Below are 57671 nucleotides of genomic sequence, written 5' to 3'. Positions count from 1 at the left end.
GGCGGCGATTGCCGCTGCACAGCTCGCTCGTACCGATGAAAACGATCATGCCGCTGCAGCCGTCATTTCAGCCTATAACCAGAAGCTTGCTTCATTGAAATATGCTCATGGTCCGGCGGATAATCAAATGCAGATGCGTGAGGAAGAGCTGGAGCTGCGCCGCTTAGCGATTGAAGCGGAAAGAAAGCACCTGAACAAGCTTGTTGAGGAAGGCGAGGTGAAGCCGGAGGAGTCGAAGCGGATACAAACCTTCCTATCCGGGGTGGAGCTGGTGCTGACGAACCGTTGGCGAATGTTCTGGATGCTGTTGAAGGGTCTGCTGCGTAAGCTGGCAGGTACGGCAAATCCGGATAAAAAGTTTCGTGATCACGCCCTGACCCCGGAAGAGAGGCTGAGGTTCCGCCAAATCCGGATTCGCACCTCAGAAGCGGCCATCGAGGCACTGAAGCAGGCTATTATCGATGAGAATAAAGCGGCGGCTTACAAAGTTATTGCCGGGTATAACCGAAGGCTGGCCGAGCTTCGCAGGCAGCAATCGGCCGACGAGGGCAATGAGCAGTTCGAGGAGCAGAAGAAGGAGCTGCAGCTCGCTTGTATACAAGCGGAGCGCAATCAGCTGCAATGCTTATACGAGCAGTCGGAGCTGTCGCGCAAGCAATTGAACAAGCTGCAAATGATGGTCAGCTACCGCGAAGCAGACATTATTGAAGAAAATGCAGAAGAGGCTTAAACTGAAGAGAATAGATTGTAACAGGGCAGCGGGCATTGTTCGCTGTTCTGTTGCTGTTGGCGAACAATGAAAGCGATAACAGGAGGTTTTATGCGAAAGGTTGAGGTCACTCCTTATCAGAGCTTGTGGGAAGAGCGTTTTAAGGAGACTGCGGTTAAATTGCAGGCTGTGCTGGGCGGGGAAATAATCGAGATCCATCATATCGGCAGTACATCGGTGCCGGGACTGGCCGCCAAGCCGGTTATCGACGTGCTGCCCGTCGTGAAGCATATTAAGCGGATCGATGAGTATGAGGCGGTTATGAGGGAAGAAGGTTATATGCCGAAGGGCGAGAACGGTATTGCCGGGCGGCGTTATTTTGCCAAAGGAGGCGATTGCCGGACACATCATATTCATATTTATGAACATGGCCATGCTCAGATTGCCAGGCATCTTGCTTTTCGCAATTATTTACGCACCCATGCAGAAATTGCGCATACATACGGTCAGTTGAAAATCGAGCTGGCAGCACGGTTTCCCCTCGATATCGACGCATATATTAAAGGAAAAGAAGCCCTCGCGAGTGAGATCGACCGGCAGGCGCTACAATGGTACCGCCTGCAGCTCTCTGAGGATTGATCTGTAATATTGCATTTTCCATATATGAGATAGATTGGTATACTAGAATAGTAGAATTAGAGATGAGGGCGAGGGGGTCCAATTGGAGCTAGTCATTAGAGAGAGGCAGTCTGGCAGCCCGGTTCCTTACGAATTGCTGCTGCTTGCTGATCCGTCCAAGCATATAGTCGATGATTATTTACAGCGGGGCAGCAGTTATATCGCGGAATTAGGCGGAGAAACGGTCGGTATCTACGTGCTGCTGAAGACAAGGCCGGAGACGGTAGAGATTGTTAATGTTGCAGTGAAGGAAGAGCGGCAGGGGATGGGGATCGGCAAAAGGCTTATTTTGCATGCGATTCAGTCGTGCCGGGCAGCGGGGGTCAAAACGGTCGAAATCGGTACCGGCAATTCCAGCCTGCAGCAGCTGGCGTTGTATCAAAAATGCGGGTTCCGCATCGTGTCAGTTGATCTTGATTTTTTTGTCCGTCATTACGAAGAGAAAATTGTTGAGAACGGTATTTGGTGCAGGGATATGATCCGGTTAAGTCTGGATCTTTAAGGGTTCGGCTATGCCGGGAGAAGAGAGGGGATACCTGTGAGCAGAAGACCGATTGTGATTGTGTTCGGGTTTATCGGGCTTCTTGCGGCAGCCCTTTGTCTATCTCTGTATCCTTCTGGCGAGACGAAAGTAATGAAAGAAAATGTCCAAAGCGTAAACGATGAGCTTGTTGCAGCCGATATCCGGCTAGGTATGGGGGAAGAGCAGCTCATTCAGCTCCTTGGTGAGGGGCAATATGTGGAAGGGGTTGGCGGTTATCGGCGGGACTATGATTCAATTAAGCTTCAAGCTGGCATTGCCGGCGACTCGGATCATGAGCTTTTCGGGCGAGTAAGCTATTTGGGATTTTCCAACTCATCCTATTCAATCTATGGAATTCATCCAGGGGTGACTATGGAGCTGTCCCGTGAAATTTTACGAAAACGGGGGTTTAAGTTGTTGACCGAAGACATCTACCGTTCAGGAGAAATTGCAGTTTCGCTCCATGGTGAGAAAGAAGTAGAGTCGGTGCAGTTGTGGTTTGACGATAAGGATCTTCGGGATCGCCAATATTAAATATAGATGAGGTGATGGCGTGAAGTTTGTCCCGCGGCGTGATTTATGGCTTACGATAGTGATCTGGGCAAGTGCGGTCATCCTTCTGGCGAGCGGTGTAACACCGTTGTTTGTGACAGGAACGGGTTTAATTGGAGGAACGATCATTTTTCTGGTTTGTTTTGCGCTCTCTTTCATTGTGTTGTGGGTCTGGTACAGGATCTATTACGTTTTGGACGACAGCGGATTGTTTATCCGAAATGCACCGTTCAGCCGAAAGATAGCGTATGACAATATTGTGAATGTGAAGCCGGTCAAATCCTGGCTGTCGAGCGCGGCGACATCGAGCCGGAGACTTGAGATTTATTACGGCAATTACGATACGATTCATATTTCGCCGCTTGAAGAGGAACGCTTTATGAATGAGCTGCTGCAAAGATGTCCGCAATTAAAATTGAGCCGATGAAGAGAGGCAGGCGTCTGGAACAGCGAAGCAGGTTCGTTAAATTGCGAAGCAGGCTTCGCTAATAGTAGAGGCGAGTGGGCAGGCGGCTGGATAGCGAAGCAGGTTCGTTAAATAAAGAAGCGGCCTTCGCTAATTGTAGATGCGAGTGGGCAGGAAGCCAGGTAGCGAATCGGGTTCGCTATATAGAGAAGCAGGCTTCGCTAATAGTAGAGGCGAGAAGGCAGGCAACTAGAATAGCGAAGCAGCATTCGCTAGTGGTGAACACAGGTTCATGAACAGCGAAATTTAATTCGCTAATGGAAAAAGATCATCAGTTACAAGCTAGTGCAGCGAAATTTGGTTCGCTAAATAGCGAATCGGCTTCGTAAAAATGCCAGGTAGGTGGGGCAAAGGCACAAAGGCAGTTAAGAGTTAAGCGGGACAGAGGACAATGAACCTGACGAGATGTACAGCGTATAAGCGCATTAAGCATACAATGAACACAAAGAGCACGCAGTGCAAAAAAAAAAATTAAGGGCCAGAGAAAGCCCTAAAAGGCCGCTCGCCGCTCGCATTTATTTGACTATTCAGTCATTTTATGATGAACTGGTACTATCATCCAAAGATGATGCGCTACTTCTTTTTCCGCCATAACGACTAACGATGAGGTGACAGACATGACGAAGCAAACATCCCATATTATTGAGAGCTCCTTGCTGGATCTGCTGGAGGAGGAGCATTTTCTGCCGGATTTGCAGGAAGAGAAACGTGTGAAAGCTTTCAGCTCGCTGAAAGCGATTCTATCAACCCCGAACAAAATACAAAAATCATTTTTGAGAGTTGCGCTTGAAAATGGAGAAGTTGTACGTATCCCGGCTTACCGGACACAGCATAACGACACGCTTGGCCCGTATAAAGGCGGCATTCGCTTCCATGAGTCGGTGAACGAGGAAGAAGTGATCAACCTCGCGGCATTGATGACGCTCAAAAATGCGCTGCATGAGGTGCCGTTCGGCGGCGGTAAAGGCGGCGTTGCGATTAATCCTCGTCATTACACGACAAAAGAGCTGTATCAAATTTGTAAAAAATACGTTCAGTATTTTAGTGATATTTTAGGGCCGGACAAGGATATTCCTGCACCTGATGTCGGTACGGGACAGAGAGAAATGGACTGGATGATGAGCGAGTATAAAAGCATTCATCCCGGCCAGCCTTATCTCGGCAGCTTCACCGGCAAAAGCGTACTGAACGGCGGATCTCTCGGCCGCCAGGAGGCGACGGGGAAGGGCGTTTATTTCTCGCTGCGTTACTTGCTGCATGATTATATCCGGGAGAGCCATCAGTTGAACGCGGAATCCCGCTATTTCAATAGAGCTCAGCAGCTGGCGGCAGCATCGCAGCCGCTTAGAATCGCCATTCAAGGGTTTGGCAATGTAGGTTCAGTTGCAGCGCTTGAAGCGTATCAATGCAGCTTTATGAACAATAAAATCGTTGCCGTCAGTGACCGCAATGTTACGCTATATCAGGCGGACGGCTTGAATATACCGGCACTTATCCATTTTGCCAAGGGGAATAAAGGCGACCTTCCGCGTAATCCGGAGGAGCTTGCAGCCGCTGGAGTCGCAGCGATGGTCATGGAGCGGGAAGCGGTTCTTTATCTTGATCTCGATGTTCTAATTCTAGCGGCGCTGGAGGATCAGATTCGGGATGACAACGTGGGTCAAGTGAAGGCGAAGCTGATTGTGGAGGGTGCAAACGCACCGATTACGGGCGAAGCCGATGCCATTCTGTCGCAGATGGGTACGATCGTCATTCCTGATATTTTGGCGAATGCAGGCGGGGTTATCGTCTCCTACTTCGAGTGGCTGCAGGGCCGCGAGACGTTGTTCTATGGGGAGGACGAGGTGTTCGAGCTGCTGCTGAGCAAGATGAAGAAGACGATGAACGCAGTGTTCCCGGCATTTTTCCGGACGCAAAAGCCGCTCCGTCAAATTTGCTACAGCCATGCGGTGATGAAATTGTCGACGAATTTATACATTCAAGGGAAGCTATATTGATCTTGTATAAGACGTATTGACCGATTACCAAACAGTTTAATCATTAAGTAGAGGCTGTCGTGACAATTAATTCACGGCAGCCTTTCTTATACTCTCAGATAGATAGCTGCATTACGTCCGAGAGACGAGTCTCCCTTTGAAAAACAGCTCGGAAGGATCGGTACTGTCCATCTCGCCATCTAAAATCCGTTTCACATCTTCGAGCGTTTCATATAGGGTCAGCCATTCGCCTGATACGTTAGTGTATGGTTCTGAGACATAAAAAGGCTGTGCGAGATAGGCTTCCAGCCTTTCTCCCTTTTTATACAGCTGCAGATCCGGGTCAGAAATTTTATCAAAGCCTTGGGTGACTACAAGTGACCGCAGCTCTCTGTAACGGCGAAGCAGCTTCCGTGCACGCTGCTGCGCAGCAAGATGAACGGCGTCCAGATAGGGGCCTTCCAGAACAGTAGAGATGGATGCGAGCGGATCGATTGCCGGGTAAATGCTGCGGCTTATCAAGTCGGCGTCAAATTTCCAGAGTGCGTCAAGGGGGCCGTAGGCACCCTCTTCGTCAGGTACCTCACCTTTTGTATCAACAAGTGCTATCGTAATCGGCCGGGCTCCAACTTCTTTTAAATTCTCGCGAAGCGACAGCAATTCGCCTGACAATACTTTGCTGCGGTCAACTCCGATAAGAATATCTTTTTCCTCTCGAAGCTCTACAATTTTTTGATGGATTTCTTCTTGTGTCGAACAGATAAATTCTGATTGTGCTCGAACATGGTCAATGCCAGGGGTATTAGAGTGCGGAGCCCAAAAGATTGTAGCAAATCCCCGTTTCTTCATTCGCAGCATTAGCTCTGCTAACAATACTAATTGTCCCATGTTTGGCCGGGCAACAAATCCAACCGTCCCACCGCGTACAACCGGAGCAAATAAATCCAATGCTTTAATGCCTGTTTCAATCATTCGCAATCCACTCCCTCTAATAATGAGTTCGTCAAGACTACATCCTGCCAAAGAAGCAAGGGCAACTAAAGTTTTTACTTCGGCGCGACCAACTGGTATCTTTCCTGTACATAGATTTGAGACAGTCGCCGCTCTCAGACCTGCTTCCTTTGCGGCCGTGGTTAGATTAGGTACACGGCGCCGCAGCAGCGGGACATTAAGCTGTAATTCCTCCTCCATTTTCCAGCACCTCCTTACTCTAAATAGTAATTTAAATTACTTTAAAGAGCAATCGTTTTTTGGAAAAGATAAACAATCAAAATACGGAGTCGGAATAAAGTTCATTTCATTCCATTTGGACAAAAATAAGCCCGCCTATATGTAATGGCGGGCTTGCTAATGTATTCGCTCCCCTGTTATTTGCCGCCGCCAACCGGCCCGCGTTTGGCAACTACTGTAGTCGGCCGCGCTTTCAGAAACAGCACAAGCTGTTCGGCCATGTAGGCCGGAGTCTGCTTGAAGCCTTCTTGTATCCAGTGGAAGGTTAGGCCCAGCAGGGCATGCATCTGATACACGACAAGCAGCTCGTGATCGAGCATGCGGTTGTCGATTTCATGAAGCTGAGGAATAAGATCCTCGATGCTCGTCTGTTTGAGCGCATGAAACATTTTTTCCCGGAAGCCGGGCATCACCTTCTGATCAACCATCAGAGCGTAAAGCTCGGCATTGGCATAGATATGGTCAAATAAAGTGACGGCCGACGCGGGGAATCGTTCCAGCTCGAAGGAGTCAATTTCTTCATAAGGCTTTCGAAAGCTCTCGATAAGACCGCTGAGCAAATCGTTGATTATATCCTCGAGCAGCGCTTCTTTATGTTCATAATGAGCGTAAAAGGTACCGCGATTGAAGTCGGCATGCTTTACAATTTCCGTCGTCGAAATCGAGGCAAAATCCTTTTGCCGCATCAGTTCCAATAAGGATTGCTTCAGAGCCGCTTTGCTGCGGAGTATTCGTTTATCCGGTTTATGGGACGCTTCCGTCATCTTTCCATTCCTTCCATTACTACTTTTCGTACAATTTGAGTGATATTGTTCATTATAGTACAGTAAGCGCTTTTTTGCTGATTGTTCCGGTTTTGGGGAGCAATTATAATGAAGAAGAACAAACAATTGTACTTTAATGTACAGTTGTTGATTTTATCAAGTATAGCACGAAAAGCACACCAAATAGTAATCAACCATAATGACCGGGAGGCTGGACAAATGAGACTGGAATCCAAAGTAGTGGTAGTTACAGGCGCAGGATCGGGCATGGGCAAGGAAATCGCATTGTTGTTTGCAAAAGAAGGCGCAAAGGTCGTCGTATCCGACTTGAACGAGCAGTCGGCGCAAGCAACTGCAGCTGAGATTACGGAGAACAAAGGGGATGCCGTCGCTGTCGTATCCAACGTAGCGGTCGAAGCTGACGTTCAGCTTATGATTGATGCAGCCGTTGAGAAATACGGCACTGTCGATATATTGATCAATAATGCAGGCATTATGGACGGAATGGTTCCCGTTCATGAACTGACCGATGAGCATTGGGAACGCGTTATCGCTGTCAATACGACAGGACCAATGCGGGCCATTCGCAAAACGCTTCCGATTTTTATGGAAAAAGGCAAAGGGACCATCGTAAACATTGCATCGGTTGGCGGCTTGTTTGGCGCCCGTGCCGGCGCGGCATACACGACGGCCAAACATGGCGTTGTTGGTCTGACGAAAAACGTCGGCTACCAGTATGCAAAGTTAGGCATTCGCTGTAATGCAATTGCTCCAGGCGGGGTTAATACGAACATTGGCATGGGCAGCGGAGCTCCGAATGAGTTTGGACTGGACAAGTCTATGGCGGGTATGGGAGTTATGCCGAGAATGGGCGAGCCTTCCGAAATCGCAAAGGTTGCTCTGTTCCTTGCATCCGAGGAATCGAGCTTTGTCAACGGCACAGTCGTTACGGCTGATGCGGGCTGGACATCTTACTAATTGCTGCGGAAAAGCATAAAAAGATTAAATCAGGTTGGCCGGGAATCCCGGCCGGCCTTTTTTTATACATTGTAGAGAGGTATTTGGCTGCTATCGACATTGACATCCTATAATTACTTTATTATAATAACTTACAATTAGTAACTGATATTCATTCTCGTGAATAGATGCATAATATAGGCTGTAAACGGCAACAGGAAGGAAGTCACCACGTGAACATGAATGATGAAACCGGAAAACCGGATAATAAAACGATTACACAAGCAAGTACGAATACAGAGGAGAGTAGAACTTTCGAATTTGGCATTTATACGCTGGGCGATTTATCTCCGAACCCGCTAACGGGGCAGACCGCAACTGCAAAGCAGCGAATTCGTGAAGTGATTGATGCCGCTGTCTTGGCTGATGAGGCAGGAATCGATGTGTTTGGCGTAGGGGAGCATCACCGGCTGGACTTTGCGCTATCCTCACCCCCCGTGCTGCTGGCAGCCATAGCGCAAGCGACGAAAGGGATCCGGCTGACGAGTGCCACTACTATACTGGGAACTGCGGATCCGGTACGGGTTTTTGAGGATTTTGCGACATTGGATCTGATTTCGGATGGCCGTGCGGAGATGATTGCCGGGCGCGGCGCTTACATTGAATCATTTCCGTTGTTCGGCTATGAGCTGGACAGTTACGCCCAATTGTTTTTGGAGAAAATCCAATTGTTCCTGGAGCTCAATGAGAAGGAGCGCATGACATGGAGCGGCCAATTCCGCACCCCGCTGAATGATGCAGAAATTGCCCCTAGACCGGTACAGCCGAAGCTGCCTGTATGGATTGGCGTTGGCGGCACACCGGCAAGCGCGGCGCTAGCGGGAAAGCTGGGAACCGGGATGGCACTTGCGATATTGGGCGGCAATCCGGCGAACTTCCAGCAGCTCGTTGAGGTTTACCGGCAAGCGGGTCTAGATGCGGGTCATGAGCCAGGCGATTTACAGGTGGGCATTACCGGACATTGCTATATTGCCGAGGATTCGAAGCAGGCTAGAGATGAGTTTTATCCGCACTACGCCTATTATTTTTCACAATTTATGAATAACCCCAAGCCAAGCAGAGAGCAATTCGAACAGATGACGGGCCCGCAAACCGCTCTTGCAGTCGGCAGTCCGGATGAGATCGTGGAGAAAATATTGATGCAGCATGAATTGTTTGGCCACCGCCGGTTCATGGCGCAATTCGATATTGGCGGCGTCCCCTATGGCAAGATTGCATCGGCAATCGAGCTGCTGGCTGTAAAAGTCGCCCCGGCTGTCCGGAAAGCTTTGAAGACCAGTGCGGCTAAGTAATAAACTGCTAATTTGCTAAATTGCTATTTCGCAGCGGCCAGGCAATAATTATATTTATAATTTGAAAAGCAGAAAATAGCTTCCGCCAATGGAACGCTCTTTTCTGCTTTTTGCTTGCATATATCCAAGCGGAATACTATGCTATTTATAAAATGGGGAAAGGGGCGAACGAGTCTATGCCTTTATTAGAAAAGTTGCATCCGGCGTTGGAAGAGGGATATCAAGACGTCGTACAATGGCGCCGATATTTGCATCAGCATCCGGAGCTGTCGTTCCAGGAGCAGCATACGCCCTTATTTATTGCAGAAAAGCTTCGTTCCTACGGTATCGAGGTGCGGGAAGCGGTTGGCGGCAAAGGCGTAGTCGGCACGCTGCGGGGCGGACTTCCGGGCCTGACAATTGGACTGCGCGCCGATTTCGATGCTTTGCCGATTCAGGACGAGAAAGATATTGAATACCGCTCCACCGTTGACGGCGTTATGCATGCCTGCGGTCATGACGGGCATACGGCGGCATTGCTCGGAACGGCGCGCGTGCTAAGCGGCATTCGCGATCAACTGCATGGCAATGTCGTTTTTCTGTTCCAGCATGCGGAGGAGAAGCCGCCGGGAGGCGCCAAGTTTATGGTCGAGGACGGCTGTCTGGATGGTGTTGATTATGTGTACGGAGCTCATTTGGCTACCGACATGCCGATCGGCAAAGCCGGCTTGTGCGAAGGTTATATGATGGCAGCCGTTGATGCCTTCGAAATCCGAATTATCGGCAAAGGAGGCCACGGCGCGAGGCCGGAGCAGACCATCGACTCCATCGTCATCGGCAGCGAATTGGTCGGCAAGCTGCAGCAAATCGTCAGCCGGCGGATTAGCCCGATGAAGCAGGCAGTCGTAAGTGTTGGCGTTTTTCAGGCCGGAACTGCGTTTAATGTCATTGCCAGCGAAGCGAAAATTGAAGGAACGGTACGCTCATTCGATCCGGACGTCCGCAAGCAGATTGAGGCGGAAATCCGGTTAATGGTACAGGGGTTGTGTGAAGCCTCCCATTGCCAATATGAGCTGCACTATTTGAACGGGTATCCCGCTTTGTTCAATCCGAAGGAAGAAACAGCGCTCATGCGGAAGCTGATCCAGGAAACGAACGGAGACGATGCTTTCATTGAAGCGGAAGCGGCTATGGGAGCTGAGGATTTTTCGTATTATTTGCTGGAGAGGCCGGGTGCTTATTTTCGCGTAGGAGCACGCAATGACAGCGAGCATACGCAATACCCGCATCATCATCCGAAGTTCGACTTTGACGAGCAGGCGCTGCTGGAGACGCAGAAGCTGTTTCTCGCTATTATCGGACATTATTTAATTAAAGTATAGAAAAGAAAAGCTGCACCTTTCATCGATCGGATGGGGGTGCAGCTTTTTTAGCTAGCTTTAGCTTTGTTTCCGGTATTGGCGCGGAGTAAGTCCCTTATGTTGCTTGAACAGCTTGGTGAAGTAGTTCGGGTTGTCGCAGCCAACCAGGCCGGCGATTTCCGTAATGCTCAGATCGGCCTGCTGGAGCAGCCGGGCGGCTTCGCTGACGCGGCAGTCATTGACGTATTCAACGAATGTACGGCCGGTCAGCTTTTTGAACGTTTTGCAAAAATGGTACGGATTCAGGCTAACCCGCTGTGCCGCCTGCTCAATGCTTATCGACTCGGCGTAATGCTCCTCGATATAGGCAAGCAAAGGCTTGAACCGCTCCCGGTTCAAGGAATGATCCTTAACTGGAGCGTTGGCCGCATTTTGCTGCCAATGGTGACGGGACAGCTGCGCAAACAGCAGATAGAGCTGGGTTTTTACAATCAGCTGATAGGCGGGTTCCTTGGCTGTATATTCGGTTATGATCTGATCCAGCAAGCGGTCAAAACCGGCTAAGGCAGGTGATCGGGTATCGAGCTGCACCGGGAATCGAAAACGGTTTTCCAGATAGGGCGCCACATATTTCATATGAACGGGGTCTTGAGCCCAGTCCTTGAACAACGAAGCATTGAAAACGATAGCAGCATACCTGATCTCGCCTCCGCTGGAGCAATAGCCGACATGTAGTCCGCCCGCCGGAACGAGCAGCACATCGCCTGCCGACACTTCATAGGGCACACTGTCGATGTGGAAAATTGCCTCGCCCCGCTGCATAACGATAATTTCAAAATGCTCATGCCAATGCAAATACAATATATTTTGGCCGGGGACAGCCTGCTCGCTGCCGTTCAAGAAAAGCTGGAACGGCAGATTTTTCTCCTCCAGACGTGTAATTTCGTGAAGCTCCTTCGGATAGCTCATTAATCGTTCACCCCGCAAGATTGGACTATTATTGCACAAGATAAGAAGAGAAATGAAGGAATAACCCCATTATAATGAAGTTGATCTTACTACTATAAGACAATATTGGAGTGATCGACAAGTGAATCAGCATCATCCATTGCGAATTGGAACACTAGTGGGGGGCGGTGAAGCCGTACGCGTTATCCCGCAAATTGTAAAGCACGGCTTTGAATCGTTCAGCCTGACCTTCTGGCAGACGACAGGAAATACAGATTTGGTTGAGACGGCCAAGCGCGTGCGCGAGCTTGCTGATGAACACGGTTTCATTATTTCGACGGTTGGCATTTTTGGCAATCCGTTGACCGGAGCTGGAGACAATGCCGATACATTAGCGAGCTGGGAAAGGCTGATCGACCACGCGCATCTGTTCGGCGCTGATATCGTCTCCGGTTTTACAGGCCGTGTTCCCGGCTCTATTGATGAGTCGCTGCCGAGGTTTGCTGAGGTGTTTGGCGAGCTGGCTCGCCGGGCGGAGGATAAAGGCTTGCGTATCGCCTTCGAAAACTGCGATATGGGCGGAAACTGGAATGACGGCGATTGGAATATTGCCCATAATCCGACCGCGTGGGAGCGGATGTTCAATGCCGTTCCGGCAGACAATATCGGTCTGGAATGGGAGCCTTGTCACCAGATGGTATCGCTGATCGATCCGATCCCGCAGCTGCGCAAATGGGTTGATAAAGTGTTTCATGTTCACGGCAAGGACGCTACAATCGCATGGGATGTCGTCAAGGAATACGGCATTCATGGGCCGAAGGATTTCGTCTGGCACCGGACGCCGGGCTTTGGCGATACGAACTGGACGGACATTATTACAATTCTGAGGCAAGCGGGCTACCAGGGAACGATCGACATCGAGGGCTGGCATGATCCGGTCTATCGGGACGAATTAGAGATGACGGGACAGGTGCACGGACTTAACTATTTGAAACGGTGCCGGGGCGGAGATTTTATCCCGAATCCGCAATAGAAAAGGGGGAGAATCAGATGCAGATGGAGCAAAAATACCGGGTCGTCGTCGTCGGCTGCGGAGGCATGGCTAATTCTTGGGTAGAGTACGCGAAAAAACGTCCGGATACGGAAATCGTCGCTCTTGTCGATATTAAAGAGGAGTTTGCCCAAGCGATGGCGGATCGGCAGGAGTTATCCTGTCCGCTATTTACGGATGTGGAGCAGGCTGTTCAAGCGACTAATGCCAATCTTGTATTCGATGTGACTATACCGGCTAGCCATTATGCTGTCAGCTCTACCGCAATGAAGCTGGGCTGCGACGTGTTTGGCGAAAAACCGCTCGCCGAAACGATGGAACAGTGCAATGAACTCGTGGCGCTAGCTGATAGCACGGGAAGCCGGCATGCGATTATGCAAAATCGCCGCTACGATCCTGGCATTCGTGCACTCCGCGAGATGATCGAAGACGGCAGCATCGGCAAGCCGGGCTATATCGGCGCTGATTTTTTCCTTGCCCCGCATTTTGGCGGTTTCCGCGATGCCATGGACAGCCCGCTTTTGCTCGATATGGCAATCCATACATTTGACCAAGCCCGGCTTATTGTCGGCGCCGACCCCGTATCGGTCTATTGCCAGGAGTTTAATCCGGCCGGTTCCTGGTATGCGGGCAATGCTGCCGCGATTTGCATTTTCGAAATGTCGGACGGCTCGGTGTTCTGCTACCGCGGCTCCTGGTGCGCTGAAGGGGCGCCAACGACATGGGAAGCTTCCTGGCGAATCACTGGCGAGAAGGGCACAGCAATATGGGATGGTGCTAGCGCTCCGTATGCCGAGGTCATTGCTGAGGGCGATCAGACCGGCAAGTTTATGAAATCGTATGAAGTCATAAAGGCCGATTTGAAATCATACGCCAACACGTTCCATCATGGCTGTCTGGACGAAATGTTTCTCTCGCTGGAGGAGGGACGCCCTGCCGAGACGAACAGCCGAGACAATCGCCTCAGTATGGCGATGGTTCTCGCTGCTCTGGAAAGCGCGAAGCAAGGCCGCAAAATCAGCATCGCCGAGTTTATCGGCGTTGAATAACAGGCTTGGCGTAGCAACGCACGGAAATGCTGCAGTAGCGTGTAACTGCAGCATAATCGCGTAGCGTAAAGCAGCTCCAGCGTAATGCTGCAGTACCGTGTAAGCAGCATTACTGTGCAGCGCAAAGCAGCTCAAGCATGACATGGCTGTGCGTAGCGGTCTGAAAGCAGCGAAGCTGCAGTACAGAAGCCCAGTTGAGGCATTCGCTCCAGCATCAAAATGTAAAAGTACATTTTGAAATGCTCAAAAACGCTCAAAACAGCCATCAAAATGCAAAAATACATTTGAAATCGCCCAAATCCTCGATTTCGAGGCCTTTTTGACCAATCAGCCTGCACTTTTGCATTTTGATGCCATAAATCGCCGATAAAACGCATAACAACCTGCACTTTTACATTTTGATTCCCACATCAGCTGGCCATGTGAGCCAGTCACTAGTCATTTACTCTAAGTATGTTGTCGCATCGGGGTAAAAGGAGCGTTCTAAGACTGGGATCAGAATAAGTGTTTGAATTGGAGGTGAGCGGAGCGATTTGAGTTCATGCTGCCATTTCGCACGGTTCTATCCATTTAATCATCGTGAAAGCGATGGGAGAATGGAATCAAGAACGGCATCATGAACCAAAGCGCGCAGCGACCCGGGGTTGTTGAAGTTGCAGTGAGGGAGAGCGGAGCGATTTGAGTTCAGGATGGCATTTCGCAAGATTCTATTCATTTATGATCGGAAAGCGATGGGACAATGGAATCAAGAACGGCAGCATGAACCAAAACGCGCAGCGACGCTGGGGCAGTTGAAGTTGCAGTGAGGGAGAGCGGAGCGTTTTGAGTTCAGGATGACATTTCGCACGATTCTATCCATTCAATCATCGTGAAAGCGATGGGCAAATGGAATCAAGAACGGCAGTATGAACCAAAACGCGCAGCGACGCTGGGGCAGTTGAAGTTGCAGTGAGGGAGAGCGGAGCGTTTTGAGTTCAGGATGACATTTCGCACGACTCTATCCATTTATCATCGTAAAAGCGATGGGGCAATGGAATCAAGAACGGCAGCATGAACCAAAACGCGCAGCGATCCCAGGGCAGTTGAAGTTGCAGTGACCCCGGTCTTGCTTGAACCAGCTTGCGCAGCGACCCGGGGTCTGGGACTGCTGCAATACGATAAATAGAAAAAGCGCTGGCATCCGCCAACGCTTTTTCTATTTACGTGATGTGCTTAAACAAATGGTCAATCGAGCCGCCATTGTTAATGATGCGGATCGCATTGCCAAGCAGGCATGCCATCGGCAGCACGATAAACTTATCCGGATGCTCATCCGGCAGCGCAATCGTATCCGTAATGACGACCTCGCGAATGTTCGGATGGTTCAGCTTCTCCAGCGCGTTCTGCGAGAACAAGCCGTGCGTGGCGGCAATGTAAGCGTCATTCGCCCCGCGTTTCTTCAAAGCCTCGACAACGTTGACGATCGTACCGCCGGTGTCGATCAAATCTTCAATAATAATCGGCGTCATGCCTTCAACCTCGCCGATAATATGAGTAATTTCCGTCTGGTTATGGGCGGGTCTGTTTTTGATCATGATCGCAAACGGACAGTCCAGATAGTCGGCCAGCTTTTCAGCCATGGAAGCTCGTCCCGCATCGGGAGATACAACGACAGGCTTCTGAATTTTTTTGTTTTTCAAATAGTCGGTAATGATATCAAGGGCTGTGAGATGATCCACTGGAATTTGGAAAAAGCCCTGGATGGCGTCGGCATGCAGATCGACTGCAATAATCCGGTTGGCGCCAACCGTCGTAAGAATATCAGCGACCAGCTTGGCGGAAATCGGCTCGCGGGGAGCGGATTTGCGTTCTTGCCGGGCGTAGCCATAGTAAGGCATAACGATATTGATCGTTTTGGCAGAGGCCCGTTTCGCGGCGTCGATCATGACGAGAAGCTCGACTAAGTTTTCATTTACCGGATGGGACAACGATTGAACGATAAAAACATGGTAATTACGTAGCGATTCCTGGTAGGCGAGATGGATTTCTCCGCTTTGCAAGCGGGTGATATCAACTTTGCCTAGCGGTACGCCCAGTTCAGCACATAGCTGCTCGGCGAGCGGCTTGTTCGAGGAACCGGAAAAAATTTTCACCTTCTGCATAACGATCCTCCATAGGCAGCTTCATAATGAAATGACACAAAATCTCATGAGGCTGTAATCACTCTCCATTATACCCTTAGTTGCCGGATAATCAAACGGCTGCTGCCGGAAGGCGTGTAACAAACCTTCCGGCAGCAGCCGTTTTGAGCATTATTTTTGCACGATATCGGATATCGTTTTGTTGAATTTATCGAGCAGCTGATCCTTGTTGATCTGGCCGCCTTGATACTCCTGCATCGCCGCGCCCCAACCTTGGGTTACGCCGTCCGGATAACGGCCCCAATGCCAGCCGCCAGCGGAAGCTGCTTGTTCCGATACGGCCGCGCCCATTTGGCCAACGTCCTCAGTTGTAGCTGTAATGGATGTGAGGGCAGGAATGAATTTGAATTCCTTCGTAATGTACGATTTGCCTGTGTCCGATGTAACCATCCAGTTGAGGAACGCTTTTGCTTCCTCGGCATTTTTCGACTTGCTGTTCACGATCCAGAAGTTAGCCGGGCCTGTGTAGATACGGGCTTTGCCGCTGTCGTCAATCGGAATCGGCAGCAGGCCGATATCCAGCTTGCCTACTTTGTCGATATCGCCTTGAATCCAGTTGCCTTGTTGAATCATCGCAGCTTTGCCGGAAGCGAAGGTTGCTACTTGTGTTGCGTAGTCCGTCGTCAATTTATCCTTTTGGCTATGGTTGAATACGAGATCGACATACTTGGTCCATTTTTGGAAAATCTCATTGTTTTTGAACAGCTCGGTTCCGTTCTTCGTGCCTTCGACGAAAGCGACAGGGTCTGGCTGCTCAGCAAGCGCTACGTTAATGGTGTGATGCCCGATCGACCACCATTCATTGGTCGTAACGAATGGCGTGATGCCTGCTGCCTCCAGCTTGGCAACGACAGCCTCCAGCTCAGTCAGCGTCTTAGGAAGCTCAGTAATGCCAGCTTTGGCGAACAATTCTTTATTGTAGAAAATGCCGTAGCCTTCAATGTTCATTGGCATGCCCAGCAGCTTGCCGTCTACCTTAGCAGGTGCAGCAGCAGATTCAATTACATCTTTTGCCCATGGCTCGCCGGACAGATCCGTCGCACGATCATAATAAGCCTCAAGAGCGGCAAAGCCTTCAGCATTGAAAATCTCCGGCTCGGAGCCAGCGGCAATTTCAGCACGCAGCAATGCGTTGTAATCCTCGCCGCCGCCATGTGTTTCGACTTGAACCTTCACGCCGGTTTCTTTCTCGTACGCTTCCGCCATCCGGTTGAGCGCGTCGGCGATTTCAACCTTGAATTGAAATACTTTGATGGTGACGTCTTTTTTCGGAGTCGCCGTTTCTTCCTTTTGACCCGCTTCTGTCGTTGGGGATGTGCCGTTATTGCCCCCATTGCTTCCGCCGTTGCCGTTGCCGTTGCCGCAGCCTGCCGCAATGATAAGCAGGATGGATGCCAGCAGAATCGATAATTTTTTCATGTCTTGACCTCCCTAAAGGTATGAAGATGAGGATAAAGCAGCGTTTACAATTCGATTATAGAGTCTGTATAAAGAGAGCAACACTGAATGCATTGTCGACAAAAGTGCAAAATATTGATTTTCTACCCTTTTAAGGAACCGGAAGAAATACCTTCCACAATATGTCTTTGCAGCAGGAGAAAGACGGTTAAGATCGGCGCAACGCTCATAGTGAGCCCTGCGAGCGCTAGATCCCATTGCTTCGTATATTGTCCGAAGAAGCGTGTAACAGCCAGCGGAATGGTCGTTAAATCTTTATTCGCCCCAATGACGAGCACCGGAAGCAAATAGTCGTTCCAGATCCATAATCCGTTCAATATGATGACCGTTACCATGATCGGGCGGAGCAGCGGGAAGACGATTTTCCAAAATACGCCGTACGGGGTACACCCGTCGACAACGGCTGCCTCTTCGATCTCTACCGGCACGCTTTTGACGAAGCCGTGGAACAGGAACACCGAAAGCGATAAGCCAAAGCCTAAGTAGCAGACGAATATGCCCAGCAAATTGCCGCGCAGCTCCAGCAGGCTCGTAATCCGGACAAGCTGCAGCATGATCGATTGAAACGGAATGATCATCGCCGCGATAAAGCAAGTAAATAGCAGCTTGTTGAATGTCGTTGGCCTTCGTACGAGCCGGTAACCGGCCATAGCGCTGACAAGGACGATGCCGGCCACGCTCACCCCTGTAATGAGAATGGAGTTGAACAGCACCTTCGGAAACCGGATAATATCCCATACCTCATTATAGTTCGTCCATAGATAGATTTTTGGAAGGGACGCGGCGTCCACCATAATCTCGCCAAGCGATTTGACAGAATTGACAAGGACGAAGTAGAACGGTGACAGAAACAGCAGCGCAAGCAGCAGCACAAGCGTAATGACGCTGTAATTGCGGAAGCGGGAAGCGGCCATCAGGCTTCAACCTCCTTCCGTTTGGTCAGCCAAACTTGGGTTACGGCGATGATCGATACAGCGAAAAAGAATAACATCGCTTTGGCTGTTCCAAGCCCGTACCGGTTGTTGATCAGCGCCTCGGCATAAATGTTGTAAGCCAGCGATTGTGTGGAGGTGCCTGGTCCGCCTTTCGTAAGCGAGAAGTTCAAGTCGAACATTTTGAATGCGTTGGATGTCGTAAGAAATAAGCAGACGGTTATGGCCGGCATTATAAGCGGCGCCGTTATTTTCCGGATCGACTGCCAGTAGGTTGCCCCGTCAATCGTTGCGGCTTCCATGAGATCCTTCGGTACCCCGACGATAGCGGCGATGTAAATGATCATCATATAGCCAGCCGTCTGCCAGACGAAGACGATCACAAGTCCCCAGAAGCCCGTGTTTGGCGTGCCGAGCCAAGGCAGCTCGAACATCGGCCAGCCGGTCAATTCTCCGATCGTTTTGAATCCCTTGGTGAAAATGAACTGCCAGATGTAGCCGAGCAAAATGCCGCCCAGCACGTTCGGCAGAAAAAAGATCGTCCGCAGTGCGTTTCTGCCCTTGAGCGGGCGGGTAAGCAGCAGCGCGAGCAGAAAGCCTAGCACATTAGTGGCAATAATCGTGACGAAGGTAAAGCGGAGCGTAAAGCCGAAAGCGGTCCAAAACTTGTCGTCGTTTGTGAAGATCCGAGTAATATTGGCCATGCCCGTCCATTTGGCTTTGTTCAGATCAAGTCCGTTCCATTCTGTGAAAGAATAGTAAAAGCCGAGCAGGAAAGGGATGAGTACGATGATCGAGAAAGCGATCGTCCCGGGTCCAAGGAAAACGAGCTGTTGCAGCCATTGCCTTGATTGTTTACGTGTATGCATCGAATGCCTCCTATCGGGGGTTATGATGTAAATATAATCCGTTATTGTTTTTTGGAACACAGATAGATATGATGGGTTTGGTGTAATATATTGACCTGGGGGGAAGCGGGTTGTTCGCGACGAGTATACGCAGGAAGCTGATGGCGCTGCTGTTGGCGGTAACGGTTATTCCGATTACGATTTCTATGATCATCTCGAATTTCTATATCAAAAATCAGGTCACCGAGCAGGCGATTCACGAAAGCCAGAAGCTTCTTTCACTCGGGAAAAACAATATTAGCAGCTATATGGACAAAATCAATGAGTCCTCACTGGACGTCTACAACAACCTGAATGCGTCCAATTCCTTGTTCGCCTTAATTGATCGAGGGCAGTCGGCCAATACCGATGCTGCTGATTTCGATCTGAAAAACAACATGCTCGTCTATACCCACATTCTGAATATTTATCAGTCTGCTAAAGGCATTCATCAGATCTATCTGGAGATTGGCAGCGATAAATTATCTTACCTGCTCTCGCGCGGTTTTTTCCGCAGCGGCATCGGCTTAGCGAGCGAATGGCCTGAAGGGCGGAAGGGTAATCCTGCGCCGTTCGTGCAAGCGACGCACAACAGCGTCAATTACAAGCTGGACTGGAGTAAATCGGTTAAAAAGGTAAGCGTTTTCACGTTAAAAAGGCCTATTATTCGTACACCAAGCAACGATGTGATCGGGTATCTGGCCATCGACGTACAGTCTGCCGAGCTCAACAAAGTGTGCAAGCAGCTTACGCTTTCCGATCAGGAGAAGCTTTATATTATCGACAGGGACAAGAACGTCATCTGCTCGGAGAACAGCAGCGGCGAGAGCATGGCTTGGGCTGACAAGGTGGCTGCCGGCGAGGAAAGCGGCGTCATGAAGTGGAAGGACAGCACCTTTTCCGGCATCGTCATTTATGATACGATTAGCGCCAATTACATGGATTGGATTGTCGTCAAGCAGCTGCCTTACTCCTACTTGTACGAGAGTGCGAACGCGATCCGGACGATTAATACAACGATCATTATTTTGTTTATGGCGCTTGTCGTGATTGCGAGCATATTCGTCTCGTACCATTTCACTAATCCGATTAAGCGGCTTATCGGCCATATCAATCAAGTGCAAGCAGGAAATTTCAACATCGTCGTTCCTGTGCAGGGACGGGATGAGGTTGCCATACTGGCACGGCGGTTCAACACGATGCTGCAGACGATCAAAGACTTGATCAACCGCGAGTACCGGCTGGAAATTGCGAATAAGACTAACCAGCTAAAAGCGATGCAAGCGCAGATCAATCCTCATTTTTTGTACAATGCGCTGCAATCGATCGGCACGCTGGCGCTTCAGGCGCAGGCGCCAAAGGTATACTCGCTGATCACAGCCATCGCCAAAATGATGCGCTACAATATGAACACGAGCGAAGCGATCGTTCCTTTCTCGCTGGAGCTTGGCCATGCCAAAGCTTATCTGGAGCTGCAAAAGCAGCGTTTTAACGATCAGCTGACGGTCGAGTATGCCATTGATCCGAATTCGCAAGCCATTCTGGTGCCGAAAATGCTGCTGCAGCCGCTCATCGAAAATTACTTCAAGCATGGCTACGAGAAGGCCGACGGCAGCGGCTTTATCCGCATTTCTGCCGATGCAACGGGCGGCGAGTGGCTGATCATTCAAATCGAGGATAACGGCAGCGGCGTTAGCGCCGATAAGCTGCAAGAGCTGCGGAGGCTGCTGCAGCGCTCGACGGCTGTATTGCTGGAAGAGCAGCATCATATTGGAATCAGCAACGTATGGATGCGATTGAAGCTCTATTACGATGAAGAGCCGGAAATGAGCGTGGATTCCCCGCCGTCGGGAGGCTTTATCGTGACGATTCGCATACCGCTTCACTATGGACTGGAGGGACGGACATGAATGTGCTTTTAGTAGATGACGAACAGCATGTACGCGAGGCGATCCGGCTGCTTATTGACTGGCAGGGGCTTGGAATCGACAACATTTATGAAGCGGATAACGGAGATGCAGCAGTTGATATGATTGAACGCCTTCAGCCGGAAATCGTCGTTACCGATATGCGGATGCCGCACCGGGACGGGGTTGGTTTGCTGTCTTGGCTGTATGCGGAAGGCCGGAAATGCAAAACGATCGTGGTCAGCGGCTACGATGATTTCGAGCTCGTTCGCAGCTCGATGAAATACGGCGGGCAGGATTATTTGCTGAAGCCGATCGATCCTGAGCAGCTGACCGAAGCGCTGGTGAAGGCCAAACAGTGCTGGGAAAAGGAGGAGCGGGAGCGTCAAATCAAGCAGCAGCGGAATATCGAGATGAATCAGATCAAGCCGGTTTATTGGGATAAGCTGTTCTCCGGACTGATTAGCCAGACGGGAGGCAGAACACAATTGCCTCCGCTGCTGCAAGACGAATTTAAGCTCAGCCGGATCGAACAGTGCAGGACAGCGGTTCTTTCTCTCGATTCTATTGATGCCGGCGTTGCCCAGAAATTTGTTCATAACCGCGATTTGCTGTTTTTCATTCTGACTAACGTTTGCAATGAGTTTTTACGGCGAGATGACCGCGGCTTTGCATTCCGGTATTGGAACAGCGAGCATGAAATCGTGCTGCTGCTCTGGGGCGGGCTTGGCGATTGGGAGGCGACACTGCGCCGTATCCGTGACGGCATCTGCGAGACGATACACAGCCGGATTGATATCGGCATCGGGACAGAGCAGCCGTTCCCCGGCGGTATTGCAGATTCATTCCAAGCGGCGAGAACGGCACTGAAGCAGCGCAATCTGCTCGCTGCGGATGACGGTTTTCATTGCTTTGAATCTTCGAAGGCTATCACGTCTTCGGCGGCAGTCAGCATGCCATCGTTAGGCGACTATGAAGAGCGGTTTCGCGTCGCTGCGAGGGGCGGAAGGGAGAAAGATATCGAGACAGCGGTCAATAGCTGGATGGAAGCAGTCAGCGGAATGCCAGCGATTTCACAGGGGCAGCTGGAGCATTGGCACGCGGATTATAAGGCGATGCTGGAACGGCTGAACAAGCCAGTGCATGAGAGCTCTGCCGCGGTGACGGTATTCGATTCATCATGGAGGGCCAGCAGCCCGGAGCTGCTGCCGGAATGGCGCAGGCTGCTCCATGCGGACAGGAGCTTGTCTATGGAAGCGTGGCGGGAGCAGCTGATTGCCAGTTTGTCGGAGCTGTCACGAATCTATCAGTCAGGCTCCAGCCGCCAGCCTGATCTGAACATCATGAAGGAAATTGCAAAGTATATGGAACAGAACTATCACCTAGAAGTGACGCTGCAGGACATTTCCGAACGGTTTTACTTGAGCCGGGAATATATTTCACGCCGGTTCAAACAAGAGATGGGCGAGAACGTATTCGACTATCTGGCGAGGGTCCGCGTGGAGAAAGCAAGGCTGCTGCTGCGAAACCCGCATTTGAAAATTGCTCAAATCGCCGAAATGGTCGGCTACGACGACGAGAAATATTTTAGCAAAGTGTTCAAAAAGGTGATGAGCGTCTCGCCGAATCAATACAGGAAGCAGGAGGGAGAGGGCTAGTATCAAAGAGAAACTAATGATGTATATCATCACAAGTATTATCGTTATATTGCTTCCATTTATCATTGTCCTATACGATTATTGGGATAGGCATCAACCTAAGCTGGGGGCAGTCGGCAACGGGGTTAGAGAGGGATTTAATGGTTTTTCAATTATCATGCTGATCCTAATGTTTCTATCAGGCGTTTTAAATTTAATTGTAGCTTTAAAAAAATATAAGGATTTCAAAAAAAGTCAGTCATAATGACTACTACATCTGCCTACGAAAAAAAAGCTGCGCCGCTCACCATAGTATGGAGAGTTGCGCAGCTTACTATTTTAACGTGTAATTTCACTCGAAAAACAACCGGATTTCCTCACGCACCGCTTCTTCCACTTGCTCCAAACATTCCTCCGGAGTTGCCGCATGGACGCGGTTTTCATTGACCATCGCATAAGGACGTGCGCGGCACATATTGCACATATTCAAACAGTTGGTTCGCATGACCGCAGCTTCGGGAAACTTCTCCTCCAGCTCCTCAAGCGGCAGAAGAGCCATCGCATTGCGGTCGCATACTTCGACGACGACGAGTCCCAGGCTCATTGCTGCATCACCTGCTTATCTCAGCGATTGGAGCACTTTCAGCTGGCGCTTAGGCGCGTCGTTGGCTTCGCACTCGTCTGAGCAGTAAGCTGCATGCTCCTCTTCGCATTCTTCGCAGCAAATATGCTGGCGGTGGCAGAGATCATCTGCACAATTGATATAGCGGTCCTCCGGCTTGCCGCAGTGGTAGCAGCTGCCGACAACGATATCTTCGTCGGTGTTGTTGACGCGTACCGAGACACGCTCGTCGAAAACATAGCATTTGCCGTCAAACAGGCGGCCTTGTACTTCCTCATCCTTGCCGTAAGTGACGATGCCGCCGTCGAGCTGAGCAACGTCATTAAAGCCTTCCTCCAGCAGTACAGCCGTTAGCGTCTCGCAGCGGATGCCGCCTGTGCAGTAAGTTAGAATGGTTTTGTCTTTCACGTCCTGCAGGTTGTTGCGAATCCATTGCGGGAATTCCCGGAACGATTCAACCGTAGGACGGATTGCACCGCGGAAATGGCCGATATCATATTCATAGTCGTTGCGGCCGTCGATAATGACGACGTCATCCCGCTGGAGCTGCTCATGAAACTCCTTAGGCGACAGATGCTTGCCGGTACGGACATTAGGGTCAAGCGCCTTCTCATAACGAAGCGTGACGAGCTCTTTTTTCGGACGGACGAACAGCTTCTTGAATACATGCGAATCCGATTCGTCAATTTTGTACACCATATCGGTAAACAGCGGGTTGCTGCGCATATGAGCCATATAAGCTTCTGTCTGCTCCACCGTGCCGGACAGCGTTCCGTTAATGCCTTGGTGTGCGACCAGAATCCGGCCTTTGATGCCAAGCTCTTTGCAGTATTGAAGATGCTCTGCCGCAAACAGCTCGTAGTTCTCGATAGGCACATATTTATAATAGAGCAGAATGCGGTAAGGTTTGTTATTGTGATCTTGAATTTCGGTCATGTCGAATCTCACTTCTCCAGTTCATTTATTAAAATGTATCTTTGTCGCTTTATCCATGCTAAACCTGCTTGTAGAGTTCGTCAACTATATCGTTTTTTTAATCCGGTATTCGCATTTGCGATCGCCTTTCGCCAAACATTCGGTTCTGCTGACATCGGCGTTAAGCAGGGAACGGAACAACTGCAGCTCGCAGTTGCAAGCATGGCCGTAGGCGTTCGCAACATCGGCGATCGGGCAGTTATGCTCCTTAAGCACGAATTCATCTTCGCTTTCCTGCTCCCACTGCACCATATAGCCATTGTCGTTCTGAATTTGCGCCAGTGCGGCGACTTTATCGGCGAGCTGTTTATTCTCCATCGCTGGAGCATATTTGCTCAGCATCGATTCCTTACGGCGGTCAAACAGCAGATTAACCATTTCGTCGCCGGATTCTTGCCCTAGCTCGCCTAGCAGATCCAGCGTTAAGGAATTATATTTTTTCGGAAAATAATGCTCGGCCTGCTCCGTCAAGCTATAAAGCGCCGTCGGTCTGCCCATTGCCTGTCTGACGGAACGCTGCGTGATCCATCCGCTGCTCTCAAAGCTCTCCAAGTGGCGGCGAACGGCCATGCCGGTAAGGCCAAGCTGCTCCGTCAAGTCTTTGGCGCTGAGCTCACCGTTTGTTTTCAGCAAATGCAAAATGGTTTCGCGTGTCGAGAGCCCATTGACTTGCTTCACGATATTCACCGCCTATTGGTCAAAGTATTTTTTATCTTTTGTTTCCTTAATAGAAGAATGGAACATGAAAGCTAGTTACACTATATCATTTTTCAACAAAAATGTCTCATAAGTCGGCATGGAAACGTATAGCAGCCCTCAACCTTTCATAAGCAGGCTTAAAAAGGAGGAGGAAGCGCTTGGCAGCACTTTGTTTTTACGAGTGACGATACCGATCATGCGGGGCGGAATCGGGTCAGTCAGCTGCAGCTCGCAAAGCGATCCTTCTGCAAGCTCCCGCTGGGCGAATTGCCGGGCGACAAAAGCGGCTCCATAGCCCTGCTGCGCGAATTCCACAATCATTTCTGTACTCGTAAGCTCGATATCTGGCTCCTTGTAAATTCCGCGTTCCGCAAACCAGTGCTCAACGAACAGTCTTGTGCTGCTTCCGGAGGTAGGCAGCAGCAGCGGAATTTGTGTCAGCTCGCGTACCGTCAATGGGTGCTCGGCAAGCTCTTTATACGCTTTTCCAACGACAAAGCAATCCTGGATTTCGATAAAAGGGGTCACGTCGAGCGTGTCCTCTTCCAGCGGCAGGTGGACAAGACCGAGATCAATCTGCTCTTCTTGAAGCTGGCGGGTGACCTCGCTAGTCTTGATCTGCATGAGGCGGATTCGGATTTGCGGGTGCTCGGCATGGAACTTGCCTAAATGGGGCAGCAGCACATGCTTAATAATCGGTCCGCTTGCTCCGATCCGAAGCTCGCCTGCATCCAGTTGAACGAGCTCGCGCAGCTTTTTCTCTCCACGGCTGAGGAGGGAGAAGGACTGCTCAACATATTCATAGAGCGCTCTTCCTTCTTCGGTAAGCCGGACGCCCTTGGACAGCCGGTCAAACAGCTTGGCGCCGAAATGCTCCTCCAATTGCTTAATCGCGTAGCTGACTGAAGGCTGCGTAATATGGAGCGCTTGCGCAGCTTTTGTGAAATTGCCGGTTCTGGCCGTTAATAAAAAAATACGGTAGCTTTCCAGATGCATCATTATGGCATAGACCCTCTCTATCGCAACGTAATGATATTGTTATTTCCATTATATCACCAACGAAATTATAATAAATAGTACAAACAAGCTTTAAAAAATGGAAGGATGGATGACAGATGTCGGGAAGCAGCAGCTTTGGTAAATTGTTTACGATGACAACGTTTGGCGAGTCGCACGGCGAGGCCGTTGGCGTCATTATAGATGGAGTTACGCCAGGAGTGGAAATTACGGAGCAAGAGATTCAATTTCAGATGGACCGCCGCAAGCCGGGTCAATCTTCAGTAACGACGCCGCGTAAGGAATCGGATACGATTCGGATTTTGTCCGGCGTATTTGAGGGCAAAACAACCGGCGCTCCGCTCGCCGTTATGCTGAACAATACGGATATGCGCCCTTCTGCCTACGAGAAAAATAAATTGCTGTTCCGTCCAGGTCATGCGGATTTCACCTATGTAGAGAAGTACGTTCACCGCGATCACCGCGGCAGCGGCCGTGCTTCAGGCAGAGAGACGGCTGGACGCGTAGCCGCAGGTGCGGTTGCACGCAAGCTGCTGTCGCTTCGCGGCGTGTCGGTAACGGCATACACGAAAGCTGTTGGCGGCATCCAGGGCGAGACGGTCGATGAGAGCTTCATCGAGAAAAATCCGGTTCGCGCAGCCGATCCGGTTGCAGCGGCGAAGATGATCGAGAAGATCGAGCATCTGGCAAGCATCGGCGACAGCTGCGGCGGCATTGTGGAATGCATCATCCGCGGCGTGAAGCCGGGTATCGGCGAGCCGACCTTCGATAAGCTGGACGCAGAGCTGGCGAAGGCGATGCTGTCGATCGGAGCGGTAAAAGGCATTGAATTTGGCGCAGGCTTTGACGCTGCCGAGATGCTGGGCAGCGAACATAACGACCAAATGGACAAAGACGGCTTCCTGACCAACAATGCAGGCGGCATTATCGGCGGCATCAGCACGGGTCAGGATATTGTTTTCCGCATTGCGGTCAAGCCAACCTCCTCGATCTCGAAGCCGCAGAAGACGGTAGACCAGTCCGGCGAGGAGCACATTATTGAGACGATCGGCCGCCATGATCCGTGCATCTGCCCGCGCGTCATTCCGGTAGTAGAAGCGATGGTATGCATGGTGCTGGAGGATTTGTTCAAGCGCCAAGCGGCTTTGCATAACTAAATGATGGGAACACGCAGCAGCCATTTGGGCGGTTGCGTGTTTTTTATGTACGTGTACCGCAATAGTGTCCAAAAATATTTCTATTGCGAAAAAAAGTCGGCGGCAGTACACTGTTCTCTGATGTCCTTATGGACATACATACATTACAAAGACTACTGGCTGCCGGCCGGCTGGCTTTACCGGTTGGAGAAAAGAGGGGAACGCGCGTGATTTTGACGCTTGAGTTTTGGTCGACACTGCTGTCGATCATCTTTATTGATCTGATTCTGGCCGGAGATAACGCGATCGTGATTGGGATGTCTGCGCGCAAGCTGCCGAAAGAGCAGCAAAAGCAGGCTATTCTCTGGGGAACGGTAGGAGCTGTTGCGATCCGGATTTGTGCAACGGTACTGGTTGTCTACTTGCTCAAGGTGCCTTGGCTGCTCGCGATTGGCGGTTTGCTGCTGCTGTGGATTGCTTACAGGCTGTTGTCGCAGGAAGAGGAGCATGGCGATATTAAGGCGGGGAATACGATCTGGGCATCGGTGCGTACAATCATTATCGCGGACGCGGCAATGGGGCTGGACAACGTTATCGCTGTTGCAGGCGCCGCTCACGGCAACGTACTGCTTGTCGCTCTGGGGCTGATTATTAGCATTCCGATCGTCGTATGGGGCAGCACATTGTTTATTAAGCTGCTGAATAAGCTTCCGTGGATCGTATACGTCGGTTCAGGCGTATTGGCCTACACCGCCGCAAAAATGATTACCCACGAGCCGTCCTTCGGGCATCTGTTCGAGGACAATGAAGCGATTCGCTGGACTTTCATCGCCGTTGCGGTATTGATCGTCATTGCAGCAGGTTTGTGGAGCAACCTGGTGAAGAAGAAAACAGAGGCCGGGCGGGAGCACGGCGCATCGTTGTAAAATAGAAGCTAAATCACCGGTCATATGATGAACGGTGATTTTGTAGGAGGAGGTCAACCAGTGGTTGACCTTTTTTTGTTGCGCGCTCATGCGCATGCAGCTGCGTATCGCAGCTTTTGCGGCAGGGAGTAGCAGGGAAGCGCCCTGCGTTGGAAGAATCCAACGTAGGAGCGGGGAAAGCAGCATAGAAGGCGCCTTACGTTGGAAAAATCCAACATAGATGCGGGGGAAGCAGCAGAGAAAAAGCACCATACGTTGGAAAAATCCAACGTAGATGCGGGAAAGTAGCAGAGAAGGCAACCTACGTTGGAAAAGTCCAACGTAGGGGCGAGAAAGTAGCAGAGGAAGCACTCTACGTTGGAAATATCCAACGTAGAGGCAGAAAAGTAGCAGAGAAGGCACCCTACGTTGGAAATATCCAACGTAGGGGCAGAAAAGTAACAGATAAAGTATCCTACGTTGGAAAAATCCAACGTAGAGGCAGAAAAGTAGCAGAAAAAGCCCCCTACGTTGGAAAAATCCAACGTAGAAGCGGAAAAGTAGACGAAAAGCCATCCTACGTTGGAAATATCCAACGTAGAAGCAGAAAAGTAGCAGAAAAAGCCCCCTACGTTGGAAAAATCCAACGTAGAGGCAGAAAAGTAGCAGAAAAAGCCCCCTACGTTGGAAATATCCAACGTAGAGGTGGAAAAGTAGCCGAAAAGGCACCCTACGTTGGAAATATCCAACGTAGAGGTGGAAAAGTAACAGAAAAAGCCCCTACGTTGGAAAAATCCAATGTAGAGGTGATAAAGTAGCAGAGAAGGCCCCCTACGTTGGAAAAATCCAACGTAGAAGCGGAAAAGTAACCGAAAAGCCATCCTACGTTGGAAATATCCAACGTAGAGGCGATAAAGTAGCAGAGAAGGCATCCTACGTTGGAAAAATCAAACGTAGAGGCTGGAAAGCAGCAGAGAAGGCGCCCTACGTTGGAAATATCCAACGTAGGGGAGATAAAGTAGCAGAGAAGGCCCTCTACATTGGAAAAATCCAACGTAGGACGGAAAAGCAGCAACCGAACGAAGAGCGGGAGCATACAGAAAGTGCCGAGTATGAGTATGCTGGCGAATTAGTCGAAAGGAAATGTACTGGTAGGGTGGTGGAAATGCAGCAGTTACAACGGCTACAGAGACGTACGTTACCTTAGCAACAGGATCTGAGTAAACAAAACAACACAAAAAAGGTGAGGCTCCCAGCGGGAGCCTCACCTTTTTCAATGCATTAGTTCGAGATCATTTGACGCAGAACGGTTTGCAGAATGCCGCCGTTCCGGTAGTAGTCAACATCTACGAGCGAGTCGAGACGAACGATAACTTGGAATTCAGTCGTTGTTCCGTCTTCTTTTGTAGCAACAACTTTAACTTTGTCGCCAGGCTGTACGTCGTTCGAGAGTCCAACGATGTCGAACGTCTCATAGCCAGTCAGGCCAAGCTGTTTCCAGCCTTCGCCAGGCAGGAATTGCAGCGGCAGAACGCCCATGCCCACCAGGTTGGAACGGTGGATACGCTCGAAGCTTTCTGTAATAACGGCTTTGACGCCGAGCAGGAACGTACCTTTTGCCGCCCAGTCACGGGAGGAGCCAGTACCGTACTCTTTGCCGCCAAGGACGACAAGATTCGTACCGTCTGCTTGATATTTCATCGAAGCTTCGTATACCGACGTTACTTCGCCAGTTGGCTGGTAAGTCGAGAAGCCGCCTTCTGTACCCGGAGCGATTTGGTTCTTGATCCGGATGTTGGCGAACGTACCGCGAACCATCACTTCATGATGACCGCGACGCGAGCCGTAGGAGTTGAAGTCTTTCTTCTCAACGCCGTTAGCGATCAAGTATTTGCCGCCTGGAGCGTCTGGACGGATGCTGCCTGCTGGCGAGATATGGTCAGTTGTAACCGAGTCGCCAAGCGCAAGCAACGTTTTAGCCGCTTTGATGTCTTCAACATCGCGGATGCCGTCAGCCAATTTGTCGAAGAAAGGAGGGTTGGCGATGTAAGTGGATTTCGGATCCCACTCGTACAGTTCGCCTTCCGGTACTGGAATTTGGTTCCAGCGTTCGTTTTGCGTGTACACATTTTCGTATTTCGCGCGGAACATTTCTGGCGAGAGCGAAGCGTTCATCGCATCAGCGATCTCTTGGTTCGTTGGCCAGATGTCTTTCAGGAAGACCGGTTGGCCGTTTGGATCCGTGCCAATTGGCTCGCTTGCGAAATCGATGTTTACTGTACCAGCAAGTGCATAAGCAACAACGAGCGGCGGCGATGCCAGGTAGTTTGCTTTGATTTGCGCGTGGATACGGCCTTCAAAGTTACGGTTACCGGAAAGGACAGCCGCTACTGTCATATCGTTATCTGCAATCGCTTGGCTCACATCTTCAGGAAGCGGGCCGGAGTTGCCGATACAAGTCGCGCAGCCGTAGCCTGCAACGTGGAAGCCCAGAGCTTCAAGCGATTCCAGCAGGTTTGCTTTTTTCAAGTAGTCGGTAACAACCAGGGAACCTGGTGTCAGCGAGCTTTTTACATACTCAGGTTTCACGAGGCCGCGGGCAACCGCTTTTTTCGCCACGAGACCAGCACCGACCATAACGCTTGGGTTCGATGTGTTCGTACACGAAGTGATCGCTGCCAGAACGACTGCGCCATCGCGCATTTTGCTTTCTTTGCCGTTGGCGTGTTTCACTTCAACGACTTCATCCAGCTTGCTGTCGGACAGGCCGTAGCCGCCTTTGTCAACCGGCTGGCGAGCAATTGTGTTCCACGAGTCTTTCATGTTCGTCAGCTCGATACGGTCTTGCGGACGTTTAGGACCTGCAAGGCTTGGTACGACTGTCGACAGATCCAGTTCAACCACTTCTGTAAAGGTTGGGTCTGGTGTAGCGTCTGTACGGAACATGTCTTGTGCTTTGTAGTAAGCTTCAACGAGCGCAATTTGCTCTTCCGAACGTCCTGTTTGACGCAAGAAATCAAGCGTCGTTGCATCGACAGGGAAGAAGCCGACAGTTGCGCCGTATTCAGGAGCCATGTTGGCAACCGTTGCACGGTCAGGCAAGCTGATGTTGGACAAGCCGGAACCGAAGAATTCAACGAATTTGCCGACAACGCCTTTTTTACGAAGCAATTGGGTAATTGTCAGCGCAAGGTCAGTTGCTGTAGCGCCTTCAGCCAGGCTGCCAGTCAGTTTGAAGCCGATAACTTCAGGTGTTACGAAGTACAGCGGTTGGCCAAGCATGCCGGCTTCCGCCTCGATGCCGCCAACGCCCCAGCCTACGATGCCGAGACCATTGATCATCGTTGTATGGGAGTCCGTACCTACAAGGGAATCCGGGAAAACGAAAGTTTCGCCGTCGATTGTTTTTGTAGCAGCAACGGATGCGAGGTACTCCAAGTTAACTTGGTGAACGATACCTGTATCCGGTGGTACAGCGCGGAAGTTGTCAAACGCTGTTTGTGCCCAGCGGAAGAAACGGTAACGTTCTGCGTTACGCTCAAATTCGATGCGTTGGTTAATTTCGAGCGCGTCCGGGGAACCGAAAGCGTCGACCATAACCGAGTGGTCGATAACGAGATCGACAGGAACGAGCGGGTTGATTTTTTTAGGATCTCCGCCTGCTTTTTTAACCGTTTCACGCATTGCTGCAAGGTCAACTACAACCGGTACGCCAGTCAAATCCTGCAGAACGATACGGGAAGGAATGAAAGGAATTTCTTTGTCATCGCGGCTTACAGCCCAGTCAGCCAGTTGTTTAACATGCTCCTTTGTAATGGCACGGCCGTCAAATTGACGTACAGCGCCTTCGAGCAATACTTTGATTGAGAATGGAAGTTTGGAGATTTCGCCGAGTCCTTGCTCTTGAAGCGCTTGAAGGCTGTAGTAACCATACTGTTTGCCTCCAACTTCAAGGTTGGATCTCGAAGCGTAATGGTCTTGGTTTGCCATTTCTTGAAGCTCCCCCTTTTAAGGTAAGATTGAACGATGCATGTTTCATTCTGTGAAACACTATTTCAAAATCGTTATGTCCTTATTATAGCGCGAAAACCGGCCATTCGTAAAGCATAAACCGAGGTACAAATATGGAATTTATCAAGCGCTTCTAGGCATTTACAAAAAAATAAGCACTTCCGCTCAGACGCTCCATAATCATCTCCCGCAGCGCTTCATCCGGTACATTTTCCGCCAGCGCCTGGTCCATGCAGCGAAGCCACGCGGCCGCATGATCATTCGTAATCTCCACATGCATATGGCGGGCACGCATTCTAGGATGCCCATACTGCTCCGTATATAAGGGCTCGCCGCCAAAAAATTGTGTCAGGAACAGCGTCTGCTTGTCCATTACAGGATCAATATCTTCGGGAAACAGCGGGCCAATCAGCGGATCCTTCAATACTTTCGGATAAAAGGATTCCACAATGCGGCGTACGCCTTCGACGCCTCCAAGCGTTTCGATTAAAGTCATAATGAATGATCATCCTTTCCTTCAATAAAGTTATATGTGTACAGCGATCAAATTTCTGTTGCGTTCACCCTATTATGTTCGATGAATCCGAGCGGGATGTCAACTGACGTTGTCCATAAATTATTTACTTACAAATATAAAGTAACTATGTTATACTTATCGATATAAACAATTTATCAATGATTTCTAAACAGAAGTAAGATAGAACTTCATGCAAAGGGATGGTGGGTTTAATGAATGATATGGTGATGAAGCAGCGGATCGTGGAAAAACAATGGGCTATTGTGCCGCAAAAGCGGAGCGAGGTGCATACAGCGGCTCCGATTCTGGAACCGGGTAAATGGCAGCAATTTGATCCTTTTCTGCTGTGGATGGATGATTGGTTCAGCCAAGGCGCTTTCGGAGAGCATCCGCACCGCGGTATGGAGACTGTTTCTTATGTAATTGAAGGTGCAATCGAGCATTATGACGATAAAGGTCATGAAGGCAGGCTAGAGGCAGGGGATGTACAGTGGATGACCGCCGGGCGGGGAGTTGTTCATAATGAAATTCCTCCTGAAGGCGTAACGACTCACCTGCTTCAATTATGGGTCAACTTGCCTGCCGAGCATAAAATGGCTGAGCCTCGCACTCAATTGCTGAAGCGCGATCAGATTCCAGTTCGCCGGGAGGAAGGCGTCGAAATTTATGTGATATCTGGCGAGTCTGGTGATGTTAAAGCGTCCACGCTTAACTATGCTCCGATTACAATGCTTGAGATCAATCTGGAGAGAGGCGCTTCGTTCACCCAGTCATTGGCTGAGGATCATAATGCGTTCCTCTATATATTAGAAGGCGAGGGCCGGTTTGGATCAGCGGGGACACTTGGCGAAAAGGGTCAGTTGCTCGCATTGAAGCATGAGAAGGAAGCTAGCGAGCTCCTTATACAAGCATCGGAAGAACCGTTGAAGCTGCTGCTTATCGCAGGCAAGCCGCTTCGCGAGCCTATCGCGGCTCATGGTCCTTTTGTAATGAATACGCCAGAGCAGATTGTTCAAGCTTATGATGATTTTCGGAGCGGCAATTTTTAATTTTCAACAGATTCATTATAAGTTTCACGATAAAAAAGCAGCTATAGCTTCATGTAATGCACCCCAGCAGTTAGATGGCATTAACAATTGGGAAGCAGTTCACATTGGCGATGGCTGCTTTTTCCTGTGGTCAATTTCGCAACTTTAAGGAGCGAGGGGCGTTTAAAAGGATAGTTGAAGCTAACTAGAATATACATATGAGGAGAAACAAATGCTAAGAAAAGCAAGTATTGCGGCGTTGTCCGTTCTAATCGCGGCAGCGCTAGCCGGAACGGTGCATGCCGAAGGCGCAGAGAACGTAAATGAGGACAACAGCCTGGCGGCAGTAACGTCAGTAATGCCGGTGAATCAATCCGGACAATGGATTATTATGCAGCAAAGCAGCAAAATGTATGCCGATGGCAAGCTGTTCCTGGCCTCTCAGCCTACGGTGGAAGCAAAGGGAGTCACTTTTGTAGCAGCACGCTCGCTTGGGACGAGCCTTGGACTTAAAGTCACTTATTACGCAGCAGCCAAAGAATATGAATTTACGAGTGCAGACGGCGTATCGATGCGCTACAAGCTAAATAGCGCTTCTTATAAAATCAATGGTGAGGCTGCTTCAGCGGGCGGAGCTGTTTACGTGAAAAACGGGACGCTGATGGTGCCTCTGCGCTCCTTCGTAACTCCGCTTCAGATGAAGCTTGCTGTGAACAACAGCCTGAAGCAAATCGTCGTCACGCGAAGCGGGACAACAGCACCGACTACACCGCCAACGACACCTACACCTCCTCCGGAGCCGGTTAATGCACCGCCGGTAGCATCCTTCACGACCGATAAGCAGCAGTACAAAATCGGAGAAAAGATCGTCTATACCGACCAAAGCACAGATGACAAAGGTATTGTCAAAACCGAATGGACGAACAACGGAACCGCTTTTTTTGAGCCGGGATCGCAGACAATTTCCTTGAAGGTTACCGATAAAGAGGGCCTAATTTCCGAGGTGTCGCAAACAATCGTTATCACCGATGAAGTGCTTTATACGAAAGAGCAATATGATCGGCTTTTTACGCCAATTGGCGATAAGTTTGCCATTCCTGCAGCAAGCGTCCTGCAAATGCCAGCTATTAATTATGCAATCGAGGAAAGCGGGCAGCAGACTCTAATCCGCGCGAACAGTCCCGAGACGATTGTGGAAGAGGGCGTTTATTACAGCGACACGGTATCGGGCAATGTGCGTTTTCTTATTCATAATCAGAACAACCGTACATCTCCTGTCCGGATTTACATTGTTGCGACGAATGAGAACACGGATGGTCAGCCGGTTACAGTCACCACGGGTAAAATAGGCATCGGCGGTCCTTCGACCTACGTATCCGCAACGGGAAAAATGGCGCTAGCACGTTATTTGGAATCTTCCGTGCAAGGGAAGACGACGGTCATTCCTGCTGGTGAAAGCCGGATTACGCTGACCTCGGTCAGCGACCAGGTGCTGACGACGGGCAAAGTCATTACAGCACATGCCGATTTGCAGACATCCTCTGCTGTTCGTTTGTCCGTGGTAGTTGTTGATGCGGACAAGGATCCGTTAGCGATGCTGCCGCTTTTGCCGGCATTGCCATGGGACGGCAAGCATGCAAGGGGCACTTTCGAGCATGGTGACCGGACGATTACGCTGCCATCTCCGCTAGGCGGAACAGCTTCACGAATTGTGCTTGGCGACCAAACCTATGATACTTATCAAAAAGGCTACGATGCTTTATCCGGTTTTGAGCAAACGAACAGCGGCAATTATGGCGTCAATTATAAACTTGTGCTGGAACGTGTTCAGCCGAATACGCTCATTGCGTTAAATGCAAGGGGCGGCCACTACGGCGGGGCATTCCTCGTTAACGGCAAGCTGACTTATATGACTAACGAAAATATTTTGACCAGCTCGGGTGAAGCGGGTGTTCTCTATCGGACAGGAATTACCGAGGAGAATGTTACTATCGTGTTCTCACCGGCATCGGGCAGCAACCTGCCTATTCATATGATGTTTATTCCGCTGCCTGCTGTTCAATAAGCGAGCCGGGTAGAAGGGGAAGACGTGCAGGGATGGAAACATCTTTGCACGTTTTTTTGTGGAGAAGGAGTGGATGGGGGAGTGAGCTTGCATGCGGGCGTGCGTGAGGGTGAATTAGGTAATTGAATGTATGGTTTTCTCGGAATTCGGGGTAGCTAGCAATTTGGTGTTAAACAACTCTGTGGCAAACGCCAATTGGCGTTTGCAGGCCGCACAGGTGCTGCAGCGAGCCTGCTTCGCAATTTAGCGAAGCTCTATTCGCTCTAAACCACCTGAAATGAGCAGGATCAAGGGAAACAACGAATTAGCGAACTTTTCTTCGCAATTGGGGAACCTGGGTTCTCCAATTGCGAAGAAAAGTTCGCTGCAGCTCATGTGCCCCGCCAACCGGTGCAAACGAGCGAAGGTGGCTTCTCTATATAGCGAAGCAGCTTCGCTATTCGGAGCATATGCTCATGAAACTAACTAATTCCCCGCCGTCTGCTGCAGACGAGCAAAGGTAGCTTCTCAATTTAACGAATCAGCTTCGCTATCCGCAGCTTATGGTCGTAAAACTAACTAATTCCCTGTCAACTGCTGCAGACGAGTAAAGGTGGCTTCTCAACAGGTGTTGGGTAGCTGCTGCAGGTTGACCAAATGTAAAAGTACAGTTTGATCTCCCTCTAAAGCGGTTAAAAGGGCATCAAAATGTAAATGTACATTTTGAAAGCGGCAAAAAGCTCTATTTACTTGAATTTCGACGAATCTGCCTGCACTTTTGCATTTTGAGCCCCCATATTGCCGGAAAAGCGGCTAACAACCTGCACATTTACATTTTGACTAATGTTTCAAGTGAATCTAGGTATTAATGCGATGTTGCGTTCGACTTAAATAGCTCTAGATAGTTAGAAAGAGCAGAAAGAGCAGAAAGAGCAGAAAGGTGCAGCCTACAATTAGAGAAACTTGCTTCGTGACTCAAGTACAATGTACTTTTCTGCTTATCGTCTCTACCTTACAGCGAAATTTAGATTCGACACAAGGGTTGCATATCTATTTTTATAGATATATAATACTCGTTATGGAACCTTTACTCATTTATAAAGCGTTATCGAATGAAACGAGGCTGCAAATACTGGAATGGCTGCGAGATCCGCAGAAGCATTTGGGCGAGCTGGCGGAAAATTTTGAGCTGCCTCTCAAATGCGATCCCAACAACGGGGTATGCGTCGGATTTATTCAAGAGAAATCGGGGCTTGCGCAATCGGTTATATCCAGCTATTTGAAGACGCTGCAAAAGGCAGGCTTACTGGAGTCCCAGCGGGTAGGGCAGTGGACGTATTATCGCAGAAACGAAGAGACGATTCGGCTGTTCAGCGAATACGTCAGTCGCCAGCTGTAGAGTTGGCGAACTGTCGTTATTTCAGTGAAATTAGTCCGCAGGGAAAACAGCGCTGCTGGTCTGATTCTACGGAAATTGTCCAAGAAAGAAAGCTGCCTTTATGCAGTGCCTTATTCATCTATATTTCTGGATATTTGTATATTCAATATGAAACTACTAAAGGGAGTGTACATGCAATGACTGCAACGAAAAAACAACTTGGAAACATTCCGTTATCAATACTCGATCTCGCGCCTGTCGTCGTGGGAGCTACTCCTAGAGAAGCGCTGCGCAACAGTCTCGATCTTGCACAGCATGCAGAGAAATGGGGCTATAACCGCTATTGGGTAGCCGAGCATCATAATATGCCTGGCATTGCCAGCTCGGCTACATCGGTCGTAATTGGCTATATTGCCGGCGGCACCTCCAGCATACGTGTAGGCTCTGGCGGCATCATGCTCCCGAACCATTCGCCGCTCGTCATTGCTGAGCAATTCGGCACGCTGGAATCTCTTTATCCGGGCCGTATCGACCTCGGACTCGGACGCGCACCGGGCAGTGACCGGCTGACGGCGATGGCACTGCGCAGAGATTTGAGCCACGGGGAGAACTTCCCCGAGCAGGTGGATGAGCTTTTCGATTATTTTAGCGAATCGACGCCCGGCAAACGAGTGAGAGCCGTTCCCGGCGAAGGCCTGAACGTTCCGGTCTGGCTGCTGGGCTCCAGCGATTTTAGCGCTCGTCTGGCTGGTCAGCTCGGACTGCCTTTTGCGTTTGCCAGCCATTTCTCGCCGGACTATACACTGCCAGCCCTGCATGCCTACCACAGCAGCTTCGTTCCGTCGAAGTATCTCGACAAGCCTTATACGATGGTTGGAGTCAATGCGATCGCTGCAGACACGGATGAACGGGCAGCTTTCCTGGCCACGACGATGCAGCAGCAATTTTTGAACATTATTCGCGGCGGAGCGCCAAGCCTCATTCAACCGCCTACCGATATGGACCTGTTATGGACAGAGCAAGAGAAGGCAGCCGTCCACAAGCAGCTGCGGGCTGGCATTACGGGCAGTCCGGAAACGTTCCGGAGCAAGCTGAACCAATTCATTGCCGATACGCAAGCCGATGAGGTCATTATTAATTCCGCTATTTACGATCATCAGGAGCGGCTGCGCTCCTTCGAAATTATTTCCGAGCTCGCAAAGAGCTGAGGGTGAAATATGACAAAAAACTGATGCCAATAACGAAAATGGCGTCAGTTTTTTGTTTGCAATTTATTATAATTAACGAGAGTTTTTCGCCGTTTTGAAGTATTAGTTTACATAAGATACTAAGGGGGAAACTATGAATTTTGATTTCTTTTTAGAAGTGTTTAAAGACCGGTTGCCTGTGATTGAATCGTATCCGCATACGAAGATATTGTATTCAGAGTTAGAAGTATCTTTCTTGAAGGCTGATGCAAATAAGATCGTCATAGATACCAATGAACTCACTTTTACAGTGGAATCCAGTAAGCGGGTAGCCGATCATCTTGATGACGATTTTTTTATGGATCATTATGCCATCTCTTCTTTAAGCCGGCTAATAATCGTTTCAGACGTGAAATATAAAAGCATCGAAACGAAGCAATTAAATATCATTTTTAATTTAATGTTGACTTATTTTCATGTAATATTTGTCGATCATAATCATGGATTAGAACCAGGCGAAATAAGTTGCATGTACTATGGCAAATTAGATATCGCGGACCACAGCTTTGACGTATTTTGTGACCCAAGTACCCTTTGAATATAGGAGCAGTCTGAACTCCAGACTGCTCTTTTTTTATTTCATTAACTTTTTGCACCTATTGCTTAGTTTCAGCCATCGCCGCGTATCGCTGCCGCTCTTATAATCGAATTAAGGCGCTGCGGCAAAGGCGGAGCGGTAGTCCGTCGGCGTAAACGACGTCTCCTTGCGGAAAAACTTCGTGAAGTGATTCGTCTCCTTGAAGCCGGTCTGGCCGGCAATCTCTTTAATGCTAAGAGAAGTGGTCGTCAGCAGCTGCTTGGCGTACTCGGTGCGCTTGCGGTTCACGTATTTCAGCGGCGGCATGCCAAAATGCTTCTTGAAGTAGGTAATAAAATAGTTCGGATGCAAATGGACGGCTTCCGCCATTTGCTCAATGCTGATGCCGCTGCCTAGGCGGGATTCGACGAATTGCTGAATGATGCCAAGCCGGTTCATTTCCTCGGTGCGATGCTGCAGAACACGCAATGGCACAAGCTCCAGAAAAGTAGCGACGATATCCATCAGAGCCTGCTTTTCGCGGATTTTTCCGACGATGCCCCCGCCGTGATAATAAGCAACCATGTCGGCGAATTGGCGCTCAGTTCGTTCATAATCGGCAACATCGATGCAGAGCGGGACACCAATCCATTGGAACAAATCGAACGGGCCCGCCATCACGTTGAAATGGCAATAGTATTTTCGGTAAGGAAGCTGCCCGACAACGGTAGAGAAGGAATGCTGCGTTTGGGCAGGGACGAGCACCAATTGACCCGGTTTCGGGGAAAAGGTCTCGCTGCCGATTTTGAGCCAGCCGTTCCCGCCGGTAATGAAGTATAGCTTATTGTAGGGCTGCACGGAATCAGTCTCACCCCAGTGGGCGGTTACCTGCGTGACATGGGCTTCATGAAGCAAAATCTGCAGCGATTGCAGCAGTTCAGAGAAAGCGCTTTTATCGTGAATTGTAGCCATCAGGCCTCACCTTTAATTTCGTAATAATGATTGCTAGCTCTATCATAATGGAAAAAAAGTTGAATAGAAAGCGAATAGGAGGCGTGATATGAAAATGACATCCACAATGATGAAGAGCCAGCTTTGGTACAAACAGCCGGCCAAAATATGGGACGAGGCGCTGCCGCTAGGAAACGGGAAGCTGGGCGCGATGGTATTCGGCGATGTGTACAACGAACGAATCGCACTGAATGAGGACAGCGTCTGGTACGGCGGACCAACTGACCGGAACAATCCGGACGCCTTGCCTAACCTTCCGGAGATTCGCCGGTTACTGGCAGAGGGACGGCTTAATGAAGCCCAGGAGCTGTCCGTTATGGCGCTGTCTGGCATTCCTGAATCGCAGCGCCACTATATGCCGCTTGGCGATTTGCATCTATCCTTCCAATATGAGGGCGAAGGGGTACATGATTATGAGCGAAGACTCGATCTGATTGACGGCATCGCTTCCGTCCGTTATTCGGTGGGACAAACCCGTTATGAACGCGAACAATTCATTAGCTTCCCGGATCAGGTCATCGTTACGCGAATGACCTCGGACAGCTCGGGCGGCATTTCATTCAAAGCCCGCTTAAGCCGCGGCAACAATCGCTATTACGATGAACTAACCAGGGAAGGCGACGATACGATCGTTATGCGCGGCAACTGCGGCGGCAGCAAGGGCTCCGATTTCCGAACCGTATTGCGCGTGGCGGCGGAAGGCGGTACGGTGCGTATTATCGGGGAATATCTGATTGTGGAAAAAGCCGATCATGTAACGCTTCTGCTTAGCGCCGCAACCTCTTATCGGCATGACAATCCGGAAAGCTATGCCCTGCAGACGGCGGCGAATGCCTCCCGTCGCTCGTATGAGGAACTCAAGGAACGGCATCTCGACGACTTCCATCTGCTGTCGCGCAGAGTGGAACTGAGGCTTGGAGCGGAAAGCCTTCAAGCTGAGAGCGATGCCTTGCCGACAGATGCACGGCTGGACCGGATAAAGGCTGGAGAAGATGATCCGGGCCTGATCGCGCTGTATTACCAGTTTGGCCGTTATTTGCTCATTTCCAGCAGCCGGCCGGGCTCGCTGCCTGCTAATCTCCAAGGCATCTGGAATGAGCATATGCTGCCGCCTTGGGACAGCAAATATACGATCAATATTAATATTCAGATGAATTATTGGGCGGCGGAATCCGGCAATTTGGCGGAATGCCACGAGCCTCTCTTCGATCTGATTGAGCGGATGAGAGAGCCGGGCAGGCATACAGCCAAGACGATGTATGATTGCGGCGGCTTTGTTGCGCATCACAATACCGATCTTTGGGGCGACACCGCGCCTCAGGACAAGTATTTGCCTGCGTCCTATTGGCAGATGGGAGCGGCGTGGTTCTGCCTGCATCTGTGGGAGCATTATGAATACGGCTTGGATCGCAGCTTCCTGGAGCATGCATATCCGACGATGAAGGAAGCGGCTGCCTTTTTCATCGACTTCTTGACTGAAACGGAAGATGGCTACGTCGTCACGACGCCTTCCGTTTCTCCGGAGAATACTTACATTTTGCCAAATGGACAATCAGGAACGCTATGCATCGGTCCATCGATGGACAGCCAGATCTTGCATGAGCTGTTTACCGCATGTATAGAAGCAGCAGCTGTGCTTGAGACGGATGAAGAGCATCGTCAAATCTGGCAAAGCTTGAAGGAGCGTCTGCCGCAGCCGGCCATTGGCAAGCACGGTCAGATTCAGGAATGGATGGAGGATTACGAGGAAGCGGAGCCGGGACACCGCCATATTTCCCATCTGTTCGCGCTTCATCCCGGCAAGCGCTTTACGGTGAGAGGAACGCCGGAATGGGCTGAAGCTTCAAGAGTTACGCTGGATCGCAGGCTTGCGAACGGCGGCGGACATACCGGCTGGAGCCGGGCATGGATTATTAACTTCTGGGCGCGGCTGGAGGACGGAGAGAAGGCTTATCGCAACGTGCATGCGCTGCTTACCCATTCGACGCTCCCGAGCCTGCTCGACAATCATCCGCCGTTTCAGATTGACGGCAATTTTGGCGGCACGGCCGGTATAACCGAAATGCTGGTTCAAAGCCATACGGGAGAAATTCATCTCTTGCCGGCTTTGCCAGAGGCTTGGCAGGAGGGCAGCTTCTCCGGCATTCGGGCAAGAGGCGGCTTTGAAGTGAGCTTGGATTGGGCGAAAGGCAAGCTTGCGAAAGCGGTCGTGCTGTCGGGGGCTAACCGGACTTGCACGATACGTACCACGGAAGACGTGACGATTACGGGGGCTGACGGTACCATGGCAGAAACATTCCGCCAGCCGGACGGATCGGTGCAATGGCAAGCAGAAGCGGGCGGTCAATATACGATTACTGCGATACAATAAATGATAGAATTGGGAATCGGGAGCAGCGTTGCTCCCGATTCCTTTCTTCATTTTTGCCGGCAAAACGGTTAAAATAGAGATATTGGCAGATTTTAACGGAGAGGATGGTAGAAAACCATGATCGTATACGAGAAAGAGAACGCTTACATTCTGGTCGCCCAGCATGAGCATGCCCGTATATCCGGCGACTTGATGTCGGCATGGGCAGCTTGGCAGGATCAAGCGGGTAACGTCGACCCTCGGCTTGGCGACATCATCTTCGCCGCATATGAGCATGACCGCAGCTGGCTTGATCTGGACAGCTGGCCGCTGTGGAACGACAAAGCCAGCGCTCCTTATTCCTTTATTGATTTTCCTGCAAAAGTCAGATTTCTTTATTATAATAAAGGGCTGGATGAAGTGCAGTCGACGAATGGCTACGCGGCATTGCTGTGCAGCATGCTGTACACTTCGCTGGTTGAAAAGTTCCAGGACGAGGATGCCGTTCAATTTGTTAATCGCGAGTATGACAGGCAGAACCGCATCAAGCAGCTGTTCAAGGTAGATGAGCATCAGCTCCGCAAGCATATTAGCGCACTTATATTATGTGACGGGCTTAGTTTATTCGCCTGCATGCGGGAGCCTGGAACGCCAAGATCCGAGATCAGCTGGTTTGCCAACGGCTTTCGCTATGAGCCTCAAGGGAATAAAGGGGAGGAGCAGCTGCTGTTCGCCGATTGGCGGGGAGAAACGGAGATTGTATTAGATCCATTCCCGTTCGTTCAGACGGTAGACACTGTTATTACTTACAAAGAGGTGTCGAAGGATGATGCGGCAAGCTTCGGTTTGGAGGCGGCTTATCGCAAAGCGGAGCTGCGTGAGCATGTCATTCGATTTGTATCCGCATAGAAAAAAGCTGGACCAGGCGCATTAACGCTTTGTTCCAGCTTTTTTATGAATAAATGTCTTAGCGAAGGTTCGGAATGTTCACTTCCGGATTTGCATCAGCTTCGTAATCGACGCCTTCCGTCTCGAAACCGAACAATTGGAAAAACTCACGGCGGTAGCCTTCGAGATCCGATAGCTCGTATACATTTTCAGTGGACAGGTCGGCCCACAGCTGCGTTACTTCTGCTTGAATCTCCGGACGCATCTCCCAATCATCGACACGGATCAGTCCGCGCTCATCAACAGCCGTTTCGCCTTTTCCATAAAGACGGTCAGAGAACAGACGGTACATTTGCTCGATGCAGCCCTCGTGAATGCCTTTTTCCTTCATGACTTTGTACAGCGCCGAAATATAAAGCGGTACAACCGGAATGGCGGAGCTCGACTGCGTTACGAGCGCTTTGTTCACGGATACGTATGCACGGCCGCCGTTAGCAGAGAGCTGCTTATTCAAGCGTTGAGCCGTCGCTTCCAAATCGTTTTTCGCGCTGCCGATTGTGCCTTCGCGATATACGGCATGCGTAATTTCCGGTCCGATATAGGAATAAGCAACCGTCGTAGCATTGTCGGAAAGGACGCCGGCTTGCTGCAGCTCGTCAATCCACATTTGCCAGTCTTCGCCGCCCATTACGGCAATCGTCTGGCGGATTTCGTCTTCCGTTGCCGGCTCGATAACAGCCGTCGTTACCTCGCCGCTGTGGAAGTTGACGGTTTTGTTGGAGTAGGTTTCGCCAATCGGTTTAATGACGGAAGCGAAGGATTCGCCCGTTTTTGGATGTGTACGGCGCGGAGAAGCTACGCTGTATACGACCAAATCGATTTTGCCCAGCTCAGTACGGATCAAGTCGATCGTTTTCGCTTTAATTTCATCGGAGAACGCGTCGCCTACAATGCTGTACGATTTAACGCCAGCTTGCTCTGCCGCTTGTTCGAATGCGGCCGAGTTGTACCAGCCTGCTGATGCCGTCCGGGAGCCTTCAGCCGCTTTGTCAAAGTATACGCCAATTGTGTTAGCTCCGCCTGCAAACGAGGACACGATGCGGGAAGCTAAGCCATAGCCGGTCGATGCGCCGATAACGAGAACGTTTTGAATGCCTTTAATTGCTGGCTGTGCTTTTACATAATCGATTTGACGCTGCACTTGCTTCGCGCATCCTTCAGGATGAGCCGTCGTGCAAATAAATCCGCGAGTTTTCGGTTGAATGATCATATGGGATATTCCTCTCTGATTTAAAGTTTCGTATGTAGCTGCATGATGAGGACAACTTCTATCCCATTTTACCGATTTTTAGTGCTAAATGGAAGTAAAGCGCAACCAACTTCCTATAAAATAAAATAGGGCTGCTCCCTGATGAACGGATCGCTCCGCTTTGGGACAGCCCTGCTGGTTTGAAATAGGTGTCTAGATTCGACCAGCGAGCTGCTGTTCGGCCATCATAACGAGCCGTTTCGTAATGTTGCCGCCGATGGAGCCCATATCGCGAGTCGTCATATTGCCATAGTATCCGTCTGCCGGAAGCTGAATGCCCAGCTCTTGGGCAACCTCGAATTTAAGCTGCTCCAGCGCTGCGCGTGCTTGCGGCACTTGCAATTGATTCTGACTTCTTGCCATTGTGTTCAACTCCCTTCTTGCCCTTATTATGCGATTGAGAAAAAAGGATTATTCGTCAAATTCGCCTAAATTTACCGACGGCCTCTAAGGTATAGCCGTGCTAAAATCGGTATAAGAGAAGAGGTGAGCGGATCATGTTTATGGAGCCGATGCTAATGACGCAGCAGGATGATGCGTTTGACGATCCGGATTATCTGTTTGAACCGCTGATAGACGGGCAGCGGCTTCAGCTTTCATTCCTTGGCAGCAGAGCCCGCCTGTTCACCCGGCACGGGAATGAAGTGACGCTGCAATATCCCGAGCTGTTAAACGTGCCTTTGAAGCTGCCTGCCGATGTTGTGCTGGATGGTGAGGTTGCCTATTTGGACGCTGCAAGCGGCGAGTTCCAATTCGATAGGCTGATTGACCGCTACAGGTTGAAGAAGCCGGCACGAATTCGGGATGCGGTAAGAGAGACACCTCTCCGTTTCTATGTATTCGACATTCTTTATTATGAAGGAATCGATTTGCGGAGCACACCGCTGCGGGAAAGAAAACGTCTGCTGAAGGAAGTGCTGCTGCCGAACAGCCGTTATTGCTGTGTGCCTTATATCGAAGGCGAGGGACTCAAGATGTATGAGGTTGCGCGGCAGCTGAAGCTGGAGGGCATGGCCTGCAAACGGTCGGACAGCATCTATGATACGGGGAGTGCCGGGGATTGGATAAAGGTGTTGAACTATAAAATCGAGCAAGCCGCTGTTCTAGGATGGCGCAAGCATCATCCCGGCCTGCTGGTCAGCTCCCCGTCCGGGAAGAGGACCGTCATTGAAGCGGGATGGCATGGCCCGCTCAGAAGGCAGCTGGAGGCAGCTTCGGATATGCGGCTGGGCGAGGATCGCGAATGCGTATATGTGAAGCCGGGTACGACGGCTACATTAAAGTATATTAGCCGAAGAAGAGACGGCCGGCTCGTAGGCGGTGAGGTAGTGGAGCTGAATACGGCCGCCAGCCAGAGCGGCAGCAGCATGAGAAGCATAGGCACATGGAACGGATGAACGAACCGTTTCATGTGCTTTTTTATTTTGCCTGTTCATTCCGCTTGCCTTATGAAAAATAAAATTAGCCAAACTGCGCAAACTGGTAATAAAACAACTAAGAGGAGTTGGCTTCGATGAAGGATCGTTTGGATAAAGCCGTATCACTGGGAATCGGATTGGCCGCGACTGGCAAGGAACAAGTCGAGAAGCTTGTAGACGAGTTTGTGAAAAAAGGGGAGGCGGGCAAATCCGAATCTTCAGCCTACGTCGAGAAACTGGTGGAGAAGGGCAATGAAACGAGAAAGCAGCTCGAATCGACGGTTCGGGAAAAAATCCAGTCGGTCATTCATAACCAAGCCGACAAGGAAAAGCTGGAGCATCTGGAACGGCGTCTTGAAGCGCTGGAGCGCCGCGAATCCACGGATAGCTGAGCAGCGCCATGAGCGTAGGGAGCAAGCTGCGCCGTTTGAAGCGGTACCGGGAAATCGGACTTGCCCTGCTTCGCAACGGCTTCGGTTATATCGCCAAAGATTTGGGGCTGCCTGATATCATTCTAGCGCGCGGAGACGGGGATACGCATGAAATGCGCAGACGATCGGTAGGAGAGAGGCTCCGTTCATTTCTGGAGGAGCTTGGACCAACCTTCGTTAAGCTAGGCCAGCTCGCCAGCACAAGAGCCGACCTCATCCCGGCCAGCCTGATCGGTGAATTGGAACGGCTGCAGGATCAGGTGCCGCCTTTTGCCTATGAGGATGCTGTGATGATTATTGAACAGGAGCTCGGTGCGCCGATTGGCGTTCTGTATGCTTCATTTCAGGAGACGCCGCTTGCATCCGCTTCAATCGGGCAAGTGTATCAGGCGGTGCTGAATGACGGCACTGCAGTGGCTGTTAAAGTACAGCGTCCGAGGATTATTAAGCAAATCGAGACGGATCTTGATATTTTGATCGAGCTGGCCAGAATGGCGGAGCACCGGCTGGAGTGGGCGCGCCAATATCAAATTCGCGAGATGGTGGAGGAACTGGCGAAGGCGATCCGGACGGAGCTTGATTATGAGAAGGAAGCGCGCAATGCTGAGCGTTTCGCATCGTATGCCAGCAAGTACAGCGGCTTGCGCATTCCGGCTGTCTACGGCGAGCTCTCGTCCAAGAGGGTGCTGACGATGGAGTTTCTGGAGGGCATTAAGCTATCCAGCAAGGACAGTCTGCAAGAAGCAGGTCACCGTGTGCGGACGATTGCGGAAAAGTATGCCGAGGCGATACTCCATCAAGTGCTGTCGGACGGACTTTTTCATGGCGATCCCCATCCCGGCAACGTGCTTGTAATGGCGAACGGGGACCTCGCTTTTCTCGATTTTGGAATGGTTGGGAAGCTGGGCCCGGAGCGAAAGCGCCAGTTCGGCGCATTAGTTATCGCACTCCGCAACCAGAGCACGAACGGAGTCATCCGCGCTATCTCCGCAATGGGGTTTATACCCGATCAGGTAGACAGGGAGCTGCTTCGCACCGATGTCGACGAGCTGCGGGACAAATATTATAAAGTCCCTCTCAGTCAAGTGAGTCTTGGCGAGTCTGTGAATGATCTGTTTACACTGGCGCGCCGCCATCAGATTCGGCTTCCTTCGGAGCTTACTCTGCTTGGCAAAACGTTTCTGACGATGGAAGGCGTCGTGACGATGCTGGACCCGGAATTCAGCGTCTTTGACGTTGCCGAGCCCATCGGCCGCCAGCTGTTTCTGGAGCGGTTCAATATCCGGGTGCTGGCCAGCGAGTGGGTGGAGGAAATTTCGGAATTTGCAGCGATTGCTTCTGACGTACCGTCCGGTGCCCGTAAGCTGCTGGCTGCTCTGCGCAGAGGCAGATTTGGCCTGGAAATAACCGTTCCGGAGCTTGGGGAGTTTTTGCGGAAAATGGATCAGATCAGCAACCGGCTGTCCTTAAGCATCGTACTGCTGTCCTTCAGCATCATTATGGTTGGATTGATTATCGGGTCGTCTCTTCGCCATCAGGACAATGTGCTGTGGAACATTCCGGCAATTGAAATCGGCTTCGGCGTAGCTTCCTTGCTATTTGTATGGATTATTTACGCGATATTCCGTTCTGGACGGTTTTGAAAATGAAGGAATGGGGTTGACACCTGATCGACTTGTAACTATTATTGTTACATGTAGTTCGATTCTATTCATACAGGAGGCTTTCATTATGAAAATAGCAGTTATCGGTGCCACCGGCAAAGCGGGCAGCAATATTGTAAAAGAAGCGCTGGACAGAGGACATGAGGTTACGGCAATTGTGAGAAATGCATCAAAGCTTGATGCAGCTGGAGCAAATGTCCTGGAGAAGGATGTGTTTGCTTTGACAGCTGACGATCTCCAATCATTTGATGTAGTTGTCAACGCATTTGCAGCCCCGCTAGGGCAAGAGCATCTTCATGTCGAGGCAGGCAATGTATTAATTGAAGCGATCGAGAAGGGCAACGGACATTTGAGACTGATCGTCGTAGGCGGTGCAGGAAGCCTGTATGTCGATCCGGAGAAAACGACCCGCGTCGTGGATACGCCAGGATTTCCGGAGATGTTCTTCGCTACGGCCTCTAACCAGGCGAAAAACTTGGACATTCTTCGCGGCAACCACAACATAAAGTGGACATTTGTGAGCCCGTCTGCTGAGTTTGCGTTGGGCAAACGGACAGGCAGCTACAAAAAAGGAACGGAATTTCTGCTCGTCAATGAGAAGGGCGACAGTTATGTAAGCTATGAAGATTATGCGATCGCTATCGTGGATGAGATCGAAAATCCGCAGCATATTAACGAACGGTTTACGGTCGTGTCGGAAAGAGATTAACCGGTGGAATGAACAAACAGGCAGCAGGAGAGGCGAATGCCCCTTCCTGCTGCCTGTTTTGATGTTGGCATAAGAGGGTAAAATTAAATATCCAGCGATTCGCCCGGCTGCAGCACTTTTCCGGCCAAGCCTTTGGATTCCAGCTGGCTCACATACTGCTGCGCATCCTGGCGGATCACCGGGAAGGAATCATAATGAACCGGAATGACGAGCTTGGCGCCGTACCATTCCGCCGCTTGCAGCGCATCTTCGGGACCCATGGTGAAATGGTCGCCGATTGGAATGAAGGCGACATCGATGTCGTGGCGGTCGCCGATCAGCTTCATATCGCCGAACAAAGCGGTGTCTCCGGCGTGGAGAACGGTTTTTCCGTCAATTTGAACGACGTAGCCGCCCGGCATGCCGCCATAAATAATCCGCTGCTCGTCAGCAAGCGTAATGCCCGAGCTGTGGAAGGCTTGTACCATCTTCGCTTTGGCGAAGCCGAGGTCGATTGTCCCGCCCAGGTTCATGCCGATTGTCTGCAGCTCCTTCCATGACAAATAGGTAGCAAGCTCGACATTCGCAATAATTGGAGCGTTGTTAGCTTTGGAGATCGGCTCTGCGTCGAGAATATGATCCATATGGGCATGCGTCAGCAGAATAGCATCGACTTGAATATCTTCGGGCTTGGCAACAGCCAGCTCATTGCCGCGGAGAAAGGGATCGATGACGAGCGATTTGCCCGCCTCCGTTGTCAATTGCACACAGGAATGGCCATGGTACGTAATTTTCATTTCATTACATCTCCTTTTCGTCGCATCGTCAAATTAAATAGAAGTCAGCCGGATTCGGATACCGGAAGGATCGGTCGCAAAATGACCGTTGCCGGTCTCCTTTATCGGAGCGCCGTTTTCCTGTAATCGCTGTATTGCTGTTGCCAGCGTCTCGTTCGTCGGGTAAATGATCGTGAAATAATCAAGACCTGTCATGTCTTCTGCAGGAGGGGGAGCACCGACTCCGGCCCATATATTCAAGCCAAGATGATGGTGGTATCCGCCGGCCGCTACGAATAGAGCGCGCATCGCCTCATAATCGCCGACAATTTCGAAGCCAAGCAGATTATGATAAAATGCCCGTGATTCCGGCAGCCCGGTTGTATGCAGGTGAACATGGCCGATGATCGTGCCGGCAGGCAATGCTTGATCCGGCAGTTCAGCTGCGGCAGCAAGCAGTCCCTCCCAGTCGATCGGATCGGTAGCCATCACATAATCACCTCTAGCATCCTTCTTCCACTGGCTGCGAGGCCGGTCGGCATAAATTTCGATGCCGTTGTTGTCAGGGTCGGAAATATAAAGCGCTTCGCTAACGAGATGATCCGCTTGCCCGATTGAGATTCCAGAGGCGATAAGACGCCGGAGCGCTTGTCCAAGAGATTCGCGGTTCGGCAGCAAAATCGCAAAGTGATACAGTCCCGCCGTTCTGCGGCGGGGAGGCGTAACGACGGCATTCGGGATTTGTTCCAGTAGAACGAGTGGGTCTCCGCCCCCGACGGACAGGCTGGCTGTCGTTGCCGTTATTTCGGTTGCTTTTAAACCGACGATTTCCTCGTAAAACGCAATAGAGCGCTTAAGGTCGCTAATTTTCAGCTTGACTGCTCCCAGAACGGTATTGTCAGGAATATGGTAATCCGTCATGCAATCCCTCCTTAATAGTTAAACCTGTTTATGTTACTATTCTACTATAAAACCAAGGAGGCGATACATAGATGGATTTGGGGCTGAAAGGAAAGACGGCAATCATTACGGGAGGCAGCAAAGGAATTGGACTGGCAACTGCGGTGCTGCTGGCTAAGGAAGGCGCTAACGTTGCAATTGTGGCGCGGGATGAATCGCAATTGAAGGAGGCTGCCCGGCAAATTGCCGAGCAATCGGGAACGGAGCCGTTCTATGTGGCCGCCGACATATCGGAGAAGGAACAGTGTGAACGAGCCATCGCTCTGACGGCAGAACGTTTCGGCGGGCTTCATATATTGGTTAACAATGCAGGTACAGCGGCTGCGAGGCCCTTCGAGCAGGTTGAAACGGAGGACTGGTCGTCCGATTTGGATTTGAAGCTGTTTGGCGCCGTGCATTGTGCCCGCGCAGCACTGCCTCATTTGCGTGCTGCCGGCGGCGGTGCGATCGTTAATGTAACGGCTGTCGGCGGCAAAACGCCATCCGGCTCCTCGCTGCCAACATCCGTCAGCCGTGCCGCTGGTCTTGCTTTGACGAAGGCGATGAGCAAGGATTTGGCTGCTGATGGCATCCGCGTTAATGCCGTATGCATCGGCTTGATCCGCAGCGCGCAAATCGAACGGGGCTGGCAGGCGTCGCGTCCAGATCTGACTTGGGAGCAATTCGCCGAGCTGCCGCAGCATGACATTCCGCTCAAACGAATAGGCCGCGCCGAGGAAGCGGCGAATGTGATCGCCTTTCTGGTCTCGGACGCGGCCTCGTATGTGACCGGCACTTCCGTCAACATTGACGGAGGGAAAGCAGCCGTATTGTAATTGTTTTACTTGATAAGGCCGGCATACTGCAGACCTTTGCGGATGCCGCCTTCATCTACATGCGAAGTGATATAGTCGGCAAAAGGCTTAAGCTCTTCATGGGAGTTGCCCATCGCAATGCCAAGGCCAACGGCTTGCAGCATTTCCTTGTCGTTCAGCCCGTCGCCGAAAGCGATCGCTTCCTCAGGTGCGATACCGACCAGCTTAAGCAGCGCTTCAATGCCAAGCGCTTTGGAGCCGTCACTTGTCAAGACGTCCATAGCGGACTTGTGCCAGCGGATCAGACGCAAATTCGGAACCGCGCCTTCATATAAATGCTCGTCTTCCGCAGCGCAATGAAGGAAGGCTTGGTAGACGTCTTCTTTTTTCCAGAAATCAGGATCATAGCCCGGAAGGTCGACCCGCAGCGAGCGGACGGAATCCAGCATATGAGGATGGTCCTCAGTGTTCGAGTAGAACGCGCTGCTGCCTTCGAAGACGAGAGAGTGGCCGTTCTTGTCGGCATGGCCGACGAGCGCCTCCAAATGTTCGCGCGGGATAGGATTATGAAAGATCGGTTTGCCCTTATAGACGACATAAGCGCCGTTCAGGCTGACATAAGAATCGATACCCAGCTTTTCTGCAATTGGGGCAAAGAAGTAAGGCGCTCTGCCGGTTGCAATAACGGCTTCAACTCCGGTTGCCTGCAGCTCGCTGATTGCTTCAATCGTGTCCTGCGGAATTTCTTTCACTTCATTAACGAGAGTGCCGTCAATATCGAAAAATGCAATTTTATAAGCCATGATAATGCTCCTGTTCTGCATGTCTAAAGATGGGGTTGCCGTACATGCCCGTTTTGTCGTACTATACCACCGGCAGCGCGGATTAGGCAAGGAAAAGGGCTTTTTTTCAACATAAATTTACAACAAGTCTCTGTAAAGGAATAGGAATAAACCTGGTTATACGCTATAATCTTAGGTGGGATTTCGATACGGAGGAGCTCCGTTCCAACAGGCCTCCCCGAATATACGAAGGTTAAGGAGAATGCACGATGGAAAAAACATTGATTTTCGGGCATAAAAATCCGGATACAGATACGATTTGTTCTGCGATTGCCTATGCGGATTTGAAAGCGAAGCTGGGCTTTAATGTGGAGCCGGTTCGCCTTGGCGATGTAAACGGTGAAACGCAATATGCGCTTAATTACTTTAAAACGGAAGCGCCTCGTCTGGTTGAGACGGTGTCGAATGAAGTGAACAATGTCATTCTCGTCGACCACAATGAGCGCCAGCAAAGCGTATCCGATATCGATAAAGTTCGCGTAGCGGAAGTCATCGACCATCACCGCATCGCGAATTTTGAGACGGCTCAGCCGCTCTACTTCCGTGCGGAGCCTGTTGGCTGCACTGCTACGATCCTTAATAAATTGTACAAAGAGAACGGAGTAGCGATCACGAAAGAGATCGCCGGCTTGATGCTCTCCGCTATCATTTCCGATTCCTTGCTGTTTAAATCGCCGACTTGCACCGAGCAGGACGTTGCAGCAGCGAATGAGCTTGCGGCAATCGCTGGCGTTGATGCAGAAGTATACGGCCTTGAAATGCTGAAAGCGGGCGCGGATCTTCGCGACAAAACGATTGAGCAATTGATCTCGCTGGACGCGAAAGAATTTTCGATGGGCAGCTACAAAGTAGAAATCGCGCAAGTCAACGCGGTGGACACAAATGACGTACTCGTTCGCCAAGCTGAGCTTGAGCAAGCGCTGAACGGCATTATCGCAGCGAAAGGCCTTGACCTGTTCGTATTCGTCGTAACCGACATTTTGAACAGCGATTCCGTTGCCCTGTCGCTTGGCAGCAAAGCTTCTGCTGTTGAGAAAGCGTACAATGTTACGCTTGCCGACAACAAAGCGGTACTGAAAGGCGTCGTTTCCCGCAAATCGCAAATTGTTCCAGTATTGACTGAGACGCTGAACAACCTGTAATTCCATACATTCATCACTACATTAATGAAGAAGGCCTTCCGATTGCATTAGAGGAGGGCCTTCTTTGGCATTTTAGGAGGGGAGATTATGACACACTGCACCGTACAATGGGGAGCATCGACCGTTGAGTTGTGCTGGAATGCGGAGGAGACGCTGCCGCCTCTGGAGCTGATAACGAGCGTGCATGGTTTTTGCTTCGATGAGGCCGGCCGGTTCATGCTGGTCGATCTGAAGCATCGCGGCTGGGATTTCCCCGGCGGGCATCTGGAGCATGGCGAGACGCCGGAGGCCGCTTTTAGAAGGGAAGCGCTTGAGGAGGGCTATGTGGAGGGAGACTTGCAGCTGCTTGGCTCTGTGACGGTAGATCACGGCGCTAACCCGGCCTGGAGCGAGGACAGTCCCTATCCCAAAGTCGGTTATCAGGTTTTTTACGCCATGCGGATAACGAACGTGCTGCCATTCGACGCGGAATTCGAGTCGGCAAGCCGGACGTTTGTTGAACCGGGAGCCGTTCCAGACTATTATCCGAATTGGCATCCGGTATATGAGGCTATTATGGGAGCTGCGCTCGTGAAGCTGCAGACCTGAACGGGCAATACCGAGTGGGTCATATTGACGTGTAGCTTCTATAAAAGCTGTCGAGACAAGGTCTCGGCAGCTTTTTCTGCTGCATGGAGACTTTTCCGGGACATTCACGGCTGACTATTCCATGCTGCAACGAAACAAAATGTAAAACTGCATTTTGTTTCGCCCAATATGGATGATTTAAGGCATCAAAATGCAAAAGTACAGGCTGATTGGCTTGAAATGCCCCAGAATGGCGATTTAGTAGGATTTCAAATGTATTTTTGCATTTTGATCGCGAATCTGGACACTTTTGGATCAAACAAAATGTACTTTTACATTTTGTTTTTTAATTAGCACGAGGAGGCTGCATATGAGCAAGGTTTTCCATTCGGTGAGCACTACAACATATTCGCAATGATCCCGCGCAGGCAATGGGAATCTTTCTTTTGTCTCAAAAAAAATATAAGTGTCGTTAAGGCCTCAGGCCTCAACGACACTTATACTTGTAACGGCGGCCATCGGCGGCCGATTTTTATTACCTTAGCTGACTACACGGCGTGCTGTTACATAATATTTTTTCCAATAAGCGCTGTCCATGTTGGAGATCGTTACGCCCTGGCTGCTGGAGCTGTGCAAAATTTTGCTCGAACCGGCATAGATCGCAACGTGGCTGATCGACTTGCCATTAGTTTTAAAGAAGACAAGATCTCCGACGCTAAGATCCGTCTTAGCGACTTTGCTGCCGACGGAAGCTTGGCTGCTCGCAGTACGAGGCAGATCAACGTCAAGCCCTGCGAACATGTATTGCGTAAACGATGAGCAATCGAAAGCATATGTAATGCCAACAGGCGCTCCGTATTTATAAGGGGTGCCGATAAAGTTTTTACCGTTATCAATCAAAGCGAGAGTTTCAGGCGTAGCTGCTGCTGCGCGGTCAGTCAAGGCGCCAAGCGCCAAAGCGGATGCTGCGATCGTTGTGCAAAGTGTCAGTTTCCATATTTTCTTGAGGCCGTTAAGTTTAAATGTTTTCATAAGTTGTAAAGTGTCCTTTCGCCTTCTTGTTTATTCGAATTTGAGGTTTCATCTCGACGAAAACAACTATAACACATTCAAAACACCCCCAAATTCCACAATTAGAGAGAAATAGCACGCTTTCACGGTTGAATTCCGCTTTATGAGAAATAAATGAGAATATACTCATCAACGCAACTTAATAATCTCATTTTGCGTTGACTCACAGATTAGGGGAGATTTATAATCAGAATGCTCATTACTTTAGAAGTAAAATATTTGGTTAGCACGATAACGAATGCGTTGGAGATGATGGTGAATGTTGAAGCTTTTTAGGTTTCTGAAGCGTTACCGGTTATTCGTTGCGCTTGTCCTTGTTTTTGTGTTTTTGCAGACGCTCGCTGATTTGTATTTGCCGACGCTTATGGCGGACATCGTCGATAAGGGTGTGAGCCAAGGCGACAAGTCGTACATTTGGAAAATAGGCGGCTTCATGCTGCTGGTTGCCGCAGGCGGAGGCGTGTGCTCTATTGCAGCCAGTTATTTCTCGGCCAAAGCCGCATCGGGCTTCGGCAAGCTGGTGCGCAGCAGCGTATTCAGCCAAGTTGAGAACTACTCGCTGCAGGAGTTCGATAAGCTGGGCACTGCCTCGCTGATTACACGTACCACCAACGATATTACACAGGTTCAACAGGTGCTCATTATGATTCTTCGGATGATGGTGATGGCGCCAATGATGTGCATCGGCGGTATTATTATGGCGGTATCCAAAGATGCCAAGCTGTCATTAGTGCTCGTCGTTGTACTTCCGGTATTGGCCGGAGCGATCTTCGCGGTTGTGCGTAAAGCGACACCGTTGTTCAAAGCGATGCAGAAGAAGCTCGATAAGCTGAACCTCGTGCTTCGTGAAAGCTTGACCGGCATTCGGGTCATCCGCTCATTTGACCGGATTGAGCACGAGAACCGCAGGTTTGATGCAGCGAATACAGATGTCACCGATACTGCGGTGAGAGTAAATAAAATTATGGCATTTATGATGCCGCTTATGATGCTGGTCATGAATCTGGCGACTGTCGCTATTCTTGCCTTCGGCGGACACCGGATTGACAACGGTGATCTTGAGGTCGGCTCGCTGATGGCATTTATTCAATATGCGATGCAGATTATGTTCTCTCTGCTTATGATGTCGATGATGTTCGTCATGATTCCCCGTGCGCAGGCTTCGTCTGTACGGATAAACGAAGTGCTGGATCTGCCGCCAAGCCTGACTGACCGCAAGGATGCGGTTCAGACGAATGCTTCGAGACAAGGTTACGTGGAATTTAAAGATGTGGCCTTCAGCTATCCCGGCGCGGAGGAGCCCGCCATTTCGAACATATCTTTCCGTGCGGGTCCCGGGGAAGTAACCGCCATTATCGGGGGAACTGGCTCCGGCAAATCCACACTACTCAGCTTGATTCCGCGTTTTTATGATGTGAATGAAGGCCAGGTTCTCGTTGACGGCGTTGACGTGAAGAGCATGACCCAGCAGCATTTGCGCGAGCGGATTGGCTTTGTGCCGCAAAAGGCTGTGCTGTTCACCGGTACGGTTGCGGACAACATCAGGTATGGCAAGGAAGATGCCACCGATGAAGAGATTCGGCATGCGGCCGCTATTGCGCAAGCCTCCGATTTTATCGGCAGCATGGAGAACGGCTATGACTCTGTTATTGCGCAAGGCGGAAGCAACGTGTCCGGCGGTCAAAAACAGCGTCTGTCCATTGCGAGGGCACTTGTGAGAAAGCCTGAAATTTATTTGTTCGACGACAGTTTCTCGGCGCTTGATTTCAAGACCGACGCAAAGCTGCGTGCAGCGCTCCGCTCGGAGACTGGCGAAGCGACGGTGCTGATTGTCGCGCAGCGCGTCAGCACCGTTATGGATGCCGACCGCATTATCGTGCTTGAAGAAGGACGGATTGCCGGTACCGGCAATCATCGCGAACTGATGGCCTCTTCTGAAGTCTATCGGGAAATCGTCGCATCACAGCTGTCTGAGGAGGAGATCGCATGAGTGAGCAGCATAAAGGTCCGCAAGGCGGCCGTCCTCCAGGCGGCCCGATGCGAGGTCCTGGCATGGGTCCGGGAATGGGCGGCATGGGCATGCCTGTACAGAAGGCGAAAAACTTCAGGGGCACACTGTTCCGGCTTGTCACTTATTTAAAGCCTCACCGGTTCAAGCTTATTTTCGTATTGCTGGCCGCTGTACTTAGTACGGTATTCAGTATTTTGAGTCCGGACATTATGGGTAAAGCCGTTACTGAACTGTCGAAGGGTGTAATTGGCCGGATACAAGGCAATCCGGATGCGCATATCGATTTCGATGCCGTAAATCTCATTCTGTTGAAGCTGATTTTGCTCTACGTCATCAGTTCGGTATTCAGTTATTTGCAGCAATATTTAATGGCTGGCGTGGCACAGCGTACCGTATACGATCTGCGCAAGCAGGTTAATGAGAAGTTTGCCCGTTTGCCGCTCAAGTTTTATGATTCGCGGACGAACGGTGAAATTTTGAGCCGGGTCGTCAATGACGTGGACAATATTAGCTCGACGCTTCAGCAGAGCTTGACGCAGTTTATAACTTCGCTTGTTACATTAGTCGGTGTAATCGTCATGATGCTGACTATAAGTCCGCTGATGACGCTCATCGTATTCCTGACGATACCTGTCAGCCTTGTTGCTGCAGGCATTATTGCTAAAAAATCGCAAACGTATTTCGTTCGCCAGCAAGCGGAGCTGGGCAAGCTGAACGGTCATGTAGAAGAGATGTATACAGGCCATAAAATTGTTAAGGCGTTTGGACATGAGAATCGCTCCATCGCCGAATTCAACGAAATGAACGAAAAGCTGTACGAATCCGGCTGGCGCGCGCAATTCGTCTCCGGTATCATCATGCCGATCATGAGCCTCATCGGCAATATCGGTTATGTATTTGTCAGTATCGTTGGCGGTATTCTCGTAACGAAGCGGGCGATTGAGTTCGGTGACATCCTCGCTTTTATCCAATATACGAGACAATTTACGATGCCGATTACACAGCTTGCCAACATTTCCAACGTCATTCAATCGACTATCGCATCAGCGGAGAGAGT

The 57671-nt window shown here is 50.5% G+C and carries 52 protein-coding genes (2 of these 52 running past the window's edge); 32 read left to right on the top strand and 20 right to left on the bottom strand.

What is annotated here, in order from left to right; translation table 11 throughout:
• The 6 genes from ACFVVF_RS08210 to ACFVVF_RS08185 form a co-directional block, all read left to right on the top strand.
• Nucleotides 1-730 carry the end of a Na+/H+ antiporter gene (locus ACFVVF_RS08210; protein WP_387808924.1) on the top strand. Its footprint begins 1307 nt before the window's first position, so only the last 730 of its 2037 coding nucleotides appear in the window; the start codon falls outside the window, past its left edge; its stop codon occupies nucleotides 728-730.
• Between the two features lie 90 nt (nucleotides 731-820).
• Nucleotides 821-1348: a GrpB family protein gene (locus ACFVVF_RS08205; protein ID WP_387807030.1), complete on the top strand. Its 528-nt coding sequence runs from the start codon at nucleotides 821-823 to the stop codon at nucleotides 1346-1348.
• 82 nt (nucleotides 1349-1430) lie between these two features.
• Nucleotides 1431-1889, top strand: coding sequence for a GNAT family N-acetyltransferase (locus tag ACFVVF_RS08200; RefSeq protein ID WP_387807028.1), 459 nt, complete (start codon nucleotides 1431-1433; stop codon nucleotides 1887-1889).
• A 36-nt stretch (nucleotides 1890-1925) separates the two neighbouring features.
• Nucleotides 1926-2444: a hypothetical protein gene (locus ACFVVF_RS08195; RefSeq protein WP_387807026.1), complete on the top strand. Its 519-nt coding sequence runs from the start codon at nucleotides 1926-1928 to the stop codon at nucleotides 2442-2444.
• Nucleotides 2445-2463: 19 nt separating this feature from the next.
• The gene (locus tag ACFVVF_RS08190) at nucleotides 2464-2889 is read left to right on the top strand and encodes a PH domain-containing protein (protein ID WP_387807024.1); all 426 of its coding nucleotides are present in this window, start codon (nucleotides 2464-2466) and stop codon (nucleotides 2887-2889) included.
• A gap of 656 nt (nucleotides 2890-3545) precedes the next feature.
• Entirely contained in the window at nucleotides 3546-4925 is a 1380-nt protein-coding gene (locus ACFVVF_RS08185; protein ID WP_387807022.1) for a Glu/Leu/Phe/Val family dehydrogenase, read from the top strand.
• Nucleotides 4926-5036: 111 nt separating this feature from the next.
• Here the strand turns inward: ACFVVF_RS08185 and ACFVVF_RS08180 are convergent, their stop codons facing one another.
• Nucleotides 5037-6095 carry a P-loop NTPase family protein gene (locus tag ACFVVF_RS08180; protein ID WP_387807021.1) on the bottom strand — a complete coding sequence of 353 codons (1059 nt, stop codon included), beginning with the start codon at nucleotides 6093-6095 and terminating at the stop codon, nucleotides 5037-5039.
• Nucleotides 6096-6271: 176 nt separating this feature from the next.
• A complete protein-coding gene (locus ACFVVF_RS08175) occupies nucleotides 6272-6898 on the bottom strand; it encodes a TetR/AcrR family transcriptional regulator (protein ID WP_387807019.1) in 627 nt (208 codons plus the stop codon).
• Between the two features lie 219 nt (nucleotides 6899-7117).
• On the opposite strand from ACFVVF_RS08175, the gene ACFVVF_RS08170 reads away from it, so the two are divergent.
• The 3 genes from ACFVVF_RS08170 (at nucleotide 7118) to ACFVVF_RS08160 (ending at nucleotide 10568) form a co-directional block, all read left to right on the top strand.
• Nucleotides 7118-7876 carry an SDR family oxidoreductase gene (locus tag ACFVVF_RS08170; RefSeq protein WP_387807017.1) on the top strand — a complete coding sequence of 253 codons (759 nt, stop codon included), beginning with the start codon at nucleotides 7118-7120 and terminating at the stop codon, nucleotides 7874-7876.
• A 218-nt stretch (nucleotides 7877-8094) separates the two neighbouring features.
• On the top strand, nucleotides 8095-9207 hold the full coding sequence (locus ACFVVF_RS08165) for an LLM class flavin-dependent oxidoreductase (RefSeq protein ID WP_387808921.1): 1113 nt from the start codon (nucleotides 8095-8097) through the stop codon (nucleotides 9205-9207).
• 176 nt (nucleotides 9208-9383) lie between these two features.
• Nucleotides 9384-10568 carry a M20 metallopeptidase family protein gene (locus ACFVVF_RS08160; RefSeq protein ID WP_387807015.1) on the top strand — a complete coding sequence of 395 codons (1185 nt, stop codon included), beginning with the start codon at nucleotides 9384-9386 and terminating at the stop codon, nucleotides 10566-10568.
• A gap of 57 nt (nucleotides 10569-10625) precedes the next feature.
• Here the strand turns inward: ACFVVF_RS08160 and ACFVVF_RS08155 are convergent, their stop codons facing one another.
• On the bottom strand, nucleotides 10626-11516 hold the full coding sequence (locus ACFVVF_RS08155; RefSeq protein WP_387807013.1) for a helix-turn-helix transcriptional regulator: 891 nt from the start codon (nucleotides 11514-11516) through the stop codon (nucleotides 10626-10628).
• 121 nt (nucleotides 11517-11637) lie between these two features.
• Here ACFVVF_RS08155 and ACFVVF_RS08150 point away from each other — a divergent pair, with 121 nt between their 5' ends.
• Both ACFVVF_RS08150 and ACFVVF_RS08145 read left to right on the top strand, forming a co-directional pair.
• Nucleotides 11638-12528: a sugar phosphate isomerase/epimerase family protein gene (locus ACFVVF_RS08150; RefSeq protein ID WP_387807011.1), complete on the top strand. Its 891-nt coding sequence runs from the start codon at nucleotides 11638-11640 to the stop codon at nucleotides 12526-12528.
• 23 nt (nucleotides 12529-12551) lie between these two features.
• Nucleotides 12552-13595, top strand: coding sequence for a Gfo/Idh/MocA family protein (locus ACFVVF_RS08145; RefSeq protein ID WP_387808918.1), 1044 nt, complete (start codon nucleotides 12552-12554; stop codon nucleotides 13593-13595).
• Nucleotides 13596-14794: 1199 nt separating this feature from the next.
• Here the strand turns inward: ACFVVF_RS08145 and ACFVVF_RS08140 are convergent.
• From ACFVVF_RS08140 to ACFVVF_RS08125, 4 genes are all read right to left on the bottom strand, one after another.
• Entirely contained in the window at nucleotides 14795-15736 is a 942-nt protein-coding gene (locus ACFVVF_RS08140; protein ID WP_387807009.1) for a ribose-phosphate diphosphokinase, read from the bottom strand.
• Nucleotides 15737-15886: 150 nt separating this feature from the next.
• Complete coding sequence (locus tag ACFVVF_RS08135; protein ID WP_387807007.1) at nucleotides 15887-17194, bottom strand: ABC transporter substrate-binding protein; 1308 nt, start codon at nucleotides 17192-17194, stop codon at nucleotides 15887-15889.
• Nucleotides 17195-17316: 122 nt separating this feature from the next.
• Nucleotides 17317-18147 (bottom strand): carbohydrate ABC transporter permease, encoded by an 831-nt coding sequence (locus ACFVVF_RS08130; RefSeq protein ID WP_387807005.1) that lies wholly within the window; start codon nucleotides 18145-18147, stop codon nucleotides 17317-17319.
• Nucleotides 18147-19034, bottom strand: a complete 888-nt coding sequence (locus tag ACFVVF_RS08125) for a carbohydrate ABC transporter permease (protein WP_387807003.1) — start codon at nucleotides 19032-19034, stop codon at nucleotides 18147-18149. Before ACFVVF_RS08125 ends, ACFVVF_RS08130 begins: the two co-directional genes overlap by 1 nt.
• 110 nt (nucleotides 19035-19144) lie before the next feature.
• On the opposite strand from ACFVVF_RS08125, the gene ACFVVF_RS08120 reads away from it, so the two are divergent.
• Genes ACFVVF_RS08120 through ACFVVF_RS08110 form a run of 3 tightly spaced genes read left to right on the top strand, consistent with a single transcriptional unit; the run spans nucleotide 19145 to nucleotide 22861 of the window.
• On the top strand, nucleotides 19145-20962 hold the full coding sequence (locus ACFVVF_RS08120) for a cache domain-containing sensor histidine kinase (RefSeq protein WP_387807001.1): 1818 nt from the start codon (nucleotides 19145-19147) through the stop codon (nucleotides 20960-20962).
• Nucleotides 20959-22617, top strand: coding sequence for a response regulator (locus ACFVVF_RS08115; RefSeq protein WP_387807000.1), 1659 nt, complete (start codon nucleotides 20959-20961; stop codon nucleotides 22615-22617). The genes ACFVVF_RS08120 and ACFVVF_RS08115 overlap by 4 nt, the downstream gene beginning before the upstream one ends.
• A 16-nt stretch (nucleotides 22618-22633) precedes the next feature.
• Nucleotides 22634-22861, top strand: coding sequence for a hypothetical protein (locus tag ACFVVF_RS08110; RefSeq protein WP_387806998.1), 228 nt, complete (start codon nucleotides 22634-22636; stop codon nucleotides 22859-22861).
• Between the two features lie 87 nt (nucleotides 22862-22948).
• On the opposite strand, the gene ACFVVF_RS08105 is transcribed toward ACFVVF_RS08110, so the two are convergent.
• The 4 genes from ACFVVF_RS08105 to ACFVVF_RS08090 form a co-directional block, all read right to left on the bottom strand.
• The gene (locus ACFVVF_RS08105) at nucleotides 22949-23200 is read right to left on the bottom strand and encodes a DUF1450 domain-containing protein (protein WP_387806996.1); all 252 of its coding nucleotides are present in this window, start codon (nucleotides 23198-23200) and stop codon (nucleotides 22949-22951) included.
• Between the two features lie 15 nt (nucleotides 23201-23215).
• The gene (gene trhO / locus ACFVVF_RS08100) at nucleotides 23216-24154 is read right to left on the bottom strand and encodes an oxygen-dependent tRNA uridine(34) hydroxylase TrhO (RefSeq protein WP_387806994.1); all 939 of its coding nucleotides are present in this window, start codon (nucleotides 24152-24154) and stop codon (nucleotides 23216-23218) included.
• Between the two features lie 84 nt (nucleotides 24155-24238).
• The gene (locus ACFVVF_RS08095) at nucleotides 24239-24871 is read right to left on the bottom strand and encodes a helix-turn-helix transcriptional regulator (RefSeq protein ID WP_387806992.1); all 633 of its coding nucleotides are present in this window, start codon (nucleotides 24869-24871) and stop codon (nucleotides 24239-24241) included.
• A 138-nt stretch (nucleotides 24872-25009) separates the two neighbouring features.
• The gene (locus tag ACFVVF_RS08090) at nucleotides 25010-25891 is read right to left on the bottom strand and encodes a LysR family transcriptional regulator (RefSeq protein WP_387806990.1); all 882 of its coding nucleotides are present in this window, start codon (nucleotides 25889-25891) and stop codon (nucleotides 25010-25012) included.
• Nucleotides 25892-26007: 116 nt separating this feature from the next.
• Between ACFVVF_RS08090 and aroC the strand changes: the two genes are divergently transcribed.
• Both aroC and ACFVVF_RS08080 read left to right on the top strand, forming a co-directional pair.
• Nucleotides 26008-27066, top strand: a complete 1059-nt coding sequence (gene aroC / locus ACFVVF_RS08085; protein ID WP_387806988.1) for a chorismate synthase — start codon at nucleotides 26008-26010, stop codon at nucleotides 27064-27066.
• A 209-nt stretch (nucleotides 27067-27275) separates the two neighbouring features.
• Nucleotides 27276-27971, top strand: coding sequence for a TerC family protein (locus ACFVVF_RS08080; RefSeq protein WP_387808915.1), 696 nt, complete (start codon nucleotides 27276-27278; stop codon nucleotides 27969-27971).
• Nucleotides 27972-29231: 1260 nt separating this feature from the next.
• Here ACFVVF_RS08080 and acnA read toward each other — a convergent pair.
• Nucleotides 29232-31940, bottom strand: coding sequence for an aconitate hydratase AcnA (gene acnA, locus ACFVVF_RS08075; RefSeq protein WP_387806987.1), 2709 nt, complete (start codon nucleotides 31938-31940; stop codon nucleotides 29232-29234).
• Between the two features lie 154 nt (nucleotides 31941-32094).
• Nucleotides 32095-32457 (bottom strand): globin domain-containing protein, encoded by a 363-nt coding sequence (locus tag ACFVVF_RS08070; protein WP_387806985.1) that lies wholly within the window; start codon nucleotides 32455-32457, stop codon nucleotides 32095-32097.
• 233 nt (nucleotides 32458-32690) lie between these two features.
• Here ACFVVF_RS08070 and ACFVVF_RS08065 point away from each other — a divergent pair, with 233 nt between their 5' ends.
• From ACFVVF_RS08065 to ACFVVF_RS08045, 5 genes are all read left to right on the top strand, one after another.
• Nucleotides 32691-33527: a pirin family protein gene (locus ACFVVF_RS08065; RefSeq protein ID WP_387806983.1), complete on the top strand. Its 837-nt coding sequence runs from the start codon at nucleotides 32691-32693 to the stop codon at nucleotides 33525-33527.
• 211 nt (nucleotides 33528-33738) lie between these two features.
• Nucleotides 33739-35571: a stalk domain-containing protein gene (locus ACFVVF_RS08060; RefSeq protein ID WP_387806981.1), complete on the top strand. Its 1833-nt coding sequence runs from the start codon at nucleotides 33739-33741 to the stop codon at nucleotides 35569-35571.
• Nucleotides 35572-36628: 1057 nt separating this feature from the next.
• A complete protein-coding gene (locus ACFVVF_RS08055; protein ID WP_042162923.1) occupies nucleotides 36629-36949 on the top strand; it encodes an ArsR/SmtB family transcription factor in 321 nt (106 codons plus the stop codon).
• 176 nt (nucleotides 36950-37125) lie between these two features.
• Nucleotides 37126-38136 carry an LLM class flavin-dependent oxidoreductase gene (locus tag ACFVVF_RS08050; RefSeq protein WP_387806979.1) on the top strand — a complete coding sequence of 337 codons (1011 nt, stop codon included), beginning with the start codon at nucleotides 37126-37128 and terminating at the stop codon, nucleotides 38134-38136.
• Between the two features lie 133 nt (nucleotides 38137-38269).
• Complete coding sequence (locus tag ACFVVF_RS08045; RefSeq protein ID WP_387806977.1) at nucleotides 38270-38713, top strand: hypothetical protein; 444 nt, start codon at nucleotides 38270-38272, stop codon at nucleotides 38711-38713.
• A gap of 111 nt (nucleotides 38714-38824) precedes the next feature.
• Here ACFVVF_RS08045 and ACFVVF_RS08040 read toward each other — a convergent pair whose 3' ends face one another.
• The gene (locus tag ACFVVF_RS08040) at nucleotides 38825-39664 is read right to left on the bottom strand and encodes an AraC family transcriptional regulator (protein WP_387806975.1); all 840 of its coding nucleotides are present in this window, start codon (nucleotides 39662-39664) and stop codon (nucleotides 38825-38827) included.
• A gap of 88 nt (nucleotides 39665-39752) precedes the next feature.
• On the opposite strand from ACFVVF_RS08040, the gene ACFVVF_RS08035 reads away from it, so the two are divergent.
• Both ACFVVF_RS08035 and ACFVVF_RS08030 read left to right on the top strand, forming a co-directional pair.
• A complete protein-coding gene (locus ACFVVF_RS08035) occupies nucleotides 39753-42074 on the top strand; it encodes a glycoside hydrolase family 95 protein (RefSeq protein ID WP_387806974.1) in 2322 nt (773 codons plus the stop codon).
• 117 nt (nucleotides 42075-42191) lie between these two features.
• Nucleotides 42192-42962 (top strand): DUF3891 family protein, encoded by a 771-nt coding sequence (locus ACFVVF_RS08030; RefSeq protein ID WP_387806972.1) that lies wholly within the window; start codon nucleotides 42192-42194, stop codon nucleotides 42960-42962.
• A 58-nt stretch (nucleotides 42963-43020) separates the two neighbouring features.
• Here ACFVVF_RS08030 and fabV read toward each other — a convergent pair whose 3' ends face one another.
• Both fabV and ACFVVF_RS08020 read right to left on the bottom strand, forming a co-directional pair.
• Complete coding sequence (gene fabV / locus ACFVVF_RS08025; protein ID WP_387806971.1) at nucleotides 43021-44211, bottom strand: enoyl-ACP reductase FabV; 1191 nt, start codon at nucleotides 44209-44211, stop codon at nucleotides 43021-43023.
• A gap of 192 nt (nucleotides 44212-44403) precedes the next feature.
• Nucleotides 44404-44613: an alpha/beta-type small acid-soluble spore protein gene (locus ACFVVF_RS08020; protein ID WP_387806970.1), complete on the bottom strand. Its 210-nt coding sequence runs from the start codon at nucleotides 44611-44613 to the stop codon at nucleotides 44404-44406.
• A 134-nt stretch (nucleotides 44614-44747) separates the two neighbouring features.
• Here ACFVVF_RS08020 and ACFVVF_RS08015 point away from each other — a divergent pair, with 134 nt between their 5' ends.
• From ACFVVF_RS08015 to ACFVVF_RS08000, 4 genes are all read left to right on the top strand, one after another.
• The gene (locus ACFVVF_RS08015) at nucleotides 44748-45647 is read left to right on the top strand and encodes an ATP-dependent DNA ligase (protein ID WP_387806968.1); all 900 of its coding nucleotides are present in this window, start codon (nucleotides 44748-44750) and stop codon (nucleotides 45645-45647) included.
• Between the two features lie 116 nt (nucleotides 45648-45763).
• Nucleotides 45764-46060 carry a phasin family protein gene (locus ACFVVF_RS08010; RefSeq protein WP_387806966.1) on the top strand — a complete coding sequence of 99 codons (297 nt, stop codon included), beginning with the start codon at nucleotides 45764-45766 and terminating at the stop codon, nucleotides 46058-46060.
• 8 nt (nucleotides 46061-46068) lie between these two features.
• The gene (locus ACFVVF_RS08005; RefSeq protein WP_387806965.1) at nucleotides 46069-47742 is read left to right on the top strand and encodes an ABC1 kinase family protein; all 1674 of its coding nucleotides are present in this window, start codon (nucleotides 46069-46071) and stop codon (nucleotides 47740-47742) included.
• An 88-nt stretch (nucleotides 47743-47830) separates the two neighbouring features.
• Nucleotides 47831-48472 carry an NAD(P)-dependent oxidoreductase gene (locus ACFVVF_RS08000; protein ID WP_387806963.1) on the top strand — a complete coding sequence of 214 codons (642 nt, stop codon included), beginning with the start codon at nucleotides 47831-47833 and terminating at the stop codon, nucleotides 48470-48472.
• Between the two features lie 83 nt (nucleotides 48473-48555).
• Here ACFVVF_RS08000 and ACFVVF_RS07995 read toward each other — a convergent pair whose 3' ends face one another.
• Nucleotides 48556-49248 carry a metal-dependent hydrolase gene (locus ACFVVF_RS07995; protein ID WP_387806962.1) on the bottom strand — a complete coding sequence of 231 codons (693 nt, stop codon included), beginning with the start codon at nucleotides 49246-49248 and terminating at the stop codon, nucleotides 48556-48558.
• A 33-nt stretch (nucleotides 49249-49281) separates the two neighbouring features.
• A complete protein-coding gene (locus ACFVVF_RS07990) occupies nucleotides 49282-50148 on the bottom strand; it encodes a VOC family protein (RefSeq protein ID WP_387806960.1) in 867 nt (288 codons plus the stop codon).
• A gap of 71 nt (nucleotides 50149-50219) precedes the next feature.
• On the opposite strand from ACFVVF_RS07990, the gene ACFVVF_RS07985 reads away from it, so the two are divergent.
• Entirely contained in the window at nucleotides 50220-51002 is a 783-nt protein-coding gene (locus tag ACFVVF_RS07985) for an SDR family NAD(P)-dependent oxidoreductase (protein WP_387806958.1), read from the top strand.
• 5 nt (nucleotides 51003-51007) lie between these two features.
• Here ACFVVF_RS07985 and ACFVVF_RS07980 read toward each other — a convergent pair whose 3' ends face one another.
• Nucleotides 51008-51784: a Cof-type HAD-IIB family hydrolase gene (locus ACFVVF_RS07980; protein ID WP_387806956.1), complete on the bottom strand. Its 777-nt coding sequence runs from the start codon at nucleotides 51782-51784 to the stop codon at nucleotides 51008-51010.
• A gap of 248 nt (nucleotides 51785-52032) precedes the next feature.
• Between ACFVVF_RS07980 and ACFVVF_RS07975 the strand changes: the two genes are divergently transcribed.
• A complete protein-coding gene (locus ACFVVF_RS07975) occupies nucleotides 52033-52965 on the top strand; it encodes a manganese-dependent inorganic pyrophosphatase (protein WP_387806954.1) in 933 nt (310 codons plus the stop codon).
• 87 nt (nucleotides 52966-53052) lie between these two features.
• The gene (locus ACFVVF_RS07970; protein WP_387806952.1) at nucleotides 53053-53553 is read left to right on the top strand and encodes an NUDIX hydrolase; all 501 of its coding nucleotides are present in this window, start codon (nucleotides 53053-53055) and stop codon (nucleotides 53551-53553) included.
• Between the two features lie 519 nt (nucleotides 53554-54072).
• Here the strand turns inward: ACFVVF_RS07970 and ACFVVF_RS07965 are convergent.
• On the bottom strand, nucleotides 54073-54564 hold the full coding sequence (locus ACFVVF_RS07965) for a C40 family peptidase (RefSeq protein WP_387806950.1): 492 nt from the start codon (nucleotides 54562-54564) through the stop codon (nucleotides 54073-54075).
• 298 nt (nucleotides 54565-54862) lie between these two features.
• On the opposite strand from ACFVVF_RS07965, the gene ACFVVF_RS07960 reads away from it, so the two are divergent.
• Entirely contained in the window at nucleotides 54863-56593 is a 1731-nt protein-coding gene (locus ACFVVF_RS07960) for an ABC transporter ATP-binding protein (RefSeq protein WP_387806948.1), read from the top strand.
• Nucleotides 56590-57671: the 5' portion of an ABC transporter ATP-binding protein gene (locus ACFVVF_RS07955; protein WP_387806946.1), read on the top strand. It continues 826 nt past the right edge of the window; 1082 of the gene's 1908 nt are visible here — the first part of the coding sequence; it begins with the start codon at nucleotides 56590-56592; its stop codon lies beyond the right edge, outside the window. Before ACFVVF_RS07960 ends, ACFVVF_RS07955 begins: the two co-directional genes overlap by 4 nt.

The organism is Paenibacillus sp. NPDC058174 (assembly GCF_042883865.1).
GTDB lineage: Bacteria > Bacillota > Bacilli > Paenibacillales > Paenibacillaceae > Pristimantibacillus.
Note: the sequence above shows the minus strand (reverse complement) of the source record. Positions and strands in the feature narration are given on the sequence as shown.

Bases quoted from the DNA above. Each gene is read 5' to 3' on its own strand.
- ACFVVF_RS08005 (WP_387806965.1), top strand. From the start codon at position 46,069: ATGAGCGTAGGGAGCAAGCTGCGCCGTTTGAAGCGGTACCGGGAAATC.
- ACFVVF_RS08040 (WP_387806975.1), bottom strand. From the start codon at position 39,664: ATGGCTACAATTCACGATAAAAGCGCTTTCTCTGAACTGCTGCAATCG.
- ACFVVF_RS08035 (WP_387806974.1), top strand. From the start codon at position 39,753: ATGAAAATGACATCCACAATGATGAAGAGCCAGCTTTGGTACAAACAG.
- ACFVVF_RS08015 (WP_387806968.1), top strand. From the start codon at position 44,748: ATGTTTATGGAGCCGATGCTAATGACGCAGCAGGATGATGCGTTTGAC.
- ACFVVF_RS08160 (WP_387807015.1), top strand. From the start codon at position 9,384: ATGCCTTTATTAGAAAAGTTGCATCCGGCGTTGGAAGAGGGATATCAA.
- ACFVVF_RS08090 (WP_387806990.1), bottom strand. From the start codon at position 25,891: ATGATGCATCTGGAAAGCTACCGTATTTTTTTATTAACGGCCAGAACC.
- ACFVVF_RS08165 (WP_387808921.1), top strand. From the start codon at position 8,095: ATGAATGATGAAACCGGAAAACCGGATAATAAAACGATTACACAAGCA.
- ACFVVF_RS08030 (WP_387806972.1), top strand. From the start codon at position 42,192: ATGATCGTATACGAGAAAGAGAACGCTTACATTCTGGTCGCCCAGCAT.
- ACFVVF_RS07990 (WP_387806960.1), bottom strand. From the start codon at position 50,148: ATGACGGATTACCATATTCCTGACAATACCGTTCTGGGAGCAGTCAAG.
- ACFVVF_RS08180 (WP_387807021.1), bottom strand. From the start codon at position 6,095: ATGGAGGAGGAATTACAGCTTAATGTCCCGCTGCTGCGGCGCCGTGTA.
- ACFVVF_RS08110 (WP_387806998.1), top strand. From the start codon at position 22,634: ATGATGTATATCATCACAAGTATTATCGTTATATTGCTTCCATTTATC.
- ACFVVF_RS08145 (WP_387808918.1), top strand. From the start codon at position 12,552: ATGGAGCAAAAATACCGGGTCGTCGTCGTCGGCTGCGGAGGCATGGCT.
- ACFVVF_RS07985 (WP_387806958.1), top strand. From the start codon at position 50,220: ATGGATTTGGGGCTGAAAGGAAAGACGGCAATCATTACGGGAGGCAGC.
- ACFVVF_RS08020 (WP_387806970.1), bottom strand. From the start codon at position 44,613: ATGGCAAGAAGTCAGAATCAATTGCAAGTGCCGCAAGCACGCGCAGCG.
- ACFVVF_RS08105 (WP_387806996.1), bottom strand. From the start codon at position 23,200: ATGAGCCTGGGACTCGTCGTCGTCGAAGTATGCGACCGCAATGCGATG.
- ACFVVF_RS07970 (WP_387806952.1), top strand. From the start codon at position 53,053: ATGACACACTGCACCGTACAATGGGGAGCATCGACCGTTGAGTTGTGC.
- ACFVVF_RS08130 (WP_387807005.1), bottom strand. From the start codon at position 18,147: ATGGCCGCTTCCCGCTTCCGCAATTACAGCGTCATTACGCTTGTGCTG.
- aroC (WP_387806988.1), top strand. From the start codon at position 26,008: ATGTCGGGAAGCAGCAGCTTTGGTAAATTGTTTACGATGACAACGTTT.
- fabV (WP_387806971.1), bottom strand. From the start codon at position 44,211: ATGATCATTCAACCGAAAACTCGCGGATTTATTTGCACGACGGCTCAT.
- ACFVVF_RS08170 (WP_387807017.1), top strand. From the start codon at position 7,118: ATGAGACTGGAATCCAAAGTAGTGGTAGTTACAGGCGCAGGATCGGGC.
- ACFVVF_RS08000 (WP_387806963.1), top strand. From the start codon at position 47,831: ATGAAAATAGCAGTTATCGGTGCCACCGGCAAAGCGGGCAGCAATATT.
- ACFVVF_RS08115 (WP_387807000.1), top strand. From the start codon at position 20,959: ATGAATGTGCTTTTAGTAGATGACGAACAGCATGTACGCGAGGCGATC.
- ACFVVF_RS07980 (WP_387806956.1), bottom strand. From the start codon at position 51,784: ATGGCTTATAAAATTGCATTTTTCGATATTGACGGCACTCTCGTTAAT.
- trhO (WP_387806994.1), bottom strand. From the start codon at position 24,154: ATGACCGAAATTCAAGATCACAATAACAAACCTTACCGCATTCTGCTC.
- ACFVVF_RS08155 (WP_387807013.1), bottom strand. From the start codon at position 11,516: ATGAGCTATCCGAAGGAGCTTCACGAAATTACACGTCTGGAGGAGAAA.
- ACFVVF_RS08065 (WP_387806983.1), top strand. From the start codon at position 32,691: ATGAATGATATGGTGATGAAGCAGCGGATCGTGGAAAAACAATGGGCT.
- ACFVVF_RS07960 (WP_387806948.1), top strand. From the start codon at position 54,863: ATGTTGAAGCTTTTTAGGTTTCTGAAGCGTTACCGGTTATTCGTTGCG.
- ACFVVF_RS08070 (WP_387806985.1), bottom strand. From the start codon at position 32,457: ATGACTTTAATCGAAACGCTTGGAGGCGTCGAAGGCGTACGCCGCATT.
- ACFVVF_RS08055 (WP_042162923.1), top strand. From the start codon at position 36,629: ATGGAACCTTTACTCATTTATAAAGCGTTATCGAATGAAACGAGGCTG.
- ACFVVF_RS08205 (WP_387807030.1), top strand. From the start codon at position 821: ATGCGAAAGGTTGAGGTCACTCCTTATCAGAGCTTGTGGGAAGAGCGT.
- ACFVVF_RS07975 (WP_387806954.1), top strand. From the start codon at position 52,033: ATGGAAAAAACATTGATTTTCGGGCATAAAAATCCGGATACAGATACG.
- ACFVVF_RS08125 (WP_387807003.1), bottom strand. From the start codon at position 19,034: ATGCATACACGTAAACAATCAAGGCAATGGCTGCAACAGCTCGTTTTC.
- ACFVVF_RS08175 (WP_387807019.1), bottom strand. From the start codon at position 6,898: ATGACGGAAGCGTCCCATAAACCGGATAAACGAATACTCCGCAGCAAA.
- ACFVVF_RS08060 (WP_387806981.1), top strand. From the start codon at position 33,739: ATGCTAAGAAAAGCAAGTATTGCGGCGTTGTCCGTTCTAATCGCGGCA.
- acnA (WP_387806987.1), bottom strand. From the start codon at position 31,940: ATGGCAAACCAAGACCATTACGCTTCGAGATCCAACCTTGAAGTTGGA.
- ACFVVF_RS08050 (WP_387806979.1), top strand. From the start codon at position 37,126: ATGACTGCAACGAAAAAACAACTTGGAAACATTCCGTTATCAATACTC.
- ACFVVF_RS08140 (WP_387807009.1), bottom strand. From the start codon at position 15,736: ATGCAGAAGGTGAAAATTTTTTCCGGTTCCTCGAACAAGCCGCTCGCC.
- ACFVVF_RS08045 (WP_387806977.1), top strand. From the start codon at position 38,270: ATGAATTTTGATTTCTTTTTAGAAGTGTTTAAAGACCGGTTGCCTGTG.
- ACFVVF_RS07965 (WP_387806950.1), bottom strand. From the start codon at position 54,564: ATGAAAACATTTAAACTTAACGGCCTCAAGAAAATATGGAAACTGACA.
- ACFVVF_RS08185 (WP_387807022.1), top strand. From the start codon at position 3,546: ATGACGAAGCAAACATCCCATATTATTGAGAGCTCCTTGCTGGATCTG.
- ACFVVF_RS08010 (WP_387806966.1), top strand. From the start codon at position 45,764: ATGAAGGATCGTTTGGATAAAGCCGTATCACTGGGAATCGGATTGGCC.
- ACFVVF_RS08135 (WP_387807007.1), bottom strand. From the start codon at position 17,194: ATGAAAAAATTATCGATTCTGCTGGCATCCATCCTGCTTATCATTGCG.
- ACFVVF_RS07995 (WP_387806962.1), bottom strand. From the start codon at position 49,248: ATGAAAATTACGTACCATGGCCATTCCTGTGTGCAATTGACAACGGAG.